Annotated in this window: 55 protein-coding genes (1 of these 55 running past the window's edge); 28 read left to right on the top strand and 27 right to left on the bottom strand. The window is 43.0% G+C overall.

All coding sequences use genetic code 11. The features are described from left to right. The first annotated feature begins 126 nt into the window (after positions 1–126). Positions 127–540: a nucleoside diphosphate kinase regulator gene (gene rnk / locus VCA1004_RS15080; protein WP_086981245.1), complete on the top strand. Its 414-nt coding sequence runs from the start codon at positions 127–129 to the stop codon at positions 538–540. Positions 541–621: 81 nt separating this feature from the next. Here the strand turns inward: rnk and VCA1004_RS15075 are convergent, their stop codons facing one another. The 4 genes from VCA1004_RS15075 to VCA1004_RS15060 form a co-directional block, all read right to left on the bottom strand. Then, positions 622–1,464: an ABC transporter permease subunit gene (locus tag VCA1004_RS15075; protein ID WP_086981244.1), complete on the bottom strand. Its 843-nt coding sequence runs from the start codon at positions 1,462–1,464 to the stop codon at positions 622–624. 9 nt (positions 1,465–1,473) lie between these two features. Continuing rightward, complete coding sequence (locus tag VCA1004_RS15070; RefSeq protein ID WP_232012668.1) at positions 1,474–2,448, bottom strand: ABC transporter permease subunit; 975 nt, start codon at positions 2,446–2,448, stop codon at positions 1,474–1,476. Positions 2,449–2,492: 44 nt separating this feature from the next. Continuing rightward, positions 2,493–3,644, bottom strand: a complete 1,152-nt coding sequence (potA, locus tag VCA1004_RS15065) for a polyamine ABC transporter ATP-binding protein (RefSeq protein WP_086981243.1) — start codon at positions 3,642–3,644, stop codon at positions 2,493–2,495. A 79-nt stretch (positions 3,645–3,723) separates the two neighbouring features. Then, positions 3,724–4,869 carry a polyamine ABC transporter substrate-binding protein gene (locus VCA1004_RS15060; RefSeq protein ID WP_232012667.1) on the bottom strand — a complete coding sequence of 382 codons (1,146 nt, stop codon included), beginning with the start codon at positions 4,867–4,869 and terminating at the stop codon, positions 3,724–3,726. A gap of 789 nt (positions 4,870–5,658) precedes the next feature. Here VCA1004_RS15060 and VCA1004_RS15055 point away from each other — a divergent pair. The 4 genes from VCA1004_RS15055 (at position 5,659) to VCA1004_RS15040 (ending at position 9,567) form a co-directional block, all read left to right on the top strand. Further along, a complete protein-coding gene (locus VCA1004_RS15055; protein ID WP_086981242.1) occupies positions 5,659–7,290 on the top strand; it encodes a diacylglycerol kinase family protein in 1,632 nt (543 codons plus the stop codon). A 193-nt stretch (positions 7,291–7,483) separates the two neighbouring features. Next, positions 7,484–8,362 carry a DMT family transporter gene (locus VCA1004_RS15050; RefSeq protein ID WP_086981241.1) on the top strand — a complete coding sequence of 293 codons (879 nt, stop codon included), beginning with the start codon at positions 7,484–7,486 and terminating at the stop codon, positions 8,360–8,362. Positions 8,363–8,595: 233 nt separating this feature from the next. Then, positions 8,596–9,075, top strand: a complete 480-nt coding sequence (locus tag VCA1004_RS15045) for a DUF1097 domain-containing protein (protein ID WP_086981240.1) — start codon at positions 8,596–8,598, stop codon at positions 9,073–9,075. Positions 9,076–9,210: 135 nt separating this feature from the next. Next, on the top strand, positions 9,211–9,567 hold the full coding sequence (locus VCA1004_RS15040; RefSeq protein WP_086981239.1) for a helix-turn-helix domain-containing protein: 357 nt from the start codon (positions 9,211–9,213) through the stop codon (positions 9,565–9,567). 317 nt (positions 9,568–9,884) lie between these two features. Here VCA1004_RS15040 and VCA1004_RS15035 read toward each other — a convergent pair whose 3' ends face one another. From VCA1004_RS15035 to VCA1004_RS15015, 5 genes are all read right to left on the bottom strand, one after another. Beyond that, positions 9,885–10,649, bottom strand: coding sequence for an ATP-binding protein (locus tag VCA1004_RS15035; protein ID WP_086981238.1), 765 nt, complete (start codon positions 10,647–10,649; stop codon positions 9,885–9,887). A gap of 165 nt (positions 10,650–10,814) precedes the next feature. After that, on the bottom strand, positions 10,815–11,351 hold the full coding sequence (locus VCA1004_RS15030; protein ID WP_086981237.1) for a hypothetical protein: 537 nt from the start codon (positions 11,349–11,351) through the stop codon (positions 10,815–10,817). A gap of 489 nt (positions 11,352–11,840) precedes the next feature. Further along, entirely contained in the window at positions 11,841–12,695 is an 855-nt protein-coding gene (gene yghU, locus VCA1004_RS15025) for a glutathione-dependent disulfide-bond oxidoreductase (protein ID WP_086981236.1), read from the bottom strand. Positions 12,696–12,838: 143 nt separating this feature from the next. Next, positions 12,839–13,531 (bottom strand): peptidoglycan DD-metalloendopeptidase family protein, encoded by a 693-nt coding sequence (locus tag VCA1004_RS15020; protein ID WP_232012666.1) that lies wholly within the window; start codon positions 13,529–13,531, stop codon positions 12,839–12,841. Then, a complete protein-coding gene (locus tag VCA1004_RS15015; protein ID WP_086981235.1) occupies positions 13,528–14,781 on the bottom strand; it encodes an MFS transporter in 1,254 nt (417 codons plus the stop codon). The genes VCA1004_RS15020 and VCA1004_RS15015 overlap by 4 nt, the downstream gene beginning before the upstream one ends. A 296-nt stretch (positions 14,782–15,077) precedes the next feature. Between VCA1004_RS15015 and VCA1004_RS15010 the strand changes: the two genes are divergently transcribed. Further along, positions 15,078–15,542, top strand: a complete 465-nt coding sequence (locus VCA1004_RS15010; protein WP_086981234.1) for a DUF2846 domain-containing protein — start codon at positions 15,078–15,080, stop codon at positions 15,540–15,542. Positions 15,543–15,724: 182 nt separating this feature from the next. Here the strand turns inward: VCA1004_RS15010 and sstT are convergent, their stop codons facing one another. Together sstT and VCA1004_RS15000 are read right to left on the bottom strand one after the other, a co-directional pair. Continuing rightward, the gene (gene sstT, locus VCA1004_RS15005; protein WP_086981233.1) at positions 15,725–16,963 is read right to left on the bottom strand and encodes a serine/threonine transporter SstT; all 1,239 of its coding nucleotides are present in this window, start codon (positions 16,961–16,963) and stop codon (positions 15,725–15,727) included. Positions 16,964–17,429: 466 nt separating this feature from the next. Beyond that, entirely contained in the window at positions 17,430–17,714 is a 285-nt protein-coding gene (locus VCA1004_RS15000; RefSeq protein WP_086981232.1) for a DUF4282 domain-containing protein, read from the bottom strand. Between the two features lie 608 nt (positions 17,715–18,322). Here VCA1004_RS15000 and coxB point away from each other — a divergent pair. The 4 genes from coxB to VCA1004_RS14980 all read left to right on the top strand — a co-directional run bounded on the left by coxB (position 18,323) and on the right by VCA1004_RS14980 (position 22,826). Next, entirely contained in the window at positions 18,323–19,471 is a 1,149-nt protein-coding gene (coxB, locus tag VCA1004_RS14995; RefSeq protein ID WP_086981412.1) for a cytochrome c oxidase subunit II, read from the top strand. A 62-nt stretch (positions 19,472–19,533) separates the two neighbouring features. Further along, positions 19,534–21,105 (top strand): cytochrome c oxidase subunit I, encoded by a 1,572-nt coding sequence (ctaD, locus tag VCA1004_RS14990; protein ID WP_086981411.1) that lies wholly within the window; start codon positions 19,534–19,536, stop codon positions 21,103–21,105. A 25-nt stretch (positions 21,106–21,130) separates the two neighbouring features. Beyond that, positions 21,131–21,703, top strand: a complete 573-nt coding sequence (locus VCA1004_RS14985) for a cytochrome c oxidase assembly protein (protein ID WP_086981231.1) — start codon at positions 21,131–21,133, stop codon at positions 21,701–21,703. Between the two features lie 205 nt (positions 21,704–21,908). Further along, positions 21,909–22,826 carry a cytochrome c oxidase subunit 3 gene (locus tag VCA1004_RS14980; RefSeq protein ID WP_086981230.1) on the top strand — a complete coding sequence of 306 codons (918 nt, stop codon included), beginning with the start codon at positions 21,909–21,911 and terminating at the stop codon, positions 22,824–22,826. A gap of 66 nt (positions 22,827–22,892) precedes the next feature. On the opposite strand, the gene VCA1004_RS14975 is transcribed toward VCA1004_RS14980, so the two are convergent. Continuing rightward, positions 22,893–23,123 (bottom strand): DUF2909 domain-containing protein, encoded by a 231-nt coding sequence (locus tag VCA1004_RS14975; protein WP_086981229.1) that lies wholly within the window; start codon positions 23,121–23,123, stop codon positions 22,893–22,895. A gap of 22 nt (positions 23,124–23,145) precedes the next feature. On the opposite strand from VCA1004_RS14975, the gene VCA1004_RS14970 reads away from it, so the two are divergent. From VCA1004_RS14970 to VCA1004_RS14945, 6 genes are all read left to right on the top strand, one after another. Continuing rightward, a complete protein-coding gene (locus VCA1004_RS14970) occupies positions 23,146–23,946 on the top strand; it encodes an SURF1 family protein (protein ID WP_164520890.1) in 801 nt (266 codons plus the stop codon). 106 nt (positions 23,947–24,052) lie between these two features. Then, positions 24,053–24,661, top strand: coding sequence for a hypothetical protein (locus VCA1004_RS14965; protein WP_232012665.1), 609 nt, complete (start codon positions 24,053–24,055; stop codon positions 24,659–24,661). Positions 24,662–24,692: 31 nt separating this feature from the next. Then, entirely contained in the window at positions 24,693–25,838 is a 1,146-nt protein-coding gene (locus tag VCA1004_RS14960; RefSeq protein WP_086981227.1) for a COX15/CtaA family protein, read from the top strand. A gap of 190 nt (positions 25,839–26,028) precedes the next feature. Further along, positions 26,029–27,048, top strand: a complete 1,020-nt coding sequence (gene cyoE / locus VCA1004_RS14955) for a heme o synthase (RefSeq protein WP_086981226.1) — start codon at positions 26,029–26,031, stop codon at positions 27,046–27,048. 109 nt (positions 27,049–27,157) lie between these two features. Then, entirely contained in the window at positions 27,158–27,694 is a 537-nt protein-coding gene (locus VCA1004_RS14950) for a hypothetical protein (protein WP_086981225.1), read from the top strand. Positions 27,695–27,919: 225 nt separating this feature from the next. Then, entirely contained in the window at positions 27,920–29,458 is a 1,539-nt protein-coding gene (locus VCA1004_RS14945) for a long-chain-fatty-acid--CoA ligase (protein WP_086981224.1), read from the top strand. A gap of 147 nt (positions 29,459–29,605) precedes the next feature. Here the strand turns inward: VCA1004_RS14945 and fruA are convergent, their stop codons facing one another. Genes fruA through fruB form a run of 3 tightly spaced genes read right to left on the bottom strand, consistent with a single transcriptional unit; the run spans position 29,606 to position 33,434 of the window. After that, positions 29,606–31,336: a PTS fructose transporter subunit IIBC gene (gene fruA / locus VCA1004_RS14940; RefSeq protein WP_086981223.1), complete on the bottom strand. Its 1,731-nt coding sequence runs from the start codon at positions 31,334–31,336 to the stop codon at positions 29,606–29,608. 10 nt (positions 31,337–31,346) lie between these two features. Continuing rightward, a complete protein-coding gene (gene pfkB, locus VCA1004_RS14935) occupies positions 31,347–32,291 on the bottom strand; it encodes a 1-phosphofructokinase (protein WP_086981222.1) in 945 nt (314 codons plus the stop codon). Between the two features lie 9 nt (positions 32,292–32,300). Further along, positions 32,301–33,434, bottom strand: a complete 1,134-nt coding sequence (gene fruB, locus VCA1004_RS14930) for a fused PTS fructose transporter subunit IIA/HPr protein (protein WP_086981221.1) — start codon at positions 33,432–33,434, stop codon at positions 32,301–32,303. 345 nt (positions 33,435–33,779) lie between these two features. Here fruB and cra point away from each other — a divergent pair, with 345 nt between their 5' ends. Together cra and VCA1004_RS14920 are read left to right on the top strand one after the other, a co-directional pair. Continuing rightward, complete coding sequence (cra, locus tag VCA1004_RS14925; protein ID WP_086981220.1) at positions 33,780–34,799, top strand: catabolite repressor/activator; 1,020 nt, start codon at positions 33,780–33,782, stop codon at positions 34,797–34,799. A 118-nt stretch (positions 34,800–34,917) separates the two neighbouring features. After that, positions 34,918–36,252 (top strand): DEAD/DEAH box helicase, encoded by a 1,335-nt coding sequence (locus tag VCA1004_RS14920; RefSeq protein WP_086981409.1) that lies wholly within the window; start codon positions 34,918–34,920, stop codon positions 36,250–36,252. 90 nt (positions 36,253–36,342) lie between these two features. On the opposite strand, the gene VCA1004_RS14915 is transcribed toward VCA1004_RS14920, so the two are convergent. Beyond that, positions 36,343–37,005: a DUF2057 family protein gene (locus VCA1004_RS14915; RefSeq protein ID WP_086981219.1), complete on the bottom strand. Its 663-nt coding sequence runs from the start codon at positions 37,003–37,005 to the stop codon at positions 36,343–36,345. A 219-nt stretch (positions 37,006–37,224) separates the two neighbouring features. Next, positions 37,225–37,542: a DUF496 family protein gene (locus VCA1004_RS14910; RefSeq protein ID WP_086981218.1), complete on the bottom strand. Its 318-nt coding sequence runs from the start codon at positions 37,540–37,542 to the stop codon at positions 37,225–37,227. Between the two features lie 279 nt (positions 37,543–37,821). Between VCA1004_RS14910 and VCA1004_RS15225 the strand changes: the two genes are divergently transcribed. From VCA1004_RS15225 to VCA1004_RS14895, 4 genes are all read left to right on the top strand, one after another. Beyond that, positions 37,822–37,998 (top strand): hypothetical protein, encoded by a 177-nt coding sequence (locus VCA1004_RS15225; RefSeq protein ID WP_164520889.1) that lies wholly within the window; start codon positions 37,822–37,824, stop codon positions 37,996–37,998. Between the two features lie 42 nt (positions 37,999–38,040). Further along, complete coding sequence (locus VCA1004_RS14905) at positions 38,041–38,691, top strand: YceH family protein (RefSeq protein WP_086981217.1); 651 nt, start codon at positions 38,041–38,043, stop codon at positions 38,689–38,691. Positions 38,692–38,782: 91 nt separating this feature from the next. Beyond that, positions 38,783–39,055 (top strand): GIY-YIG nuclease family protein, encoded by a 273-nt coding sequence (locus VCA1004_RS14900; protein WP_086981216.1) that lies wholly within the window; start codon positions 38,783–38,785, stop codon positions 39,053–39,055. Between the two features lie 343 nt (positions 39,056–39,398). Continuing rightward, on the top strand, positions 39,399–40,007 hold the full coding sequence (locus VCA1004_RS14895) for a hypothetical protein (protein WP_086981215.1): 609 nt from the start codon (positions 39,399–39,401) through the stop codon (positions 40,005–40,007). 29 nt (positions 40,008–40,036) lie between these two features. Here VCA1004_RS14895 and cobA read toward each other — a convergent pair whose 3' ends face one another. The 4 genes from cobA to nirB all read right to left on the bottom strand — a co-directional run bounded on the left by cobA (position 40,037) and on the right by nirB (position 45,019). Next, positions 40,037–40,792 (bottom strand): uroporphyrinogen-III C-methyltransferase, encoded by a 756-nt coding sequence (gene cobA / locus VCA1004_RS14890; RefSeq protein ID WP_086981214.1) that lies wholly within the window; start codon positions 40,790–40,792, stop codon positions 40,037–40,039. 133 nt (positions 40,793–40,925) lie between these two features. Continuing rightward, positions 40,926–41,738 carry a nitrite transporter NirC gene (gene nirC, locus VCA1004_RS14885; RefSeq protein WP_086981213.1) on the bottom strand — a complete coding sequence of 271 codons (813 nt, stop codon included), beginning with the start codon at positions 41,736–41,738 and terminating at the stop codon, positions 40,926–40,928. Positions 41,739–42,074: 336 nt separating this feature from the next. Continuing rightward, entirely contained in the window at positions 42,075–42,437 is a 363-nt protein-coding gene (gene nirD / locus VCA1004_RS14875) for a nitrite reductase small subunit NirD (RefSeq protein WP_086981212.1), read from the bottom strand. Next, entirely contained in the window at positions 42,437–45,019 is a 2,583-nt protein-coding gene (nirB, locus tag VCA1004_RS14870) for a nitrite reductase large subunit NirB (protein ID WP_086981211.1), read from the bottom strand. The genes nirD and nirB overlap by 1 nt, the downstream gene beginning before the upstream one ends. A 151-nt stretch (positions 45,020–45,170) precedes the next feature. Here nirB and VCA1004_RS14865 point away from each other — a divergent pair, with 151 nt between their 5' ends. Further along, a complete protein-coding gene (locus tag VCA1004_RS14865) occupies positions 45,171–45,716 on the top strand; it encodes a glutathione peroxidase (protein ID WP_086981210.1) in 546 nt (181 codons plus the stop codon). Between the two features lie 82 nt (positions 45,717–45,798). Here the strand turns inward: VCA1004_RS14865 and VCA1004_RS14860 are convergent, their stop codons facing one another. Both VCA1004_RS14860 and gntU read right to left on the bottom strand, forming a co-directional pair. After that, positions 45,799–46,554 carry an SDR family NAD(P)-dependent oxidoreductase gene (locus VCA1004_RS14860; protein ID WP_086981209.1) on the bottom strand — a complete coding sequence of 252 codons (756 nt, stop codon included), beginning with the start codon at positions 46,552–46,554 and terminating at the stop codon, positions 45,799–45,801. A 471-nt stretch (positions 46,555–47,025) separates the two neighbouring features. Continuing rightward, positions 47,026–48,369, bottom strand: a complete 1,344-nt coding sequence (gene gntU, locus VCA1004_RS14855; protein ID WP_086981208.1) for a gluconate transporter — start codon at positions 48,367–48,369, stop codon at positions 47,026–47,028. Between the two features lie 135 nt (positions 48,370–48,504). Here gntU and VCA1004_RS14850 point away from each other — a divergent pair, with 135 nt between their 5' ends. The 5 genes from VCA1004_RS14850 (at position 48,505) to rarD (ending at position 53,755) form a co-directional block, all read left to right on the top strand. Beyond that, positions 48,505–49,053, top strand: a complete 549-nt coding sequence (locus VCA1004_RS14850) for a gluconokinase (protein ID WP_086981207.1) — start codon at positions 48,505–48,507, stop codon at positions 49,051–49,053. A gap of 17 nt (positions 49,054–49,070) precedes the next feature. Next, on the top strand, positions 49,071–50,864 hold the full coding sequence (edd, locus tag VCA1004_RS14845) for a phosphogluconate dehydratase (protein WP_086981206.1): 1,794 nt from the start codon (positions 49,071–49,073) through the stop codon (positions 50,862–50,864). 45 nt (positions 50,865–50,909) lie between these two features. Further along, positions 50,910–51,539, top strand: coding sequence for a bifunctional 4-hydroxy-2-oxoglutarate aldolase/2-dehydro-3-deoxy-phosphogluconate aldolase (locus tag VCA1004_RS14840; protein WP_086981205.1), 630 nt, complete (start codon positions 50,910–50,912; stop codon positions 51,537–51,539). Between the two features lie 146 nt (positions 51,540–51,685). Continuing rightward, on the top strand, positions 51,686–52,681 hold the full coding sequence (gntR, locus tag VCA1004_RS14835; protein ID WP_086981204.1) for a gluconate operon transcriptional repressor GntR: 996 nt from the start codon (positions 51,686–51,688) through the stop codon (positions 52,679–52,681). 171 nt (positions 52,682–52,852) lie between these two features. Next, positions 52,853–53,755: an EamA family transporter RarD gene (rarD, locus tag VCA1004_RS14830; protein WP_086981203.1), complete on the top strand. Its 903-nt coding sequence runs from the start codon at positions 52,853–52,855 to the stop codon at positions 53,753–53,755. A 143-nt stretch (positions 53,756–53,898) separates the two neighbouring features. Here the strand turns inward: rarD and VCA1004_RS14825 are convergent, their stop codons facing one another. The 4 genes from VCA1004_RS14825 to napA form a co-directional block, all read right to left on the bottom strand. Next, a complete protein-coding gene (locus tag VCA1004_RS14825) occupies positions 53,899–54,036 on the bottom strand; it encodes a TIGR02808 family protein (protein WP_086981202.1) in 138 nt (45 codons plus the stop codon). Between the two features lie 15 nt (positions 54,037–54,051). Beyond that, entirely contained in the window at positions 54,052–54,627 is a 576-nt protein-coding gene (locus VCA1004_RS14820; protein WP_086981201.1) for a NapC/NirT family cytochrome c, read from the bottom strand. Between the two features lie 68 nt (positions 54,628–54,695). Next, a complete protein-coding gene (locus VCA1004_RS14815) occupies positions 54,696–55,178 on the bottom strand; it encodes a nitrate reductase cytochrome c-type subunit (RefSeq protein ID WP_086981200.1) in 483 nt (160 codons plus the stop codon). Positions 55,179–55,265: 87 nt separating this feature from the next. Further along, positions 55,266–57,671 carry the 3' portion of a periplasmic nitrate reductase subunit alpha gene (gene napA, locus VCA1004_RS14810; protein WP_086981199.1) on the bottom strand. 87 nt of this gene lie beyond the right edge of the window, so 2,406 of the gene's 2,493 nt are visible here — the last part of the coding sequence; its start codon lies beyond the right edge, outside the window — the gene reads right to left on this strand; the stop codon is at positions 55,266–55,268.

Raw genomic sequence — 57,671 nt, 5'->3', positions numbered from 1 at the left:
GAGAATGAGATATCTATTGAATCCATGCTGGAGGAATTGGATTAAGATGGAGGGATTGTATTTGGTTATTCATTGTGAATTACCAATTTGGGATGTATTTAAAAACAAGAAGTCAGTGAGAAAAATATGAAACTTAGACCTGAGATAATGATTTCTTCATTAGATTTAGATCGGTTATATGATTTGCTTGAATCAATACCGAGAAGTAGTGTTCCAGGCGTTGCTGAGTTAGAAAAAGAGCTTAGCCGTGCGGTTGTGGTTGCGCCCAATGAGATTCCAGCAACGATTGTTACGATGAACTCAACCGTTCAGTTTCGTGTCGAGTCGACGAATAAAGATTTTGAACTCACTTTAGTGTATCCAAAAGACGTAGATGGCGATGGTAAAACGATTTCAGTGCTTGCGCCTGTTGGCAGCGCGTTGCTCGGTCTTTCGGTTGGAGAGGAAATTGAATGGCCAAAGCCAGGCGGTGGTAGCTTGATCGTCAAAATTATGAAAATCACTTATCAACCTGAGCGTATGGGTGAATTTCAACTTTAATCTACAGGTGTGAGTGATCTTACTTGTTGTAAAAAAGAAGCTGTATTGATGAGATGAGTCAATACAGCTTTTTTGTGGTCGCTATGCTACAGAAAGGGTCTTTTTACTTTGATAGATTTCTTTCTTACGGCGTTTTTCTGCTCTGGCCATGATAAACCACATGGTGAAGGTAAACAGAGAGACGCACAATAAAATCAGGCTGGCGATGGCGTTAATTTCAGGTTTTACGCCTAAGCGTACCGATGAGAAAATTTCCATTGGCAGAGTGGTAGAACCTGGGCCAGATACAAAACTGGCAAGCACTAAATCATCCAGTGATAGTGCAAAAGCCATCATTCCACCAGCAACCAGTGATGGTGTGATCATCGGAATGGTGATTTGCATAAATACTTTCCAAGGCTTAGCTCCTAAATCCATGGCCGCTTCTTCCATTGAAATGTCTAATTCACGTAACCGAGACGAGACCAAAATAGCCACATAGGAGCTGGTAAAGGTAGTATGTGCAATCCAAATAGTCATCATACCTCGTTCAACTGGCCAACCAATGACGTTATTCATCGCGACAAATAAGAGCAGTAATGACAGGCCAGTAATCACCTCTGGCATCACCAAAGGTGCCGTGACCATACCGCCTAGCAAGCCTTTCCCATGAAAGCGTGGAATACGGGTTAATACAAAGGCGGCCATCGTCCCAATCGCAACCGCAGAAATAGCGGTACAGAACGCAATTTGTAGCGAGCGAAATACCGAACCCATTAATTGGGTATTATCCCATAAGCTGCTATACCATTGGGTCGACCAACCGCCCCAGACCGTTACCAGCTTTGAGGCATTAAAAGAGTAAATCACCATGATAATCAGCGGTAGATAGATAAAAACCAACCCAATAATCAACATGATATTTGCGAAACCAAAACGTTTCATTGTCATTCCTTACTTGCCTTGCAATTCTTTTGCGTGAGTACGGTTAAAGAAAATAATTGGGATCATTAAGACCACCAACATCACGACTGCCAATGCCGCCGCAACAGGCCAATCACGGTTATTGAAAAACTCTTGCCATAACACTCGGCCAATCATTAAAGTATCAGGACCACCTAATAATTCGGGGATCACAAACTCACCCACTACCGGAATAAACACCAACATGCAGCCTGCAATAATGCCACCTTTTGAAAGTGGCACGGTGATTTGCCAAAAGCTTGAGACATTACGGCAACCTAAATCAGAGGCGGCTTCTAATAAGCTTTGATCGTGTTTTGACAAATTGGCGTACAGTGGCAGCACCATAAATGGTAAGTAGGAATAGACAATACCTATATAGACCGCCAAATCGGTGTTCAAAATATGCAAAGGAGTGTCAATGAATCCTACTTGCATTAAAAAGCCATTTAATAAACCGTTATTACTTAAAATCCCCATCCAAGCGTACACGCGGATTAAAATGGCCGTCCAAGTCGGCATCATGATCAGCAACAGCAACAGCGTTTGCGTTTCCTTTTTTGCACGAGCGATGGCATAGGCCATTGGGTAGCCCACCAGCAAGCAGGCAAAGGTGCTGATGAACGCCATTTTGAGCGAACTTAAATAAGCTGCAAGATAGAGTTCATCTTCTCCAAGCAACAAGTAGTTGGCCATATTCAGTAAGATGGTGACTTGATCGTCAGCCCAACTAACTAGCTCGGTATAAGGTGGGATCGCCACATCGGCCATTGAAAAGCTGATCTTAAGTACGATCACAAATGGCAATAAGAAAAAGATCAGCAACCAGAAAAACGGCAGTCCAATCACCAATTTACGGCCAATTTTTTTATCCAACTGCCAGCTTTTACACCTGTTGGCACGAGTTGGCTTGAGCGTTTGAACCTTAGCTTGCGCTTGGTGTGTATTCACGCTGTTTTGCATCATGTTGTTACCACTCATATTCACAGAGTCATTCAATATAACGTTGGTTATTGCAGCACAACGCCACTATCGTCTTCCCAATATAAGAACACTTCATCTTCCCAAGTCGGGCGTTTGACGTGTCTTACCGCATTCGCGATAAAGGCTTGGACAATTTTTCCTGATGGCAATTGAATGTGATATACCGATGAACCGCCTAAATAAGCGATGTCGTACACTTTGCCCGTGGTCCAGTTAAATTCTGGGTGATCTAAGTCATCAGGCAATGTGGTGCTGATCAGCATCTTTTCAGGACGCAATGCATAGGTCACTCGTTTGTTTTCGGCTTGAGTGCTGATGCCGTGCCCCACATAAATCGGTTGGGGTAAGTCCACACACGCAATGGTGGCGTGGTCGAGGTCATCTTCCACCAACATGCCATCAAACAAGTTCACGTTACCGATAAACTCACACACTAAACGGTTGACGGGCGTTTCATAAATGTCCATTGGGCTACCAATTTGCTCAATGCAACCTAAGTGCATGATCGCCACACGTTGTGACATGGTCATGGCTTCTTCTTGATCGTGGGTAACCATGACACAGGTCACGCCGACACGTTCGATGATTTCCACCAATTCCAACTGCATTTGTGAGCGTAATTTTTTATCCAGCGCTCCCATAGGTTCATCCAACAATAATAATTTTGGACGTTTAGCGAGTGAACGTGCCAAAGCCACACGTTGACGTTGGCCGCCTGACAATTGATGCGGCTTACGCTTGGCGTATTGGGTCATGTGCACCAGTCTTAGCATTTCATCAACACGCGCTTTGATTTCCTCTTTTGGTAAGGCATCTTGCTTTAAACCAAAGGCAATGTTTTGTTCTACGCTCATGTGCGGAAACAAAGCATAAGATTGGAACATCATATTAATAGGGCGGTCGTAGGGTGCCATGTCGGTAATGTCGACACCGTCTAAAATAATTCGCCCTTCGGTTGGCTTTTCAAACCCTGCCAACATACGCAATAAGGTTGATTTACCAGAGCCTGAGCCACCTAACAGAGAAAAGATTTCTCCTTTATTGATGGTAAGGGATACGTTGTCTACCGCCAGCGTGTCATCGAATTGCTTACTCACGCGATCAATTTTGACCAAGATTTCTTTTGGTTTAGATTGGCGTTCTAAAGCTTTTTTGTAGGCACTAGAAGTGATGACCATGTGAAACTCTCTTCTTAAAATAAAAAGGCGTCTGGGCTTACGCTCCTAGACGCCAAATAAAACAATCCACTTTAAGGCGTTATCGACCAGTTTTAATCTTGGTCCAAGTACGAGTCATCACTCGTTGTACTTTGGTTGGCAGATCAGTAATGGTGTAAATATTTTTTAATGTTGCTTCGTCAGGGTAAATCCCTGCGTTATTACGAATTTCATCTTTAACCAATGGTGTCGCAGCTTGGTTACCATTGGCGGCATGGATGTCATTGGTAATGTTGGCAATCACTTCAGGCTTCATTAAATAGTTCAAGAATTGATGTGCCGCTTTTACATTTTGTGCATCCGCTGGAATCGCCATCATGTCAAAATAACTGCCAGCGCCTTCTTTTGGGATCACATATTCAATGCGATTGCCGTTGTTGGCTTCTTCTGCACGATCTTTAGCAATGAACAAATCATTGGAATAACCGACAGCAACACAAGTATCTCCGTTGGCTAAATCCGAAATATATTTAGATGAATGGAAGTAGCTCACATCATCACGAATCGACATAAATAAGGCTTCCGCTTGTTTAATGTCTTCGGATTTTTGCGACCCCGTTGCCAAGCCTAAATAATTTAAAGCGGCAGGTAGCATTTCGGTTGGAGAATCTAAGAAAGACACGCCACAGCTTTTTAATTTTTCCATGTATTGTGGATTAAACACCAAATCCCAAGAATCGACAGGCATATCATCCGCGCCTAACGCTGCTTTGACTTTATCGACGTTATAAGCAAAGCCAATCGTGCCCCATAAATAAGGGATCGCGTATTGGTTGTTAGGGTCACTAGGTGATAATGCATTGAGTAAATCTGGGTTTAGGTTTTTCCAGTTAGGCAGTTGTGAACGGTCTAACTTTTGGAAGACTCCCGCACGAATTTGTTTGGCTAAAAAGTTATTAGAAGGTACGACAACATCGTAACCAGAGCGGCCAGCTAAAAGTTTTGCTTCTAATACTTCGTTACTATCAAACACGTCGTAAACCACTTTAATACCGGTTTCTTTTTCAAAGTCAGAAATGGTATTAGGTGCGATGTAACTGCTCCAGTTATAGACATGAAGTTGTTGGCCATCTTGAGCGTAAGCGTTGTTTGCAGTGAATAATGCCGCAGACGACAACAAAGTCGTTACTGTCATTGATGCAGCGAACACAGTATTTTTCAAAGACCCTGAGTTTTTGATAAACATAGGAAAATCCCAAATAATGGATCTGAATGATCCTTGTGTATTGCCCATCAACCTAGCTTATAGCCAGTTATTCCTTCTGATTGGAGCCTTCGGGTTTGAACTGATTTGAGTCAGGTTGAACATAAATTAAAAGGAAGTTCTGTTGGTATTTGGTGATGACATTGAGTTGGAGCTTAAAGCGCTGTTAGCCAAATCCTTGGGGCGAAATTTATTAAGTATTTTTGTTGCGTTACTGGCTTGTTGCTTCGGCTAGCGACAGCACAAAGCTTCTGCTTGGCATTAATACCCAATAAATTACAGCAATCATTATCACAAAATATCAACAGAACCTCACAATTGAAGTTTCAATATGACGTTTTCTGAGTTGGACGTATGAAAGGAAAAAGTATCCAAACTCGTAGATTTGCAACCTGCGCCCATTAACCTTGCGTTAACGAATAGCGACACTAAATTAGGCTGTTTACACTGTAAATGTTAACAGTTGAGTGTGGCGGTTGGTACTTTCTTGCGAAGAACAGGCGCGATAATAAAACGAATTTTCAAATAGTAAATCAGAATAATTTTATGGTTTCGATAAGTTTTTTTGTTCATCATTTTGCGATAAACCTGTGATTTTTCACTTCGAGATAAACTCGGTTGCGCTGGGCCAATCCGTAATACAAAAGCAACCTTAGAATGACAAATAGGGCAGGAAAAGATAAAGGCTTAGCAAATAAAAAGCTGAAATGTGTAATAGATTTGTTTCATGGTGGTAACTCGGATAAGGTGAGGTAAAACAAGGAGGAATGGATGCTAGTGACCAAATACTATATTGCAGGCAGTCTGGTGTTTTATGTGCTGGCCTTGTTATGCCCTAATTTTTGGCTCTCATTGCCTTTAGCTTGGATTGCCTTGTCTTTATCGATTGTCAGTATCGCCTATTTGTGCAACTTCCCACATTTATTCCGTAAAAAGCCTAATGGTGTCATTCCCAATGCGATGCAATGGCTTCTTGCGCCATTTCTTATCGGGGCGCATTACTATAATTATTGGGCTAGAACGCATGATTCTGTCGCCCCCATCCAACGAATTGATCCGCAGTTATATTTAGCGCGTCGCTTATTTTCAAAAGATTTAAAAGAGCTGAAAGCGCAAGGGATCACCAGTATTTTAGATATCACCGCCGAGTTTCATGGCTTACAAAGTGGTCAAGAAGATCGTGATTTTGATTATTTCAACCTACCAGTACTTGATCATAAAGTCCCTTCCAAAAGAAAGTTAATCAAAGCCTTAGATTGGATGGATGTGCAATTAGCTGATTCAAAAAAAGTAGTGGTACATTGCGCATTAGGCAGAGGGCGCTCAGTATTTGTGTTGGCGGCTTATTTATTACGTCGTTACCCCAGAATGAGTATTGAAGAGGTGATGCAAAAAATTCAAACCATACGCACGACTGCCCGTTTGAATAAGGAGCAAATGGCAATGCTGCAGCAATTGCATCGACAACAGGCATTTCAAACCGAGCCAACATTATGGTTGATCGTCAACCCTGTTTCAGGCGGAGGAAAGTGGGGGACTTATCAAGAAGCGATCCTCGATAAGCTCACCGCTCAATATCACGTTGAGATCAGAGAAACCACCCGAGATCTTTCGGCGGCAGAATTAACCAAACAAGCGTTAAATTCAGGCGCTACCTTTATTGTTGCTGGGGGCGGTGATGGAACCGTAACAGAAGTGGCTAATCAGATTGTGCATACGGACATTGTGTTGGGCATCTTACCTTTAGGCACCGCGAATGCACTTTGTCATGTGTTATATGGTATTGAAAATAAAATCATTCCCGTTGAAACCGCATGTAATGCCATTTTACAAGGTGAAGTCACACAAATTGATACCGCGCGTTGTAATCAAAATTTGATCTTGCTGGTGGCTGGCATTGGTTTTGAACAGAAAATGATTGAATACGCCGAACGAGAACAGAAAAATAATGATGGGCAATTCGCGTATTTAAAAGGGCTCTGGGGGGCAGTAACACATAATGATACCTTATCATTGCAAGTGAGTTTAGATAAGCAACCGGCTCAAGCGTTGGAAGTCAGTAGCTTAGTGATCGCCAATGCGGCTCCATTTACCACGTTATTGGCGCAAGGTGGGGGAGAGCCTGATTTGCAAGATGGTATTTTAGATATCACCTATCTACCAAGTCATGAATCAATCGCCGGGCGTTTTTTATCCTTATCAGAATTGGCTTTGTCTAATGTTTTGCCGACTGCGGAGCCGATTGGATTTGTCCATCAACAAGCGAAAGAGGTCCTAGTGACCAGTGAACGACCATTTAAATATGTGATTGATGGTGAGTTATATGAAACCGAACAACTCTCTATTTATGTGCAACCAAGATCGCTCAATGTAATGGTGCCTAGCTGGTTTACGGAGCAATAATGTACGGAGCAATGATGTATGGAGCAATGATGTACGCTTTCACTATCTCCTTTATTTCAAACTTGGCAGTCAGGTGCTTTATCTGTAAACAATAAACGAAACACAAAGGGATCAAAACTTACCCTAGTAATTTCTATAACCTCTCTTTATTATTTGATTCCTTTTATTTTTATTACTTATCGAGAACGCTTACATGCCCAACCATTCACCGGTACTCGGCGCAACATGGATGCTGGTCGCTGGACTGTCTTTTGCTTTAGTGAATAGCATTGCTCAGTACATCAGCATTACTTTTTCTTTGCCATCAACGACGGTGGCATTATTGCAATATGCCATTGCGCTCGTGGCAATTTTACCGTATCTCAAAACCTTGGGGATTCGCCGTTCCTTGTATACCAAACACTTTGGTTGGCATGCTTTTCGGGTATTTTTGTCGGTCATTGGTATCCAACTTTGGTTTTGGGCCTTGGCATATCCAGTGCCGATTTGGCAAGGCATTGCACTGTTAATGACATCGCCATTATTTGCCACTGTAGGGTCAGGGATTTTATTAAAAGAAAATGTCGGTTGGGCTCGTTGGGCGGCGACATGGGCTGGGTTTGCTGGGGCGATGATCATTTTAGAACCGTGGTCTGATGAATTCAGTTGGGCGACGTTATTGCCTGTTGGCGCAGCTTTTTTCTGGGCTTGCTACTCCTTGATGGTGAAAAAAATGTCTGTGAATGATTCACCGTCGACCATGGTGGTGTATCTGTTATTGTTACTGACCCCGTTTAACCTCTTCTTAGCATTGCCAGAATGGTCAACTCCAATGGGCTGGAATGTGTGGGGGTTATTAATTGGCGCTGGTATCTTAACGGCGCTTGCGCAATGGGCGATAGTGAAAGCTTATGCGGTTGCGGATGCGTCTTTTGTTCAGCCTTTTGATCTAGCTAAACTGCCATTTAATGTCTTTCTCGGTTGGTTAGTTTTTGGTTGGATACCTACCGGTAATTTATGGCTTGGCGCTGCGATCATGATGGCATCGATTGTCTTTATCACGCAATTTGAACGTCTCAAAAATAAAGTCTAATTCCGCAAAAGTCTAATTTCACACTAGACAAGACACAAAACGCAAGTGAGATTCATCATGAGATGTATTGCCGTAGTTTGACGGCCACCCTGATGAGTTAATCGCTTGCGTTATCATTTCTAAATGTAAGAGATCATAATTTCACTGTATGTGTGAGATGTGTATCTTGATTTTTCATGGTTCTCCCTTAGTCTTCTCGCAGTCATTTTTCTGAATCATTTAAAGAGGCGAGCATGTCTACCTTATTTGCAATATCACTTACTACTGGCTTGTTGTCGGGTGTTTGGGGCTGGATCGCCGTGTCATTAGGTTTGCTTTCTTGGGTGGGCTTTCTCGGATGTACCAGTTATTTTGCATCACCGACTCAAGGCGTGAAAGGCTTAGCGGTGAGTTTAGCCACCAACCTTGCTGGCGTAGTATGGGCGTTAGTGATGATTTATGGCGCTCAATGGCTAGGCAGTGAGATTGGCAGTTATATGTTGACGGCATTTGTCTCTTTTTTGATGTGCATTCAAGCGAAAAAATCGTGGTTGAGTTTTATCCCTGGTACTTTTATTGGTGCGTGTGCGACCTTTGCTGCGGATGGGGCATGGCAATTAGTGGTGCCGTCTTTGTTGATTGGTGGTGTGTTTGGTTACTTAATGAAAGCCAGTGGGTTGTGGCTGCAAGCACGCAGTGAGCTCAAGGTAAAGTTAGTAAAAGAGTCGCTTTAGCGGGATTTTAAAATAGCTTAAACAAACTCTGACCTCTTGATGACATGGTATTGACCTGTTTTTGTCACCGTATACGCAGCCAATAACAATCAATAAGCCTTGTATGGTAAGGCTTACAACAAAGGTAAGCGTATTATGGAATACACCGAACAAGACAGAGAAGCCTTGTATCACTTATGGATGTCGCAAAAGGCAAAACGCCACTTAACGCAGATGGACATGGCGAAGCGTTTGGGGATGAGTATCGGTGAGTTTTCAGAGATCATTCGTGGCCAAGGTGAGTTAACAAAAAGTTTCATTAGCCGTTTTTTTCAACAGTTAGACATTGAGCCACATAGCATTTTACCGTCTTTGAAGAATCAAATTACCCCTGAAAATGCCGTGGTATATTTACAAAATCGCTTGACCATTGATGGCGATATTCAAAATGTACAAATTGATGGTAACCAAGTGATCATTGATTATTGTTGTAAAGTGGCTAAGCAGAAGTAAACACTTACTTTAAGTTAACATCAGGCTCTTTACCTATCTTGTCTCCTCACAAACTCAAATCCCTCACTTTGATGATTAAAGTGGGGGATTTTTGTATTTACCGTTTGGCTATTTTTTATTGGTTTGATTAGTTAGGGTTGGTGTAGGGAAAGAATAAAGCTCCATACTAATTGCTACTACCAAGTCCGAATTAAGCTACAACTGAGTATTAAAGTATTATCAATGTTGTAGCTTATTTTTGGATAAAAACGATTTAGGGTTATTGAGTTAAAGCATTTATTAGATTAGGTGAAGTATCTTGACACCTTAAACGTTTGTTAGTTGTTTTTTTGTATACGTTCTAAAATGTAATCTTGAAGTGCTAGACCTTTTAGTTTTTGTTTACACCCATTTACTCGAACCCAAGTGTCACCCGATGAGTTGAAGAAAAGACCGACGGTATTTGATTTAGGGACATTTACCTCTAAAACATACCCATTACTAGCATTAATTACTGAATGAAATGTAACTTTGATTCTTGTTGGATCTATTGCTGGTTGAATTGTATTAATTTTAGCATTTATAACTTTATTAATTTCATCCTTTTGCATCGTAGATAACTTCAAGCTCTTTACTTTGCTGTCGTCACAAATGCCCCAGAAAATACTACCACCTGAACCGTTTAGAAACGCAACCACATATTCATCAACTAAATTTTGTATGGACTTTGCAGGGTTATTCCCTTTAACTTCCTTAAATTCATTAGTGAGATCTTCTTCCAATGAGCAAGTTTCACCCTCAGTAAACCTATGTTGGAAACTTTCACCAACTATTTCTAATTCATCAGGAAGAGACTCAAAAAAATTCCTCAGTTTTTTTATGCTTCCAGAACTCATACGGACATATTGAGACATTTTATTAATGGAACCACAACGCTTAATTAATGAATCTAATTGTTCAAGTGCTTTAGTTTTACCAACTAATTGCCCCCAAGTTCCGATTTGTCGATTTCGTTGAGGCCCAGTTATTAAACCGCCAGGAGAATATTTATCGTTGATTTCTTCAAATGCATCATCTAAATCCCAATTTTTATTAATTATCAATATTACTTCCTATCATCCCAAAATCTGCCGAAACAACTAACGCCCGCTTAAGTGGTGAGCAATATTACCATTATACTCAATAACTACACCGTAAACACAAAAGCGAAGTCAAACCAAAACCGCCGAGCGTTGCGAATCCGTCTTGAAGCGTTTGTTAGCTTTGTACTAACCCAGTTCGAAAGACTTTCTATTAAACTTAAAGTTGTTCAAATTAATTGTATCTGTACCATCATTAAAAGCATAAGCCATTGCATAGGCGTCTAAAATGCCTTTAAGTTCATCAATTTCCTCTGGAACTTGAGGTTCAACCACCCACATTCCATTTGCAAAAGAGCTATCGTCTGATTCTGTCATAACAAATTTGAAATTTGATTCGATCAACGCGTTTAGAAGTTTAGCTTTAGTTCCAATGATTCTTTTACTTCGAGCTAGTTGAGCCTCTAAGGTCATAACCATGACCATTTTACTGTAATCTATTGAAGTGTCTTCTAAATCACTAACTGGTTCATATGAGACCAGATATTGCCCCTTCGGCAACTGGAAACCTTTGGCAGAAACCATACTGTAGAGTGATTTTGAGTCCGAACTTTCAATCCTCGCCTTTTCGTAATCACCGTACAGTACAGATATGGAGATCGCTAGTGCTGAGGCACTTCTAAGCCAGCGTTTAAATTGAACTCTACTAAGAAATCGCTTGTTCATCTTAACTTGATCTCCGAAAAAGCTAACAATTTAATAGACGGAAAAAATCCGTATAGTCTTTCCGTCTATCATTCCATTCGTTTTTTCATTCAACAAGCTAAATAACTAAATTTATTCATAAAGTATGAACTTATCTCATATTAACTCAGCATAAAGTGCGGAAAAAATCCGTATAGTTCACCAAAGCCAACTCATGATGAAGATCTGTAGATTTACTCAGTATCCAAAAAAAACAATTATTCTAATTTCAAGCTATGCAAGATTCGCAACATGTAGCATGAGGAAATATATGGAAAAAGAAAATCATTGTAGCCGTTGCAAGGCTACTGGCTAACGCATTTTGGGGCATTTTCGATTTAGAAATGGCAGCGTATCAACGGCGATAACTGCCATTTTAGGATGAACCTTTATTACTTAGTATGCCTCTCACCGTTGGCTTGAGCAAAATCCCCAACAGCAACGCCGTAGGGGATTTATCTGATTATACGATTAAGGCTTCAAGCTGAGAGCGTTATCGATATCCGCAGCGCAGTGGCGTTCTTCAATCGCTTCCCAAGGTTCGCCCATCGGTTTGTTGACGATACGACCACGTTGCACCGCTGGACGTGCTAGAACTGCTTTGGCCCAACGTTGTAGGTGTTGGTAATCTTGCACTTGCAAAAACTCGGCGGCTTGATAGGAATTGTGCAGCACTAAGTTGCCATACCAAGGCCAAATGGCGATGTCGGCGATACTGTATTCTTCGCCAGCAATATAGGTGTTATTTGCTAATTGTTTATCGAGTACATCTAACTGGCGTTTCGCTTCCATCGTAAAGCGGTTGATTGGGTATTCGTATTTTTCTGGTGCGTAATGGTAAAAGTGACCAAAACCACCACCAAGATAGGGGGCAGACCCTTGTAGCCAGAATAACCAGTTTAAAACTTTGGTGCGTTGGGTAATTTCTTGCGGGATGAAATGGCCAAATTTTTCTGCCAAATACAGCAAGATAGAACCGGACTCAAACACATTGATTGGTGTGTCACCACTGCGATCGACCATGGCTGGTATTTTTGAGTTAGGGTTAACCTCGACAAAGCCGGATGAGAATTGGTCACTGTCGCCAATTTTGATGAGAAAGGCATCATATTCTGCTTCGCTGACTCCTTTGGCAAGCAGCTCTTCAAGTAGAATTGTGATTTTTTGTCCGTTGGGAGTGCCCATTGAGTACAACTGAATCGGGTGTTGACCAATAGGAAGTTCGCGTTCATAGCGTGCGCCCGCTTCTGGTCGGTTAATGCTACCCCAGGTGCCGCCTTGTTGTTCATTCGTCCAGACTTTTGGTGGAATATATTCGTTCGTCATCATCTTCCCTTTTGTTGTCTTATGCTTTTGTAGTTACTGACTAGATTACTTGGGTCTAGAGAAATAAGACAGAGGCTTGCCGGGGTTTTGTTCAGATCAGTGAGTTATAAGACAATACGATTTGGCTATATTAATTATCTTCTCTAATCTAAATCGCTGCGGCCCAATATCCAATTAGGGTTTGGGCAGTTGCGTAGATAGTGCTTAGCTTGATGGAGGGCAACTACACCTGGGTAGTCATCACGATAATCCCCTAAATCGCGAATGATTTGAAAATGCAGATGAGTCGCCCAGCCGCCGTTTTCAGTAAAAGTGCCAATTTGGGCGAAGGACTCGCCTGTCTTAATGATTTTCCCTATGTGTAAACCTTGCAGCGATTGAGTGGCTAAGTGCCCATAAAGAGTATGAAAGACATAACCGTCAAGCTGGTGGCGTAAAATGATGACAGGACCGTAATCTCCCTGAGTTTGACGATTAGCAAAAGCGACCACTTCACCTTGTAGTGGTGCAAAAATAGGGTTTCCTGCCGCAATGCCTAAATCAATGCCAATATGTAACGTGCGGGCTTCTTCTCCAGAAAAATGGTCAGTTTCTTGATAAATCATACGTTGCTCAGCGTAGCGGCCAATTTCTACGACTGCGCCAGTTTCCGCCACTTGGCGTTTTATTTCTGCTGAAAAATCATGTTGTTCATTCACTCTTTGCCAAATGTCACTGTTTGGTGATAGGTCAACAATTAAAGCTTTGCCAAATTGCCATTCAGGTAAAATGACGGGGTGAAATTGATGGTGTTTGAGTGCTTGTTCGAAGCTTTCTGATTGAGATGAGATTCTCATGCGCTTGCCTCATTCGCTGTGTTTTTTGCTGGTAAGGATTTCTGATTATGAGGCACAAATAACATGGCAATCACATAACCTATTGCGGCGACAACAGTCGGTAAAATCAGGTTTACATTGACCATCACGGCAGTCAAGTAGCCGGTCAAAGTCCAAGCTAACCCTACCATCGCACTTGATAACGCCATCGCCCACCCTTGATCTTGAGCTGAAGCGCGATCAGACAGCGCCGTAATGTACAGTGGAAAAGCGGTAGCCACCAAAATAGAGGTAACGATCATCGCCATTACATGAGTGGTGGGCGTCGGGGTAAAGGCAAGCAGAAGCATACCGATGGCAGCGCCCAATAAGACGATTCTTAGCGCTCGAGTGACATTAAATTTAGCCAAAATTAAGCGTGGAACAAACAGCAGTGACGCCATCATCACCATACCAATGGTTAACATGAAATATTGGTAAAACTCGCCTTCCACAGACAGTTGCCATTTTTGCGGCAAGATGAAGGAGATATTTTGAAAATATAGGCTCCAACTGACTTGGCATAAAAAGACAATGGCTAAGCAAGGCAATAACCCTTTCTGGCTGCGAGCTAAGGGAGCGGTCAACGAAAAGGCACTTTCTTGTTGTTGAATTGGTTGTTGTGGTAAACGCACGAGATGCAAGAGGATAAAGCACACTACGGCAATCAGTAGACACGCATAAAATGGCGCTTGAGGGCCATATAACGCGGATAATTTACTTCCTAGCGCTGGGCCAAATGACATCGCCGCTGTCATGACTACAGCTACCAAACTCATTAATGTCGTTTTGGTTTTACCGTGGCTGTTATCGGCCAAAATCGCTTGAGCAATCGGCTGGCTAGCTGAGCCTAAACTGTTAATCATATTACCGGCAAATAGTAGCGCAATCGAGCCGACGATAATGGCATAAATCGGCAGGGCAAACCCAATTGCGGCCACCACCAGACATAAGGCTGCAACGGTTTTACGGCTGTAACGATCGGCAAAGCGTGCAATAAAAGGGGTGAAGAACATTGAAATAAACGGAGCGGCTGACATCACAGTGCCAAATAAGGTTCGGCGATCTTCCAGTGGCATCGCTTGTGCTATGGCTAACGAGTGATCGGTTAAGAACAAGCTGACATATGCCGGAATCGTAATGAAAAACCCTGCCGAGCCAAGAAAGATGATGAAATACAAAACCAATAATGTCGATTTAGGTAAGTGTGTGAGTGATGCTGAGGTGGTCATTGAATTCTCCCTGAATAATGACAGCATTCTAATAGTCGTAACCCTGCAATGCTATGAAATATCACATGGAGTACAAGACGTCTGCTTACTTAACATAAACTATGGTGTGTTTTTTTGTGTTGATAATGGATTTTATTTATTACAAAACAATAACCTATAGTTATCTTTAGTGTTAAAAATGACCGTTATTAAGCATTATTGAACTCGTAGGGTCACAGTTTTCGAATTTAAGTCTAAAAGTACAAATTATATCTAGTATGTTTGATTGCGATTTTTATCGTATATAGGTTAATGATATGAAAAATAAAGTGATTTTATGTTCTGTTTTGCTTTTAGGGTTGTCAGGCTGTGCATCTGTTCCGACTGTTGACTCAACCGTTTCGGATGAAGTGAAATTATTTGAAGCTCCTAAAGAAGGACATTCTGCGATATATATTTATCGAGAAGATAGTTTTACCGGTAGGGCACTTAAAAAGAATGTTTACGTTGATGGTGAGTGTTTAGGTGAGACAGCCCCTGGTGTTTTCTTTTACCATGAGGTTCAGGGTAATAAAGAACACCAAGTGAGTACGGAGTCAGAGTTTTCTGAGAATCATTTAACTATTTTTACCGAAGAAGGCCGTAATTATTTTGTGAATCAATACATGAAGGTCGGGATGTTTGTTGGAGGAGCAAATATAGAGTTAGTTGATGAAAATGAAGGTAAAGCCGAAGTTTTAAAAGCGGACATGGCAGAAAACATTCAGTGTCCTTCTCTTTAACGATTCATGCAGTCAATCGTTTGAGCAAATCAATAATATAACATGCCTTTTTCAAGCCTTTTCTCTACGCAATTTCTGACCAGCTAATTAGTGTAGTTGGTATAATCAATGTTATTGATATCATAAAAAATGGCCAGTTGATCGCTCAACTGGCCATTGGTTTTTTATTGATCAGCAAACGCTTAAGCTTGGCTAGATTGCGCGGCGGCTTGCTCTTCGTCAGCGAGACAAACTGCCGCGGTAAAGACGACGTCTGTTGAGCTGTTTAGGCCAGTTTCTGCTGAGTCTTGGATGACGCCAATAATGAAACCAACCCCGACTACTTGCATCGCAATATCGTTTGAAATACCAAACAAGCTACACGCAAGTGGGATGAGTAATAAAGAACCACCAGCAACACCAGAAGCACCACAAGCTGACACAGCCGCAACTAGGCTAAGGAGTAATGCGGTAGGCATATCCACTTGAATCCCTAAGGTGTTTACAGCTGCAAGCGTTAAGACGGTAATCGTAATCGCCGCGCCGCCCATGTTGATCGTGGCACCTAGAGGGATAGAAACTGAGTAAGTATCTTCATTCAATTTTAGCTTTTCACATAACGCCATATTCACAGGAATATTCGCCGCACTTGAACGAGTGAAGAAAGCCGTTACGCCACTTTCACGTAAGCATTGGAATACTAATGGGTATGGGTTTTGTTTTGTTTTTAGGTATACCAATAATGGGTTAACCAGTAACGCCATGATTGCCATTGAACCTAATAAAACGGCTAATAATTGTAGGTAACCCGCAAGGGCTTCAAAGCCAGTCGTTGCAAAAGTGGTCGCGACAAGGCCAAAAATACCAATAGGTGCTAAACGGATGATAAAGCGAACTACACCAGAAACACCGTGGCTAAGATCGCTGAACATATCTTTTGTTGAAGTGTTGGCATGACGTAAAGCCAAACCTAAACCAACAGACCAAGCCAAAATACCAATATAGTTGGCATTGACTAACGCATTGACTGGGTTATCGACAATCTTAAATAGTAAGGTATTGATGACTTCACCGATGCCTTCTGGTGGTGTTGTTCCCGCTGCTGCATTCACTAATGTTAGTGTTGTTGGGAAGACAAAACTCATGATCACTGCCGTTAAGGCTGCTAAGAAGGTTCCGATAAGGTAAAGCGTGATGACTGGTCGCATGTTACTGCTTGAGTTTTTATTTTGACTGGCGATAGAGGCTGCAACCAAAATGAAAACTAAGATAGGTGCGATGGCTTTTAAGGCGCCGACAAAAAGGCTACCAAAAATAGACATACTGGTTGCCGCAGATGGAGAGAGGATCGCTAGTGCAACACCAGCAATAATACCCACCAATATTTGCAGCACTAAGTTGCCATTGGCCAATCGTGAAATAAGGGAATTGTTGTTTTGCATAATAAAGCCTGTTATATGATTTATTTTCAGTCAAAATCCTGTTTGACCGTCCCAGTAGTTTCTGGGCGTACCATCATAGCCTCTATAGTGAATCTGTCTACTATAAAGCGCATTGCCTAGCATAAGATTTAACAAATAATATTAGCACTATGTTTATATATTGTTAATCTTATGTTGCGCAGGGTTATAGCATAGATATTTGAGCAAATAAAAAGCATTTGTGTGTAAAGCGAAGACGAAATGCAGAATATGTGAGTTGAGTGAGGTGGCTTGTTCTAAGCTATTGTTTTTGTTTTTAGCGTTTGGAAGGTAAAAAGCAATACATGAAAAGCTGCGCATGAAACGATCTGAGACGTGCCATTGATGAGAAAAACGACCAATACGTATTGATTGGTCGTTGGTATAAATATCCCTTAATACACTGAATAATAATGAGTTATTTAAAATTGTTATCAGTGTAATGAGATTAAGCTTCAGTTTCTTCTTTATTAGATGCTTTTGAATCTTTTAGCGCTTGTAGGTTTTCGTTAATTTTGAAAACCACAATCATTAATTCACACCAAATTCTTGCCCCAATAGCCCCGCCTGCCATTGATAAAAGGCCAAGAATAAAGCTTTCAAAAGTGATGCCATGGTAACCACTGAACATGACAGAAAAACCAGAAAATACGGCGATCAATAACAATAACCAATATAAACCAGTCACTAACTTAGGCGTTAACATTGAATCAAAATAAAATGCAGACTTCATGATGTTCTCTCTGTGGCGCTAAGAATAATAGCGCTGTGAATAAAAAAAGAGTGTCGTTAGGACAGCTCTAGAAGAAATATTGAGGTGGTTCTAAACCCATAATGCAGATAAAGGAGGTTTGCAGGTTTGATAGAAAAATAACTCATACGCGGCTTCATAAGAAACTAAGCAAATTAATAAGTTATCCAAATCAATACAGAGATAATCATACGCTCTCTAAATATCTTTCCTCTTTGATGTAAATCATTATTTTATTTGAAATCAATAGGTTAAATTTTAATGATTGGTATGGGTTATTAGTGTCGACAATCTTTTGCTATTTCTCACCGTTCGTTTCTTGAACAAATCTCATTCCCTAACTAGCTTTAAGTAAAGCCGTACCCGCAATCAATGTATGTGATGCGGTGTTGTCATTAATCTCAATTTAGGTTGATGAGCACCGCAATCCTTGGAGCTTCCTGCTCACTCGATGTTTGGTGTGCTTCTCGCTCCTTATTATAAAAATGATATGGCTAGGACGAGGGGGCACTTTGAAATCATTACGCGACTGTGTCGGCATTTCTCATTCATTTTCAACCTTGAACCCAGTGACTTTGGCTGGGGGATGGATGACGCTTTTTTCTGCGCCTATTGCCGCTGAAACACCCCGCCTTAACCTTACCAAAGGTGTGACAGATATCAGCGGTAAAGTGTATGACTTGCATATGCTGATTTTCTATATTTGTTGCGCCATTGCCGTGGTGGTATTTGGTGTGATGTTCTATTCGATCATTCGCCATCGAAAATCGCGTGGTGCCAAAGCGGCTCATTTTCATGAAAGCACCAAAGTGGAGATTATCTGGACGGTGATCCCCATCATTATTTTGGTATTAATGGCGATCCCTGCCACTAAAACCTTGATCGCCATGGAAGACACCACTAACGATGATCTCACAGTAACGGTCACTGGCTCGCAATGGAAATGGCATTACCAATACTTTAATCATGATGTGGGATTTTATAGCTTTTTAACAACTTCACAGCAGCAAATTGAAGGCAGCGAAGAAAAAGGTGAGCACTATTTATTAGAAGTAGATAACCCGTTGGTGTTGCCGATTAATCGTAAAATTCGTTTTTTAATGACCTCGGATGATGTGATTCATTCATGGTGGGTGCCCGATTTTGCGGTTAAAAAAGATGCGGTGCCGGGGTTTATTAATGAAGCGTGGACCAAGATTGATCAACCGGGTGTGTATCGTGGCCAATGCGCGGAGCTGTGTGGTCGTAATCATGGCTTTATGCCAATTGTGGTAAAAGCGGTGACTGAAGAAGAGTTTGATGTTTGGTTAGCAGAACAAACAGCATTTGCCGCAGCGAAACGTGCCGAGCAACAGCAAGCTCTAGAAAAAACCTTGTCGCTGGATGAATTAATGGCGAAAGGTCAAACCATCTATGTTGAGCGCTGTAGCGTGTGCCATCAAGTGAATGGTGAAGGTATGGCGAACGTTTTCCCTGCGATTAAAAACAGCCCGATTGTGAAAGGCGATTTGGTGAAACATATTGATATCGTTTTACATGGTAAAGCCGGGACGGCGATGCAAGCCTTTGCGAATCAACTCAATGAAGAAGAGATTGCGGCCGTGGTGACTTATGAGCGTAATGCTTGGGGCAATGATTCTGGCGAGAGCGTGCAAGCGGCGCAGGTTAAGCAAGTGCTTACCACGGGTACGTTACAACAAGCTGATTCGGCCAAGCCTAGCCAAACGGAGGTCCAATGAATCCTTCATCTTCATCCAAAAAAGCGCGTCATCAACAGCATCATGATTATGTCTCCGATGGAGTGACATTGGCACACGATCCTGCTCATCACCTGCCTACAAGTGGCCTGAAACGTTGGCTGTATTCCACCAATCATAAAGACATTGGCACGTTATATTTGTTGTTTAGTTTGTTGATGTTTTTTACTGGCGGTGCCATGGCAATGGTGATTCGAGCAGAGCTTTTTCAACCCGGTTTGCAGTTGGTGGACCCGCATTTTTTTAATCAAATGACGACGGTTCATGGTTTGATCATGGTATTTGGCGCGGTTATGCCAGCGTTTACGGGGTTAGCAAACTGGATGATCCCGATGATGATTGGCGCGCCGGATATGGCCTTGCCACGCATGAATAACCTCAGTTTTTGGATTCTACCTTTTGCGTTTTTGATTTTGTTGGGGTCGTTATTTATGCCCGGTGGTGGGCCTGATTTCGGTTGGACCTTTTACGCACCACTTTCCACCACTTTTAGCTCAAATAGCACTGCTTTGTTTGTATTTTCGATTCATATCATGGGGATTAGCTCCATTATGGGCGCAATTAACGTTATTGTGACGATAGTCAATATGCGAGCCCCAGGGATGGATTGGATGAAGCTGCCAATGTTTGTGTGGACTTGGCTGATCACGGCTTTCTTGTTGATCGCTGTGATGCCGGTATTAGCAGGCGCAGTGACTATGGTATTGACCGATAAATATTTTGGCACTAGCTTTTTTGATGCCGCGGGCGGGGGCGATCCGGTGATGTTCCAACATATCTTCTGGTTCTTTGGTCACCCGGAAGTGTACATCATGATTTTACCTTCTTTTGGCATTATATCGGCGATCATTCCTGCATTTAGTGGCAAAAAGCTCTTTGGATATCACTCGATGGTGTACGCAACTTGTTCGATTGCTGTGTTGTCATTTTTAGTATGGGCGCACCACATGTTCACCACGGGGATGCCGGTCTTTGCGGAAATCTTCTTTATGTATTGCACCATGCTCATTGCGGTGCCGACGGGAGTGAAAGTGTTCAATTGGGTAGCAACCATGTGGCGTGGTGCACTCACTTTTGAAACCCCGATGCTGTTTGCCATTGCCTTTATTGTGTTATTTACCATCGGCGGGTTTTCCGGCTTGATGCTTGCGATTGTGCCGGCGGATTTTCAATATCACGATACCTACTTTGTGGTGGCGCATTTCCATTATGTGCTAGTGACTGGTGCGGTGTTCTCGATTATGGCGGCTGCCTATTATTGGTTACCGAAATGGACTGGGCACATGTATCACCAAACGCTCAGTGTGTGGCATTTTTGGCTCTCGGTGATTTCGGTCAATATTTTGTTTTTTCCAATGCACTTTTTAGGCTTGGCGGGGATGCCGCGGCGTATTCCTGATTATGCGATTCAATTTGCGGATGTGAATCAGATCGTGTCCATTGGTGGGTTTGCCTTTGGGCTATCACAAGTGCTGTTTTTAGTGATTGTGGTGAAATGCATTCGTGGTGGCGAAGCCGCGCCAGCAAAACCTTGGGAGCGCGCCGAAGGTTTAGAATGGACAGTGCCTAGTCCTGCGCCTCATCATACTTTTTCCACTCCCCCAAAACTGGATTAATGCCTGTTGAGATAAGAGGTGCGTTATGCAAAATCGGACGAGCAATAACAAGCTGATTGGTTATTTATTGTTGGGGGTGGTGGGAATGTTTGCCTTTGGATTTGCGCTGGTGCCTTTATACGACATTATGTGTGAAAAACTGGGAATTAACGGTAAAACCAATGATGTGGCGGCGAGCTCACAAGGCATTGTGGTGGATGAGTCGCGGTTAGTTCGAGTACAGTTTATGGCGCAAGTGAGCCCGAATATGCCGTGGCAGTTTGAGCCCATTCAAGCGCAAATGGATGTCCACCCCGGACAAGTCATAACAACCCGTTATCGAGCGGTAAATAATGCAAATGTGGCGATGATAGGGCAAGCGGTCCCTTCCGTGGCTCCGGGGTTAGCGGCGACGCATTTTAATAAAATTGAATGTTTTTGTTTCAATCATCAGCCGCTAGAAGCGAACGGTGAAGCGGAACTGCCAGTGATTTTTTATGTTGATGCGGCCTTACCTAAATCCATCAATCGGCTCACTTTGTCTTATACCTTATATGATATTTCGCCACAACAAGCGCAGCCGGAGGTAATGTTAACGACCAAGATACACTCTGAATGACGCTGATATTGCGCAAGTAGCAAACGGACTGTAAACAGCAAATATACCGTAAACAATAGATATACGATAAACAGCGAATGTACTGTAAACAACAGATATACGATAAACAGCAAATGTACGATAAGCCGCTAATGGTCGACAAGTAACCAATAACCCGTACGCAGCCGATAAGCCGATAAATAGTGGCTGCGAAAGGAGAGTCAACATGGATAAAGTTACTCATTCAGCCGAGCCTCATCATGAGCATGATAAACGGCAAACTGAAATCTATTACGTGCCTGCACAAAGTAATTGGCCGATTGTGGGGGCGTTAGGATTATTTTTGATTGCCGTGGGAGCTGGGCTCTTGTTGCAACCTAAAGGCATGCTTAGTCATTTTGGTGGTTTTGTGCTACTCGGCGGCATTGTGACGGTTGTGGTGATGATGATTGGCTGGTTTCATAATGTTATTCAGGAGTCGTTAGCAGGTCTGTATTCTCACCAAATGGCGCGCTCTTTCCGCCAAGGCATGAGCTGGTTTATTTTTTCTGAAGTGATGTTCTTTGGCGCTTTCTTTGGCGCGCTTTTCTACGCACGAATGATTGCTGTACCTTGGCTGAGTGGTGCGTCGAATAACGCCATGACTCACGAGGTGTTGTGGCCAACCTTTGAAGCGATTTGGCCGTTAATTAAAACCCCATCAGGCACCGAAACCCAAGCGATGCCGTGGCAAGGTTTACCGCTCATGAACACTCTTATTCTGCTGACATCCTCGATTACTTTGCACCTTTCTCAATTGAGTTTGGAGAAAAACCAACGTACCGCTTTGATTGTGTGGCTTGAAATCACCATAGTGCTGGCGATCGCCTTTTTGTTCTATCAAGGCCAAGAATATCTGCACGCATACCAAGAGATGAATTTGACGTTGCAATCAGGCGTGTATGGTAACACGTTCTTTTTATTGACTGGCTTTCATGGGCTGCATGTCACCTTAGGGACGATTTTTCTCATCGTGTTGCTGGCTCGTATTGCTTTCGATCACTTTACTCCGCGCGATCATTTTGCTTTTCAAGCCGGCAGTTGGTATTGGCACTTTGTTGATGTGGTGTGGCTATGTCTGTTTGTCTTTGTTTATGTGCTGTAAGGGAGAAGCTGAGTTTCTAGTTTCTAGTTTCTAGTTTCTGGGGCCTAAGTACATCTGGTTACCTAGTTAATAAGGTCGAGGGTGCGGGTCGATTAAACCAGAGCTGAGGCCTATTAATAACAGCATGATGATGATAATTGAGATCAATAATCGGCGGCCTAAATAACGACTCATTGGCACTGTCTGTTGATCGTTGGGCTCGCGCTTCACCAGAATAAAAAGCGCACGACCGAGGTTCACTATGACAAATAAGAGCAAGAGCACTAATAGGAATTTAAATAATAAAACCAATGTCATGGTGCCTCCTACATTGGGAAAATTGGGCGCAAAAAAAATCGTGCTGTTGTTATTAACTGTGGTGGTATTTGGCGCGATGGTCAAACTGGGTTTTTGGCAATTAGACCGAGGGCAACAAAAACAGCAAATCGAGCAGCAATTGCAACAATGGCAACAGGCTCAGCCAGTGGATATCGCCACCGCGTTATCTCAGTCTCAAGATATTACCGGGAAAAAAATTGCAGTTACCGTGTCGCCAATCATGAATGGCTCAATCTCCGTTAGCACCGTTTATTGGGATAACCAAACTTGGCAAGGCAAGGTGGGGTATTTGGTGTTTCAACCAGTCCAAATGCTGGACTCTAGATTAGAGACAGCTTCTACCATTGCGTTATTAGAATTGGGTTTTGTCGCGGTAGGCGCTGAGCGAGAGCAATTGCCACAAGTCGCGAGCGTGGTTCAAGAACAGCGTATTGAAGGGCGCTTATATCGTCGCCAAGACAATCCGATGAGTGAAGGGTTAATGCTGGAGGAAATGCCATCATCATCGGCGATTCGTATCCAAAATTTGGCGTTGGAATCCTTAGCGCAGCATTGGCAACGAGCGATGTTGCCTTACGTTATTCAGCCACTTTCGGATTTAAAACTCAATGATAATAAAGGGGGGCAAGTGAGTGAGCAATTACCTCATCCTTGGACTCCGGTTCCGCTTAGTGCGCAACGACATTATGGTTATGCGGTGCAATGGTTTTCGATGGCTTTGGTGTTGTTGATGCTAGTGGTGCGGTTTGTGTTTCGTTCTTATCGAGCGCGTAACCATGATGCTTTAAAACCGATGCCTTAAAGAGGTACATTAAACCCGAGGTGTTAAAACCGATATATAAAAATAATATATTAAAAACAATGAATTATGAAGGTTTGTAAAAAACAATAATGAGTAGGGGGAGAGGATGACAAAAGCGCATGCGATAAAAGAAGGTGGCCATTATCATCAACGGAATCGTCACGTTTTGTGGTGGATGCTGCTCATTTTTGCTTTACCTGTGATAGCGGCAAAACTCATCCTTTCTCAACATTGGTATCAACCGGCGGTGACCAATCATGGTCTTTTTATTGATAACAGATTGTATTATCAGAGTTTAAATATAAATAACCCCGCCCCTCAACGTTGGCAAATTGCTTATCTGTTACCTCATTCTTGTTTAGCTTTGTGTCAGCAACAACTTCATTTATTAAAGCAAACCCATATTGCGCTCGGTAAAGATCAGCCCCGCGTCATGCCAGTTGTATTGATGTCTTCTGAGCTAAATCCAAGTTCACAACAAATGAAAGCTGACATTGAGCAAATGGGGTTTGTGGTGCAGGTTGCCGCCAATATGGATGCGGATTTAACTCAAACAAGCGCTGGGGTTAGCTTGCAAGATTATGTGTTGATTGACCCTCGTGGGCAGTGGGTGATGCGCTATCCCAGCGTATCAACAGCAGAGCAATTACCTAAAGAGTTGAAAGGGTTACTTGCAGATTTACGTAAGTTGTTGACGTTATCACGAGTAGGCTAAAGGGGTATCACTTGAGTGAATAGGGGGCGATATGGACTATGAAAAATGGTTGTTATGGCTAATAAAAATAAGCCTTGCGCTCACTTTGGTGGTGATCATTTTGGGGGCATACACGCGTATTTCAGATGCGGGATTAGGCTGCCCAGATTGGCCCGGCTGTTATGGACAAATGGTTGTTCCTAGTCATAGCGAGGATATTATTCGTGCGACCCAACATTTTCCTGAGCATACGATTGAGCCGAATAAAGCTTGGTTAGAGATGATTCATCGTTATGTGGCGGGCACCTTAGGTCTATTCATTGTCGCGCTAGCGTTCGTCAGTATGAAAGTCTCCCATGTTAGTAAACGCTTACCGTTAGCTTTAGTTTTAGTGGTATTTTTTCAAGCGGCATTGGGAATGTGGACCGTGACGCTTAAGTTGATGCCGATTATTGTGGTCTTGCATTTATTCGGTGGTTTTTTTCTGCTGAGTTTATTGTTTATTTTTTATTTATCATTACGTTGCCCTTTTACCCCCTCTCACAATTACTTCCACTCTGTTGAGCTTCCTACTCATTGTGTTAACTCCAAGTTGTCCTTGGCCAAGGGGGCTAACTTGTATAAAGAAACTAACTTGTATACAGGGCCTAAGTTGTATAAAGGGACTAACTTATATAAAGGACCTAACTTGTATACCGGTTGTTGGCTCGTCTTAATGATCTTGAGTGCGCAAATTTTTCTTGGCGGTTGGACTTCTTCCAATTATGCCGCGTTGGTATGTACTCGCTTACCTTTATGTGACGGTAATTGGTGGCAAGCATGGAATTTGCCTGGTGCATTCACGATCTTCCAACACTCATTATTGATGGAAAATGGCAGTTTTGAATATGGGGTATTGGATTACGGATCTCGCATGACCATTCATATATTGCACCGGATGGGCGCAGTGTGTACGGCGCTAGCGATAGTGATTTTTGCTTGGCGCTTATGGCGGAGCCATGTTCATCCAAGGTTAAATTATGCAGCAGGTACGCTGGTGGGGTTACTGGCAATACAAATCGGCTTAGGAGTGAGCAATATTGTGCTGCATCTGCCGGTTATTTTAGCGGTATTGCACAATTTTGTCGCAGCGCTGCTATTGTTAAATACAGTATTGATATTGGTGGGGTTAAAACAATGTTTTGCTGCTGATAATTAGCCGACCAGCTTGCATACTAAGTTTACGAGACTAAACCCAAAATGAAGCGGAGTGCTTAAATTAAAACAGGGTACTTGAATTAAAACAGAGTGCTTAAAGTAAAATAGAACTCTTAAAGCAAAGCAGATAGGCCAATATCAAATAGATAGACCGGTGAAGTTAGCTGATTATTAACGTTAGGAAGGTGCGTATGCCTAAATCAAACGTGATCCCTTTTCCGCCTCAAGACAGTAAGGTTGAACAATCCCTTACGCCAAATCCACCGACCTTTGTGGCGCATTCTTCTCAATTACCACAAGCGGTTAGCCCAGCAGTGAGCGCTTGGTCAAAAGGTTATTGGCTCAAACAAATGAAACTGTATTACTCATTGACCAAGCCTAAAGTTGTAATGCTAATGCTGCTTACTGCGTTAGTCGGAATGTGCTTGTCGACAGAAGGAAAGTTATTACTCCAGCCGTTAGTGTTGGGATTAACAGGTATTGGTTTGATGGCAGGGGCAGCAGCGGCATTGAATCATTTAATTGATCGTAATATCGATGGTGTGATGAAGCGTACTCAGCATCGACCATTACCTTCTGGGCAACTTGGTTATTGGAAGGTGATCGTGTTTGCTACGGCGCTGGGAGTGGCCGGTTTTACGCTGCTGTATTTTGGCGTCAATGGGCTTACCGCTTGGCTGACGTTTGCCAGCTTGTTAGGTTATGCGGTTATTTATACGTTATATCTAAAACGTGCTACGCCACAAAATATTGTGATTGCCGGAATCGCAGGGGCAATGCCGCCATTGCTGGGTTGGACTGCAATGACAGGGGCGCTTCATCCTCATGCTTGGTTGTTGGTGATGATCATTTTTATTTGGACACCACCGCACTTTTGGGCATTGGCCATACATCGTTGTGATGAGTATGCCAAAGCGGATATTCCTATGTTGCCAGTGACACATGGTATTGAATTTACGAAAACCAGCGTCTTGCTGTATACCATTTTATTAATGTTGGTGTGCGCATTACCGGTTTTGTTTGGTATGAGTGGGGCGATCTACGCTGTTGTGGCGATGGCGCTATCTCTAGGGTTTATTTATAAAGCGTGTCAGTTGAAATATTTTGCTAAACCAAATAGTGCGATCGACACCTTTAAATTTTCTATTTACCATTTAATGGGGTTATTTATTGCTTTATTAATAGATCATTACGTAGTGATAAGCCTTTGAATTTAAGATTGTTATGAACGCAGTTGTTACCGTTATGTTGATGGGCTTTTTATTGGGTTTGAGGTAGAATGCCCAGCTCCAATATTGTCTCTCTTAAAAAGGATGCGTTATGAAAGGCTTTGGCTCGGGTTTTAATAATTTTTTTGTGGGTTTATTCAGTGGGTTACTATTACCTTTAGTGATCATTATGGTGCTGATTTTCTTAACCGTGGATAAAGTCACCAGTTTTGCCGAAAATGAAGCCATTACCCCAATTTATGCACGGGGTGCGGAAACTTTAGATAAACTAGATACATTAATTGAAACTATCGATACCAAAGTAGATGACGCGAGCCTAAAAGATCTGCAATTGCTCGCACCATTAAAAGAGGCTAATTTGTTTCCAGAGCTACAACAAATGTCAGCCACGATAGTGAAAGTGCGTCAAGTCTCCGATGAGCAAAAACAAGAGATGCTCGGTCAGCTGAAAGAGCAATTGAATCAGTCGTTATTACAAAAATTTCCGCCGGAAAAAGCGCAGCAATTGACAGATAACTTACTGGGTATTGCCGACGTTCTTGCCAGTAAAAAAGAAGTATTGGCAGATAAAAAACAAGAATTAGTTGATAAAGTGCAACAAGCAAAAACCAATGCACAACAAGATTAATAGCGTTATGATCTTATAAAGATGATGACCAATAGGTAAGTGAATCGCTAACCTATAAAATTAAAATAAACAATTTAACCCGTGGTGCTCCCCGCGGGTTTTTTCTTTATACCGGTGCCTTATACCAATCGTATTTATTATCTGATCATTTAGTTTTCCGCAGCTGAGGTTAACTAGTGTGATTGGTATTATTTAATCGGTAACCAGCAATAGGATATTCCTTTTATGATGAGTTTAGCTGCCGGGCTGAGACGAAATGCGTTATATAAATCTAATAAGCCTGCTCTGATTTGTGGAGAGATGGTGATTACTTACCGTCAGTTTGATGATATTGCGGGCAAAATTGCCGCTGCATTAATCGATAACGGCTTACAACCTGGTGATCGGGTTGCGTTAAGTTGCCCTAATTTACCGTTTTTCCCATTAGTGTATTACGGGGTGCAAAAAGCGGGGGGCGTTGTCGTGCCTTTAAATGTGCTGTTAAAACGCCGCGAAATTCAATATCACTTAGAAGATAGTGAGGCCAAATTCTTTTTCTGCTTTGAAGGTTCAGAGCAGTTGCCCATGGCGCAAGAAGGCTTGCACGCTTTTCAGCAAGTGGACACATGCGAACAAATGATTGTGATGTGTGCTGACCAAAAGCAAAGACATTATAATGAGATGCCGACGTTGAGCCGCTGGAGCGACCGCTATGCTCCAATCAAAGATGATGTGGCGCGCGATGCTAATGATACTGCGGTGATCCTGTATACCTCAGGCACTACAGGGCAATCAAAAGGCGCAGAATTAACGCAAAGCAATATGATCATGAATGCATTGGTCACGCAAGGCATAGCCGAATTAACCAGCCGTGATGTGCATATTGCAACTTTACCGCTGTTTCATTCTTTTGGACAAACCGTCAGTTTAAATGCGGCGATCTTATGTGGCTCGACCATCGTTTTAGTGCCACGTTTTGAGCCTGCGGCTGTGGTCAAAATGATAGAGCAACATAACGTGACCATTTTTGCAGGCGTGCCGACCATGTACATTGGGTTAAATCATTTGGATATTGATGCAGATTTGTCGTCCTTAAAGCTGGGGATCAGCGGTGGCTCTTCTATGCCTGCTGAAGTGATTCGTCGCTTTGAAGATAAATTTAAGGTGCCTGTGATTGAGGGATATGGTTTATCGGAAACCAGTCCGATTGTGTGTTTCAATCATTTGGATACCGAGCGTCGAGTTGGCTCTATTGGTCAGCCGATCCAAGGTGTAGAAGTCCGTTTGGTGGATGAGCAAGGTCAAGAAGTTGCACCAGGGCAAGAAGGTGAGCTGACCGTACGTGGTCATAATGTCATGAAAGGATATTTAAACCGCCCAGAAGAAACCGCTGCAGCGATGCGTGAAGGCTGGTTCCACACGGGAGATATTGCACGTCAAGATGAGCTTGGTAATGTTTATATTGTGGATCGGGTGAAGGATTTGATTATCCGAAATGGCTTTAATGTGTATCCACGTGAAGTCGAAGAAGTGTTTATGACACACCCAGCGGTCGCGATGGTGGCGGTGATCGGTATCCCGCATGAAGAATATGGTGAAGAGATCAAAGCCATCGTCACTTTAAAACCGGGCGCTAACATTGAAGCGGCGGAGCTAAAAGCGTGGGGTAAAGAACAATGTGCTGCCTATAAATATCCTCGCTCGGTCGACATCCGTGATGCGCTACCTTTAGGAGCGACGGGTAAGATTTTGAAGAAAGATTTACGCGCGGAGTATTCTCAGTAGCGCGTTTAGCCACGTTGGATGGTAATGCCAATTGTACTAATTCACCTCAGCTGCGGATAACTATCTAATCTGTGTGATTGATATAAAAAAGAGGCCTTGCCGCTATGCGATAAGACCTCTTCGAAAAATATCTAACTGATAAGTAAATTAAGCGGTGACGGCTTGTGCTGGCTCTTTATTTTTTAAGAAAGCATAAGTGACACCAGTAACAATTGTCCCTGCCACAATCGCCACTAGGTACAGGAATACCGGGGTAATGGCGTTTGGAATCAGTAAGACAAATAAGCCGCCGTGTGGTGCCATCAGTTTGGCACCAAACAGCATAGAAAGTGCGCCAGTTAATGCCCCGCCCACCATGCAGCTTGGGATCACGCGCATTGGATCTTTCGCGGCAAATGGAATCGCCCCTTCAGAAATAAAACATAAACCGAGTACAAAAGATGCTTTACCTGCTTCGCGTTCAGTTTGTGCGAATTTATCTTTAGCTAGGAAGGTTGCTAACCCCATCCCTAATGCGGGAACCATACCAGCAGCCATAACTGCCGCCATCGGTGCATAGGTTTGTGAAGCAAGTAGACCAACGCCAAAGGTGTAGGCGGCTTTGTTGATTGGACCACCTAAATCAAAGCACATCATACAACCTAAGATAATGCCTAGTAATACCGCATTTGCCGAGCCCATATTATTAAGGAAATCGGTCATCGCAGTCATAATGCCGGAGACAGGCCCGCCCACAACGTAAATCATCACTAGACCAGTAAATAAACTCGCCAATAGTGGAATGACTAAAATCGGTTTTAGCGCTTCCATTGATTGTGGCAAGCTTAGTTTGTCGGCAATGAATTTAGCGGCGTAACCTGCAAGGAAACCAGCAATAATACCGCCGATAAAGCCCGCTCCCGTTGAGCTTGCCAACATACCACCAATCAAACCGGGTGCTAAACCTGGGCGATCAGCTATAGAAAAGGCAATAAAACCGGCCAAAACAGGAATCATTAAGGCAAACGCCGAACCGCCACCAATGGTCATTAAGGCGGCCGCTAAAGTTCCTTCTTCTTTAAATGCTTCGATACCAAAGACAAACGATAAGGCAATCGCCAAACCACCGGCAACCACAAGCGGTAGCATGTGCGAAACACCGGTCATTAAGTGTTTATAAATGCCGGCTTTTTCTTCTGAGCTAGTCGCAGAAGATGAGGTCGCTTGACCCGCTTGATAAGGGGTCGCCTGTTCAAAAGCTTTGGCAAATTCTTGCTCGGTTTTTTTCAGTGCTAAGCCTGTGCTGGTTTTGTAGAGTGGCTTACCGGCAAAGCGCTCTAGTGGCACTTCAATATCGGCAGCGATGATGACTAAATCCGCATCGGCAATATCTTGTTCGGTGAGTTGATTTTTCGCACCTACTGAGCCGCGAGTTTCCACTTTGATTTGATGACCAAGTTTTGCCCCGGTTTCTTCTAAGGCTTCTGCAGCCATGAAGGTATGAGCAACCCCGGTTGGGCAGGCGGTAATCGCAACAATTTTCTTCGCTGTCGCGGTATTAGATTGGCTCACGGGTGCAGCAGCTTGGGTTAATTCGCTCGCTTGTTGGACCGCATTTTGTAGCCAAACTTGGGGCGCGGTGAAACAGTCTGTGATATCACCTTGGTAGACTTTTTTACCCACAAAACGTTGGGTATCGACCGGAGTGTTGGCAGCGATCACAATAACTTCAGCCGCATCAATTTGCTGTTGCGTTAATGGGCTAGGTGGAATAACCGTAGACTGACATTCCACATGAGCTGTCCAGTTTAAATCTTTGGCGGCTTGTTCTAATAAACCCGCGCTAATCATGCTGTTAGCAACGCCACTTGGGCATGCGGTAATGATGGCAATATTCATAGGATGTCCTTTATATCGCTTGAATGCGAATTTGTTGTTGTAATTCGATGACCGATTGTGGGTCGGGCACGCCGACACCAATTTGTGTAACCGCAAGAGCGGACAGCGCGGTGGCGTAGCTTAGGATATCTTGGTGTAACCATTGGTTTAGGTGGCCCCAAGTTAATCCAGCGACCAAAGTATCTCCCGCGCCGACAGTACTGACCACTTGCATACGTGGTGGTTGTGATTGCAACCATTGACCTTGATTTAGCCACATCACGCCTTTTGAACCCATTGAAATAACAATGTTTTCAATGCCTTTTGATTCCAGCGTTTGTGCGGCTTGTTGGCAGGCTTCCGTAGTGGTGAGCGTTGTACCAACTAACTCAGACAGTTCTTCATCATTGGGTTTGATTAACCAAGGCTGCGCATTCAAACCGGCCTTTAAGGCTTCACGGCTGCTATCAAAAATGACTTTCTTGCCTTTTTGATGTAATAGTTCAATCCAGTTAGCGCATTGTTGTGGTGTGACGCCACGAGGCAGGCTGCCCGCCATCACAAAGTAATCGTGATCTAAAGCCAACTGCTCTAAGGTGGCTTCGAAAGCATCGATAGCGGTTTGGTCCACGATTACGCCAGGGAAGTTAATGTCAGTGACTTGGCTCTGATTATCCACCAGTTTGACATTAATGCGTGTCGCCCCTGCTACTCGAACAAAGCGATCTTGCGCGTTCATTTGCGTAAATAGCTGACAGAAAGGTTCTTGATTATCTTGACCTAAAAAACCAGTCACGGTGACTTGAGCCCCGAGATCCGACAAGACTTTTGCGACATTCACGCCTTTTCCTGCGGGATGGAGATCACTTTTCGACACTAAGCTGACGGAACCGACATTGAGTGTATCCGTGAGATGACCCGTTAGATCTAACGCTGGATTTAGCGTGATCGTGACGACTTTTTTATTGTTCGACATCTTCACTCCTTAACCTTCACCAAGACCAGATTCAATGGCTTTACCAAGGGCTGCTAAAGCTAACTCGGCATCATTACCGTCTGCGGTAAATTGCAAGCGATGACCATGTTTTACGCCTAATGCAATGACCTTCATTAAGCTTTTCGCATTGACAGCGCCGCCTTCTCCGTCCAAGTTTTCTACGCGAATTGTCGACTCAAATTTCTTCGCTTCTGCTACCAACATAGCGCCAGGGCGAGCATGTAAACCATGGGTGTTTTTAATGGTAAAGACCGCACTATTGGCATCGTCGTGGGAAATTTCAGGAGCCTTTTCAGACAAATCAAAGAGATCTAATAATTGGTTTACGTCAGCATTTAAGATGTCATCTTGACGTTTGGATAATAACAATTGAGTCAGTTTGTAAAGCAATGGTTTATGGCTGGCATTACAAGCGGCAAAAGCAATTAAAGCTTTCACTTGTTTGCCTTGATATTCACAATCATTCGCGGTTGATACAAAAGACATCGCCGAGCGGTGTACTTCTTTTCCGCCGCTTACGAGCCACAACCCTTGGCCTAAATCGGTTGGGGTTTTGGTGATGATTTCTGAAATATAAGCATCTCCAGTACAGCCGGAGTTACGTAATAATCCACCTGCAACAGCCGTCATTTGCAGCATGTCACTGGCTGGGAATTTTTGTTGGATTAAAGTGGCATCAAAGTCGGCCAATAACTGGGTTTGACCATTCAACACATTGATAATGTCTTGCTCGTTTTTTGCTTCTTTGAGCGCCGCTTCCACGCCATCGGCTGAAAGCACTTTGGTTAATTGTTTTAAAATGCCTAAGTGTTCGTCAGACTTAGCTGCAATACCGATCGCAACATAAACCGTCCCATTACCCCAATCTACTCCTTGTGGGAAATGATGCACACTAACGCCGGTTTTTTTGACCAGATCACGAGTGTCAGTGGTGCCATGAGGGATCGCAATGCCATTGCCTAAAAAGGTCGACGATTGTCCTTCACGAGCAAGCATGCCTTCTACATAGCCACTTTCGACATAACCTTGGTCGGTTAAGCTCTGAGCAATGTTTTTAATGGCAACAGTTTTGTCATTGGCCGATTGAGCAAGCGTGACTTCATTCGGAGTTAAAATAAGCATGGTTGAGCCTCGTCTTTAATTAAGAAGCCTTATCAATATGCAGGCTCTTTTATTATGGTGTTTAAATGTCGCTTTTATTTGTTGTATCTTGCGTTTTATAACTAGCTGAATCGGTTCAGCAAATTAACAAAAAAATTCAGCAAATTCGTTGAGTTGACTGTATGTTCTATCTTTTGCCTTGTAATTAAGGGCTTCTATATAGATTCTGTGAGCTAACTTCAATTTTGCTGAATCCTTTCAGCTTCTATACTGAATCGATTCAGCTTATAATTCAACCAACACAGTATTTGGATCGATAGATTTTTGATCCAGTGCACAGAACGATAATCAAAAGGTAAATAGACGATGACTCTAGATGAAATAGCTAAACTGGCGGGGGTGTCCAAAACGACGGCCAGTTACGTCATCAATGGTAAAGCGACTAAATATCGTATTAGCCAAAAAACACAGCAAAAAGTGATGGCAGTGGTTGAAGAACATCAATATCAACCCGACCATGCTGCGGCCGCTTTACGTGCCGGTTTGAGTCGTTCATTTGGTTTAGTGATCCCAGATTTAGAGAACACCAGTTACGCGCGATTAGCCAAATTATTAGAAGCCAACTCTCGTCAAGCTGGGTATCAAATTTTGATTGGTTGCTCTGATGACATGCCTGACACGGAAAAGGCGGTGGTGAATGCTTTGGTCAGTCGTCGTATTGATGCGCTGTTTGTGGCCAGCTCGATGGCGGATGCCAATGAATTTTATGCCAGTATTCAAGCTCGTGGGGTGCCGGTTATTGCACTCGACAGACCGCTTGATGATGAGATTTTTAGCTGTGTGATCAGTGAGGACTTTGAAGGTGCATTACGATTAACCTCATCGGTCTTAACTGAGGATGTGCAATCGATGGGATTAATTGGCGCGCTACCAGAGCTTAATATTTCCAAAGAAAGACAGCTAGGGGTTGAGGCCGCCATTCGTCAATATCGAATGATGCAGACTCAAGGGGCGCAAATGATCAGCTTGCAAGTGGAATATGGTCAGCAATTTAATCCGGAATCTGGGCGGGCAGCGGTTGAAAAATGGTTACAACAAGGCCGCGTACCAGATGCGATTATTACCACTTCTTATACCTTACTCGAAGGAGTGTTGGATGTGTTGTTTGAGCATCCGGAGTTAATGAATCGCATCCGGATCGCCACCTATGGTGATAATCGGTTATTGGATTTTCTGCCCATTAAGATCAACTCCTTATCACAACGATTTGAAATTATAGCAGATAGTGCTTTGGAATTAGCGTTGAATGCCTCAGCGAAGCGTTATCAACCAGGGGTTGAGTTAGTGGCTCGACAATTAAAAGTGCGTAATAAAATCATCGAATAGCTTTCCCTTAAGAGAAGCAGACTGGCATTGGGATTTTTCACGAAAAGTATGGGTAAGTCAGTCTTCGCTTATGGTATTATGCGCGGGAGTTTATTTTATTTCTTTTGGAGCACACCCTTTGCAATTTAAAGATCTTGGTTTAGATAATCGTCTTCTTAAAAACCTACAACATTATAATTTTGCGCAAGCAACGGATATTCAGCGTCAAGCGATCCCGGTTGCCATTGCAGGTAAAGACTTATTGGCATCATCCAAGACAGGGTCAGGTAAAACATTAGCGTTTGTATTACCTATGCTACATAAAGCATTAAAAACCAAAGCACTTTCAGCGAAAGATCCACGCGGTGTGATTCTGGCACCGACTCGTGAGTTAGCAAAACAAGTGTTTGGTGAACTAAAAGCCATGCTTGGTGGTTTGTCTTACACTGGTACATTGATTGTCGGTGGTGAGAACTTTAACGATCAAGTGAAAGCACTGCGTAAATACCCTAAGTTTATTGTGGCCACACCGGGCCGTTTAGCCGATCACCTTGAGCACCGTTCTTTGTATTTAGAAGGCGTTGAAACGCTGATCTTAGATGAAGCGGATCGCATGCTAGATTTAGGTTTTGCACCGGAATTGCGTCGCATCAATAATGCTGCGAAGCACCGTCGTCGTCAAACTTTGATGTTTTCGGCGACGTTAGATCATGCCGAAGTGAATGGCTTATCTAATGAAATGCTAACCGATCCTAAACGTATTTCAATCGGAGCGTCGGCGGAAGAACATAAAGACATCGACCAATCTTTCTATCTTTGTGATCACCTTGACCACAAAGAAGCGATATTAGAGCGTTTGTTGGAAGAGGCTGATTACAAACAAGTGATCATCTTTACGGCGACCCGTAATGATACCGAGCGTTTAACCGAAAAATTGAATCAACAGCAGCTTAAAGCTGTAGCATTAAGTGGTGGGTTAAACCAAACCCAGCGTAATAGCATTATGAGTCAATTTGAGCGTGCGGTGCATAAAATCTTGGTGACCACAGATATTGCTTCACGTGGCCTTGATATTGCGAATGTGACACACGTGATTAACTTTGATATGCCAAAGCATACTGAAGAATACGTACACCGAGTTGGGCGTACGGGTCGTGCCGGTAATAAAGGGACGGCGATGTCTTTAGTGGGGCCAAAAGATTGGCAGAGCTTTAAAAACGTAGAGACTTACCTACAACAAGATTTAACTTTCTCTGAACTGGAAGGCTTAAAAGGTAAGTTTACAGGCATCAAACCGCGTAAACCATTTGTGAAAAAAGGTGGAGCCAACGCGAAGAAGAAAGTTACGAAGAAAAATACGACAGCGAAAAAGCCCGTCAAACGTGATAAGAGTTTTTATCAAAATGTTGATGTGGGTGATCAAGTCTTTATGATGAAGAAGAAAAAGAAACCCGTTGTGAACGATGATGAATAATCGCTCTATTAAATAATTCGGTAGAATAAATCAAAAAGGCTTACTTCTTAGTAAGCCTTTTTGTTATTGGTCACTCGGTGATAACAGCGATTATTTTGCTTGAATAATCGCTTGCAAGAAGCGCTGTTTCGTTTCTTGATCCGCTTTGTCATACCAGTAATGCAGCATTTGTTCTTCAGTGGTTTTATATTGGCTGTTGACTGGAACTTGTGTGGTTGGTACGGCTGCAACGGTTGTGGCTGTACCGGCTAGCGTGATTGCCGCAATGCCGCCTTTTTTATTGTAGGCTTCTGATTCACGGTCATACTTACGGCCAAGTTGCATGCCTGGTTTTAATAGTTTGTCTTGTTTAACGTCAACGGCGTTACCTTGTTTATCCACGAGCGACCAATTAGGGTTTTTATCAAAATCACGAGCTAAGGTCGCGGTGCGGTATTCAGGCACTTTCAGTGTCAGTTCTTTATCAGACGCGGTGAATTTAGCGATGATGGCATCGGTTGAAACAGTTTCAAGGTCGCCACCATTTTTAAAGCTTGGTGTGTAGCGAAATACGATTTGGTTTTCACCATCAGGTAAGGTTAAGGTTTTTTCTTTAGAGAAAAGTCCACCGTCTAACTCTGGGTCTTGGCTATTTGCTGCCAGCAAGTCAACATTGGAAGGGACGGTAATGGTCACTTCTGCCAATGCCGAAGTGCTGAGTCCAAGTAACGTGCATAGAGCAAGAGGTTTTAAAATTGCGTATTTCAATGACATGTTCTTTTCCTTGTAATCCATAATACTGATTATCTGAAACACCAAGCTATCTATGAGCCAAAAGTTAGCAACTATAATCAAAGCTTAACAACTATAATCAAAAGAAAAGGGCCTATGTGGCCCTCACATCGTATTGATCATTTAACCATCAATATTATTTAAAATCAGTCGCTAAAACGTCAGAGCATAACGACGGATAGTGAATACATCGAGTGATGATTATTTTTTAGTTGTGTGTTGTAACTTGTCGGCTTCAGTTAGCTCACGGATTCGACGGCTGATTTCACGGCGTTCTTTTGAGATTTCTGCACCTGTGATGATGTGGTCATCCACACGATCTTCATAATCGGCTTTCATGTTTTTCACGATAGCAATGATTTCTTCGTGGCTCATTTCTGGCTTGATGTAATCGAGCAAGTTCTCAAGTAGATCGACACGTTTACGGTTATCACGGATTTTCTTTTCATTATCCAGAATTTCGCGCTTTAGTTTATTTTTGCGACGAGCTTGGTTTACGATTTCAAATACGTTAGCCATAGTTTTTTCCTAATTAAAGTGGGTAATTAATCTTATCAAATTAAACCATATCCCATACAGACAGAACAGAGTTAAGATCAAATAAACCTAGATAAATATACGAGCTGAGTTTTACAAGCGGATGAATTGAGCAAATCGTCTACACAGTAGAAAACGCTACTAAGTTGAGTGAGGATGGTGTTTTTTATGTTTTGCTAAGACCCGCCCCTTGATTTATCGAGATCGGAACCAATATTTTATAAAGAAATGTTGATATAAATATAGATAATCTGGTTAAGAATGACAGAGAATAGTTCAACAAAGGCAAAATTGCCGGCTCAAGAGCGTTTTCAACGTGCCTACTTGGCATCACGTAAATTGATGCAACAGATTGATTTAGACTTAAATCGTAGCCAAATCATTGTGGTGGCGGATAATGGGCGCACCCTATATCGTCCTTTTCGCTGGGATCATTGATTCAACGATAACTTGATACAACGCCATAAGGAAAGATGAAGAATGAATATCGAATTAACGGCTATTGAAGCTCGTATTATTGGTTGTCTCATTGAAAAAGAAGTGACCACACCGGATTATTATCCGTTAACGCTCAATAGTCTCACTACCGCTTGTAATCAAAAAAGTAATCGTGAACCTGTGATGGCTCTTAGTGAAGCTGAGGTGATGGATGCCGCTCAAGCTTTGATTGATCGCCGTTTAATGACCGATGAAAGTGGCTTTAACAGCCGAGTGTCAAAGTTTCGTCATCGTTTTTGTAATACAGAATTTGGCTCGTTAAAATTTACCCCACAACAACGTGCGATTGTGTGCTGCTTGTTGTTACGCGGCGCTCAAACGCCAGGTGAAATTCGTACTCGGACTAACCGTTTATGTGAATTTACTGATGTGAAGCAAGTGGAAGCCTTATTAGAACAAATGGCAAATCGTGAAGAAGGGGCCTTGGTGGTGAAATTGCCACGTGAGCCGGGTAAACGTGAATCGCGTTATCAGCATTTATTTTGTGGTGAAGTAGATATTGAGGCGGTGGCGGCAACCGCTCAAACCTCTCCAGTGGCTAGTCAACAAGAACAAAGAATCAGCGCATTAGAAGCACAAGTAGCAGAATTAAAATTGCAAGTTGAAGAATTGAAAGCGCTGATTATTAATTAAAATAGACGATTAATGAAAAGAAATTGGTAAAGCAACATGTCGGGTGGAAGAGAGTGATGCAGCAACTTGATTGCCTTGGCGCGAGAGTTAAATGACTGAAAAGCCTTGGTTTGTTTATTTGGTGCGGACACGTTCGCAAGCCTTGTATTGTGGGATAACCAATGATGTCTCTCGTCGCTTTGCCCAACATCAAGCGGGCAAAGGGGCGAAATATTTACGTGGAAAAGGTCCTTTAGATTTAGTTTGGTCACAACAAGTTGCTGATAAAAGTGCGGCCTTAAAAGAAGAGATACGAATAAAGAAATTGCCTAAAAGAGAAAAAGAAAAATTAGTTTTAACGCAGGTCAATAAGTGCTGGATGTAAATAAGAGCTGTCGGTCAATAATATTTATTGGTCAATAGAAGATGTACGCCAATAATAGCAATACTGCCATAACCCGATGTCATACACTGAAGTTATTGAAATATAAACCCTATCATCGTACTTTTATTTTTTTATGGCTAAATGAGTCATGCTCAGGCAAGCGTTAGATTATTTATCACTGATGAAAATCAAATTCCCGATGATTAATTTCATATATAATTCACCCCTGCATGGCGTTAATTTATGATTTTTATACGCATCAGAAACGATGAGAGTTTAGCAATCTATGAGGAAGATTGGAGGTTTAATATAAGGAGGTAGTAGCATCTTTATTGAGTAAATCGTGTTCTTTTTAGAAAAATATCTTTGTAATATCAGCGCATTATTATTGTGCCTGGCTATATTGTATCTGGCTATCCCTTCTTCTTTTGCTGCGGAATATCGCGCCTTTACTACCTCGGGTTATCATATTGTCACCGTTAATGGCCAATTCACTCAAGGTGAAGCGTTACGCTTTGAACGTTTTCTTCGCCACAACCCTGAAACAGAGTATGTGTTATTGCAGTCTCATGGGGGATATGTGAATGAAGCAATCAAAGTCGGGCGTATTATTCAGAAGAAAAAATTAAGAACCGCAGTAGAGACGTATTGTAATTCATCGTGTTTTATTACTTTGATGGCCGGGGAATCACGTCATGTGTATCGAGAAGCGTATGTTGGTGTACATCGTCCGTTTTTAGAAACCAAAGCACAAACTATTCCTGATAAAAGAAACAGTAAAACTTATCGTAATTTAGCTACCTATCTTTCCGGCGTCGTCAAAAATAAATCCAACAGCCAAAAAATATTGGATTTAATGTATGATACGCCCACGAACAATATGCAGAAAGTCGATGAAAAATATGATTTTATCTCTGTAGAATATTATTCTTCACCGACAGTTATTAATTAGCTTCAAATATTAATTAACCCCAGATGAGGTTATTTATTAAACCAATTTAATTGTTGATGCAAGCGGGTGACAGTGCCGACAATAATAAGTGAAGGGCTAATCGCTTGGGCAGCTAACTGTTCTAATTCACTTAGTTTCCCTGTTAATACGCGTTGTTTTGCAGTTGTGCCGCGTTCGATGATGGCACAAGGCGTATCAATAGCTAAGCCATGACAGATTAAGTTTTGGCGGATAACAGGGGCTTGTTTTAACCCCATATAAAACACTAAGGTGTGATTGGTGTGTGCAAGGCTCGGCCAATCGATATCTTGTCCTTGTTGTTTTAAATGTCCGGTAATGAATTGCACACTTTGCGCGTGATCGCGGTGGGTTAACGGAATGCCCGCATAGGCACTGCAACCCGAGGCGGCGGTAATTCCCGGCACGACTTCAAAGGCAATGTGGTGATCTACCAAGGTGGCTAACTCTTCTCCTCCGCGACCAAAGATAAAAGGATCTCCACCTTTTAAACGCACCACATGTTTGTTTTGTAAGGCTTTATCAACCAATATTTTATTGATTTGCTCTTGTGGTACGCAGTGGTGATTGAGCTTTTTGCCCACAAACAATAACTCTGCTTGGGGGTTAACCAATGCCATGATTTCTTCTGACACCAAACGGTCATACACCACCACATCGGCAGATTGAATGAGGCGTAACGCTTTTACTGTCAGTAGATCTGGATCGCCAGGTCCTGCGCCAACAAGGGAAACGAAAGGACGAGCGTGAGAAGAGGTTGCTTGCATAGCGAACTCCGAAAGCTGGATAAAGTGGGAGATAGCGATTGAGTTTAGGGTGACGATTCTCGTGACTCGTTGCTCGAACAAGATTTTATCAAAACCAGTGCCGAGTAACGAGCCACGAGTAGCCGAGAAACGTTTACGCTTTCACCTCTTCCAGCGTTTCAGCTTCACCCTTATAGCTCGGACGTTCTGCTTTTGGGGTAGCAAACCAGTAACCAAAGCCCATAAATATCACCCCAGAAACGAGGTTACCAAGAGATACCCACAGTAGGTTATGCCCAATACCCGCCAACGTGAAGGCATCAGAGTGGTTGCCAAAGTAAGACAAAGCAAAAATGGTCATATTGGCAATTGAGTGTTCAAAACCAGCACCGATGAAGGCCAATAAACACCACCAAATTGCCAGGAATTTGCTTGTGCCTTCAACACGTTGACACATCCAAATTGCAAGACACACTAACCAGTTGCACAAAATACCTTTAAAGAATAAAACACTGGCAGGGGCGGTGGTTTTACCTAACGCTGCCGCGTGTAAGAAGCTTTTGGCTTCCGGCAGAATATTACCGCCGCCAGCGAGGAAAAATAAGTAAGCGACGAAGACAGAACCCACTAAGTTACCTAACCAAGTTTGTGGTAACACTTTGAGGTTATCTTTCCAACTAATCTGACCGGTAATTGCACCAAAGGCTAAAAACATGGTGTGGCCAGTAAATAATTCCGAGCCAGCAATGATCACCAGCGTTAAGGCAATACCGAACGTTGCTCCCATAACCAGCGGACGAATTGAAGGATCGACAAGATTGCCAAAAGTGAAGATCAAGATGATGCCAATACCGACATAAGCCCCGGCCATGGCGGAACTGATCCAAAACCCCAAAGGGTTGTTATCGGCTAATTTGACAATACGTGCGGCATTATTCGAGCACTTTTTAATGGTGTCTGTGTACATAAGGTTACCTACCAAGTTAAATTTAAAGTTTGAATAATGATAGCGACCGAAGCGATCGCTATGGGTATTGAAACTTGATTAAAGAGGTTTTTAGGCCCTGGTCCCTAGTTCCTAGTTCCTAGGCGATTGTCGCTAAATATTTTTCTTAATAAATAGATATTTGCGCTTGCTTTAATATGGTTGTCACGGAAAGCTGTCCTCCAGGAACCAGGAACCAGGAACCAGGAACCAGGAACCAGGAACCAGGAACCAGGAACCAGGAACCAGGAACCAGGAACCAGGAACCAGGAACCAGGAACCAGGAACCAGGAACCAGGAACCAGGAACCAGGAACTCTTACGCTTTCACCTCTATCTCTGTTCCTTTCACACGCACTTCATAGGCTTCAATCGACATGGCTTCATCTTCTAAACAACGACCTGTTTCAAGGTTAAAGCGTTGTTTTTTGAGTGGGCTTGCTACCCATAATTCACCGTCATGTTCACAAATCAGGCCACGAGAGAGGACGTTCGATTGCGCAAACGGGTCCATGTTGTTGATGGCAAATAACTGCTCATCAAAACGTGGGCGAAAGATCGCGACTTGTTTACCATTCACTAACGCGCAGACACCAGTTTTTGGGGTGATGTCATTTAATTGGCAAACTTTTACCCAGCTCGGTTTTTGAGTATTTGATTTTGGTGATGATTGCGCCGTCATTACGCTTCCTCCGCTGTGATTTTGTCGCTTAAATCGGTGTGTAGAATATCGCCACGTAAATGTGGGTGCTTTTCAATAAAGGTCGCAGGGCGGTGTTGCTCACGCTCTGGCACAAACACCACGTTTTCGTCACGCGCATCGCTGTTGATGAAGTGTGCAAAACGAGTTAATTGACTTTCATCATTGAGGGTGTCAGTCCATTCACAACTGTAGCTATCGACTAAGATTTGCACGTCTTTTTCAAGCTGCTCGTTAATGCCTAAGGTGTCATCCACCACCACTTTACGTAGATAATCGACGCCGCCTTCGAGGTTTTCTAACCATACGGAAGTGCGTTGCAATTTATCGGCAGTGCGGATATAGAACATCATGAAACGGTCGATGTATTTGATCAGGGTGTCTTTATTAAGATCCGAAGCCAGTAAATCACCATGACGAGGATTCATACCGCCATTACCACCTACGTACATGTTCCAACCTGCATCGGTGGCGATGATGCCTAAGTCTTTACCTTGCGCTTCAGCACATTCACGGGTACAGCCAGATACACCGAACTTCATTTTATGAGGGGTACGGATGCCTTTGTAGCGGTTTTCTAGGTAAGAGCCTAGTCCAACGCTGTCTTGTACGCCGAAACGGCACCAAGTGCTACCGACACAGGTTTTGGCCATACGTAAGGCTTTGGCGTAGGCTTGGCCGGTTTCATAACCTGCAGCGATGAGTTTTTTCCAGATTTCAGGTAAATCATCTTTTTGCGCGCCAAATAAACCGATACGTTGTGCGCCGGTAATTTTGGTGTAGAGGTTATATTCTGCCGCTACATTCGCAAGAGCGGCCAATGCTTGTGGTGTCACTTCACCACCGGCCATACGAGGGATCACCGAATAGGTGCCGTCTTTTTGCATGTTGCCAAGGAAGTTATCATTGGTATCTTGCAGGCCAACGTGCTGTGGTTTTAATACATGATCGCCCCAGCAAGAGGCTAAGATCGAGCCTACCGTTGGCTTACATACTTCACAGCCATAACCGTGACCATGTTTTTCCAAAAGTTGATCAAAAGAACGAATGCCTTCAATACGGCATAGGTGGAACAGCTCTTGGCGCGAATATTCAAAGTGTTCACAAATGTGGTTTTTCACTTCGATACCCGCTTTGGCAAGTTCAGCATTTAAGACTTGTGTGATCATAGGAACACAACCGCCACAGCCAGTACCCGCTTTAGTCACCATTTTGATGTCGCCCAGTGTGGTATGACCGTCGGCAACCGCTTGAGCAATTTTGCCTTTGGTGACATCAAAACAAGAACAAATTACCGCTGAATCTGGCAAGGCGTCCGCGCCCATCGACGGTTTTTCGGCGCCGGCGTGTGCGGGTAAAATTAAGGTATCGGGATGTTCGGGCAAATCCATCTCATTTAGATGCAATTGCAATAAGTTGCCGTAGTCAGAGGTATCGCCGACGAGTACCGCACCGAGTAATTTTTTGTTGTCTTCTGAAACGATCAAACGCTTATACACATCGTCTTCATCGTTTTGATAAACAAAGCTTTTACAGTTTGGCGTACGGCCATTAGCATCGCCAATACTGCCCACTTTTACGCCCAGTAATTTTAGCTTGGCACTCATGTCGGCGCCGGTAAATTGTGTATCAGTGTTGCCTAAAATGTGTGCTACTGCCACTTGCGCCATTTTGTAGCCAGGTGCAACTAAGCCAAAGAATACGCCATTCCAAGAAGCACACTCACCAATTGCGTAAATATCCGGATCGGAAGTTTGGCAATGATCGTTAATCGCAATCCCACCGCGTGGGCCGATTTCTAATTCAGATTGACGAGATAAACGGTCTTGCGGACGAATACCGGCTGAGAAGACGATGAAATCCACTTCCAGATCCGTGTCATCAGCAAACTTCATGGTGTTACGGGCATTGACGCCTGTTGGTAGGATTTCTAAGGTATTTTTGCTGGTATGGACTTGTACGCCCATGCGCTCAATTTTATTGCGCAGTTTGAGGCCACCTTGTAGATCCAATTGCTCAGCCATTAATACGGGAGCAAATTCAATCACGTGTGTTTCGACCCCGAGGGCTTTGAGTGCGCCTGCCGCTTCAAGGCCAAGTAGGCCACCACCGATCACAGCACCGCTTTTGCTTTTTTTGGCGGTGGCTTCTATCGCTTTCAGATCTTCAATGGTACGGTAGACAAAACAGTCTTTACTTTCGTTGCCTTTAATCGGCGGTACGAATGGGTAAGAACCGGTGGCCATGACCAATTTGTCGTATTTGACTTCACGACCTGAGCTGGAATAGACGGTTTTGTTTTCACGGCTAATATTAATGGCACGCTCGCCGACTAAGACATTGATGCCATGTTTTTGGTAAAAGCCTTCTTTAACGAGGGAGAGTTCATCGGCGGTGTGGTGAGAGAAATAAGAAGATAAGTGGACTCGGTCATAAGCGACACGGGGTTCTTCACAAAAAGCCGTAATGTCGTATTGGTTTAAATCGCCTTTTTCCACAATATCTTCGATAAAGCGATGACCGACCATGCCGTTACCGATAATGACGAGTTTCATCTTACTCATATTTATTTCGCCCATAAAATTAAATGAATTGGGCTTATCATGGCGAAATGGTGACCATAAATACTGATTCAAATCAATTTGGCCCCCAAACTACTCTAAAGGGGTAGTACCAAAGGGGTGGCTGCGATCTGTGTAAAAAAGGAGAGTTAGAATGAAAGTATATGATTTTAAAGTAAAATCAGTAGCGGGTGAACAGATAGACCTAGCTCAGTATCAAGGCAAAGTCTTATTGATTGTCAATATTGCAACCCAATGTGGCTTAACCCCCCAATTAGACGGACTCGAAAAGCTGTATCAAGCCTATAAAGACAAGGGGGTTGAAGTACTAGGGTTCCCATGTAATCAATTTTTAGGGCAATCGCCGGAAGACGATGAAGGGATTATGGATTTTTGCCAAGTCAATTATGGGGTAAGTTTTACTAACTTTGCCAAATTAGAGGTGAATGGCCCTGAGGCAGATCCCTTATTTAAATTCTTAAAATTGCAACGTCATGAAGATAAAAGTAATGAGGCCACACAAGGTTTGGTCGACAAGTTGACCTCGATGGGGCAAGTGTTCGACGATGGCGAGTTAAAGTGGAACTTCACTAAGTTTTTAGTTGATCAAGAAGGTCATGTTGTTGAACGTTATTCCCCTACTTATTCCCCTACTTATTCGGCAGATGAAATTGCTCAAGATATCGAAAAATTATTGTAAGGTAATTTAAGGGTAAATTTTTGATAATAAAAAGCTTCCAGATAGTGGAAGCTTTTTTGTATCTAGATGACGAACGATACAATCAATCGCGGTCGACCGCAAAAGCTGACCATGCTTGACGAGTGGGCATCACTTCTAAACGGTTAATATTGATGTGATCGGGAAGCGTGGCGACATAGAACATTTGCTCGGCAATGTCTTCCGCAGTTAGAGGGGTGGTTGAGTTGTAGAGTTTGTCTGACGCTTCTTGATCACCATTGGTTCTGACCAAAGTAAATTCAGTTTCAGCCAAGCCAGGGGCAATATCAGTGACGCGCACGCCGGTGCCAAGAAGGTCGCAACGGAGGTTATAGGTGAACTGTTGTACAAAGGCTTTACTTGCACCATACACGTGGCTGCCCGGATATGGCCATTGACCAGCAATAGAGCCAATATTAACAATGCTTGCGCCAGCGCCGGTTTCAATCAAGGTAGGCAGCAAAGCATGAGTGACATTCACAAGCCCGGTAATATTGGTATCGATCATGGTGTGCCAATCTTGCAAATCCACTTTATCGGCTTTTTGTGGAGCAAGGGCAAGCCCAGCATTATTCATCAAGGCTTTTACTTTAGAGAACTCAGCAGGTAATTCCGAGACGGCGGTTTTGACCGCTTGCGCGTCACGTACGTCTAATTGAATAATGTGAACAGGGACATGACTTAGCTCTGCTTTGAGTTCTTGCAAGCGTTCCATTCGACGTCCTGATAGCACTAATGACCAACCATCTTGTGCAAAACGGCGAGCCGCTGCCCGGCCAAACCCCGAGGTTGCTCCTGTGATAAAAGCGACATTTGTCATAAATCGTTCCTTCTTTGTCATTGCTGGAGATAAAGCGAGGCTTCATCCAATTAAAATACCCACCGTATTCATTTTCTGATCATCTTTGTTCTCAAGCCTTTTTCCTAGGCAATTTCTGACCATCTAATCAGTGTGACGGCTATAAAATGAGGTGAGATACCCATTACAGTTGTGCATTTGGGAATAACATGGGGGATATCATACTCAGATATCAGGCTGCCAACAAAAAAATCTCGATGCGTGAGATAAAAAAATACCCCTAACAGAAGAGGCTCTGCTAGGGGTAGATTCATCACGGTGTAATTCCAATCGTACTAATTATCTGATCATTCTTGCTTGTTAAAAGACTCGATAACTTCGCTAGACTTTTCGTTTATAAAAAAGTTGATTGTAGAATACTACTTATCAAAAATTTCTGTCTTGTTCTCAAGTCTTTTTCCGGCGCAATTTCTGACTACCTAAAATTGGAAATTATAGGAAGATAGAAATGATCATCGCAATGATGGCACCGGTTGTACCAATGATGGTTTCCATCACAGTCCACGTTTTTAACGTTTCTGCTTCAGTTAACCCTAAGAAACGGTTCGCTAACCAGAAGCCAGAATCGTTTACATGTGATAACACAATTGAACCACCACCAATGGCGATAGTGACGGCTGCCAGTTGTGCGCCTGATAGACCTAATGGCTCAAGCATTGGAATAATCAAACCACAAGCGGTCAACATCGCAACGGTTGCAGAACCTTGAATCACACGTACGGCGGCCGCTAAGATAAAGGCCAGTACCACAATGGGTAAACCTGAACCCGCTAAGTAGTTGCCTAAGGCTGCACCCACACCAGAGTCGATAAGTACTTGTTTAAAGACACCACCGGCACCAGTTACTAGAATGATGATCCCCGCAGGTTGTAGCGCACTGCTACAGATATCCATGATTTTTTCATTAGACACACCACGTTTAGCACCTAACACATAGAAGGCGGTTAAACAGGCCACAATAATGGCAGTGAAAGGATGGCCAATAAATTCTAACCAGTTGTAAATATCAGACTGTGGCTCAACGAAACGTGCTGCAATTGTTTTTAGACCAATCATTAAAAGAGGTAAGGCAATTAAAGAGATCGCGAGTTTAAAACTTGGGATACCATTACCTTCACGGGCTGAACCATCATCTTGCGCATGTTCCGGTAGTGGTACGTTCACATGTTTTGCAATGAAGCTACCCCACAGTGGACCACCTAAAATCATCGCAGGAATTGAGGCCATTAGACCGAATAAGATCATATAACCAAAATCAGCTTTTAATTGAGATGCGACTAAGATTGGGCCTGGTGCTGGGATCAGGAAAGCCTGACAAGTTGCGATACCTGCTAATAAAGCAATACCAATTTTTACCACGCTGCCACCGCCTTTTCTCACTACGGCAAAAGCAATACCGATCAATAAGACCACGGCGACATCAAAAAATAATGGCAACGCACAAATGAAGCCGGTAAAAGTTAATGCCCAGTTAGCATTCTTTTCACCGAAACGGTTAAGCAGTGTGTGTGCGATTTGATCCAGTGCGCCAGTTTCTTCCATCACACGACCAAACATAGCACCTAATGCTACGACCACGGCAACAAAACCAAGCGTACCGCCCATACCTTTTTGAATAGTACCGGCAATCTCTGCTGGGTTCATGCCTGAAAACAAGCCTGCAATCATCGAGACTAAAATTAAAGCAACGACGGCATGTAATCTCACCTTCATTACTAAGAAGAGCAAAAGGACAATGGATCCTAGTGCGGTAAGAATTAATGAAAGATCTGACATTCTATGAGCTCCTAATATTTTTATTTGCTGTGCTTCACATTATTTTAAGTTACGGGTAACATGTTACCCGTAACTTGATAAAGTAAACACCATAAAATTTATTAAATCTTCAAAAGTCTGATAGAGGTCAAAAAAATGGAAGGAAAGAAAGTCGGCAAGGTTTTCCTTGTAATGGGTGTATCAAGTACAGGTAAATCCAGTGTTGGCCAAGCTTTAGCATCCGCAATTAAAGCCAAATTTATTGATGGCGATGATCTTCATCCAAAAGCAAACATTTTGAAAATGTCTTCTGGTCATGCGCTGAATGATGATGATCGCGCACCGTGGTTAGAAAGAATCCGTGATGCAGCCTTTAGCGTAGAGCAAAAAGGTGAGACGGCAGTGATTGTTTGTTCTGCTTTGAAACGTCAATACCGAGATCAGATCCGCGAAGGAAATAGCAATGTAACTTTCCTACATTTGTATGGCGAGTTTGAATTAGTGAAATCTCGTATGCTGGATCGCCGTGGTCACTTTATGCCTGTGAGTTTATTGCAAAATCAGTTTGATACTTTAGAAATGCCAACGGCTGATGAACCTAATATGATAGAGATCAGCATTGATGGTGATTTTAAAACCGTTTTGAATCGTTGTATCGAAAGCGCATCGGTAGAGCAATTGGCCCCATCAGTCACTAGCGCCTAGCACAGAGGAATACCGTTATGAATAATACAGTTTTAGAAGTAACAAATCGTATTTTAAAGCGAAGTGAAAAGCTAAGAGAAACGTATTTGGCTCAAGTACAATCGTATATTGAGAAAGGCAAAGGCCGCTCTACGATGACGTGCGGCAACATGGCTCATACCGCAGCAGCATGCGGTGGTGCAAGCAGTCGTCTACTTGATTTCACGACTTTGAATGTTGGTATCGTAACGGCATATAACGATATGTTAAGTGCACACCAACCTTACCAACATTACCCAGATCAAATTAAATCGATCTTGTCTAATATTGGCCATACTGCACAAGTTGCTGGTGGTGTTCCAGCGATGTGTGATGGTGTGACACAAGGTCAAGATGGCATGGATTTGTCTTTGTTCTCTCGTGATCTGATTGCACAAGCAACAGCGATTGGTCTAAGCCATAATGCCTTTGATGCGACGTTATTGTTGGGTGTGTGTGACAAAATTGCCCCAGGACAAATCATTGGTGCTTTGTCTTTTGGTCACCTTCCAACGGCTTTTGTACCATCAGGCCCGATGCCAACTGGTATCTCCAATGATGAAAAAGTACAAGTAAGACAAAAATACGCAGCGGGTGAGCTAGGTAAAGATGCGCTACAAAACATGGAATGTAATGCTTACCACTCACCGGGTACGTGTACTTTCTATGGTACGGCGAATACAAACCAATTAGTTTTTGAAGCGATGGGCTTAATGCTTCCTGGTTCTGCGTTTGTTTCACCAACCAATCCATTACGCGATGCGTTGACTGAATTAACTGCAAAACACATTATTCGTGTATCGAATTCAGCCTCGAAAGATTTCAGACCTATCGCTAAAGTGATGGATGAAAAATCATTAGTGAACGGTCTGGTAGCGCTTTTAGCATCTGGTGGTAGTACTAACCATACTATTCATATGATTGCTATCGCACGTGCGGCTGGCTTGATTGTGACTTGGGATGATTTTGATGCCTTGTCTGATGTGGTTCCTCAATTAACCAAAATGTATCCAAATGGTCCGGCTGATATTAATGCCTTTGAAGCGGCAGGTGGTGTTCCTACCTTAATGCGTCGTTTACATCAGTTAGATTTACTGCACATGGATGCGACGCCAATTTATGGCACTATGGAAGATTACTTAACTCGTCCTTGTTTAGTGGATGGTCAAGTGCAATTCCAAGCAGCCACTGAAAGTACGGCACCTGATGTTGTTGCAATGGATGACGTTGTCTTCTCTGCACAAGGTGGTTTAAAAGTGCTGGATGGTAACATCGGTCGTGGCGTGATTAAGATCAGTGCAGTAGCACCAGAAAATCGTTTCATTCAAGCGCCAATTAAAGTTTTTTCATCTCAACACGATGTCGAAAAAGCCTATCAACAAGGTGAATTAAACCGTGATGTGATCATTGTGGTTCGTCACAATGGCCCAGGTGCCAACGGTATGCCTGAATTGCATAAATTAATGCCAATTTTAGGTAACTTGATGAAAGCTGGCTATAAAACAGCATTGGTGACCGACGGTCGTTTATCAGGTGCCTCTGGTAAAGTGCCTGCGGCGATTCATATCACACCAGAATCATCAAAAGGTGGCCCATTAGCCAGAGTTGTTGACGGTGATGTGATCACTCTTGATGCTGAAAATGGTTCATTGATGATTGATGCACAATTAGATGAGCGTGAGAATGACATTAACGGCAACACCCAAGAACAATTGGGTATGGGTCGTGAGCTATTCCGTATGTTTAGAGATAACGTTTCAAGCGCAGAAACCGGTGCCAGTATTTTATTATAATACTTAGGTTTAATGTCTTGGAATCAATAAATTAGAGAGGAAAATATGAGTTGGATTATTCAACCAGAAGCAGTATTTAAAAGCTCACCAGTAGTACCTGTTATGGTCATTAACGAGTTAGATGACGCTGTACCAATGGCGAAAGCATTAGCAAGTGGTGGCATTAATATTTTTGAAATCACGCTACGAACTCCTGCTGCTTTGGCTGCGATCACAGCGATTCGTGCTGCATTACCAGACGCATTAGTGGGTGCAGGTACGGTGATCAACACTCAACAATATGATGATGCTGTTGCGGCTGGCGCTCAGTTTATTATTTCTCCAGGATACAGCGAAGTATTGCTTAAGCACGCGAAAGAATCTAGCGTTGCTTTAATCCCTGGCGTAGCCACTCCAAGTGAAATCGTAACCGCGTTAGAGCACGGTTACGATCACTTGAAATTCTTCCCAGCGGAAGCCAATGGTGGTGCTCCAGCGCTGAAATCGATCAGTGGTCCATTACCTCAAGTAAAATTCTGCCCAACGGGTGGTATTAGTCCAAAAAATATCGCCGACTACCGTGCCATTAAAAGTGTGGCAACTGTGGGTGGCTCTTGGATGTTGCCAAATGATGTACTTGAGAGCAAAGATTGGGCGAAAGTTGAGCAACTAGCAAAAGAAGCCGTGAACCTTTAAGTTTCTCGCGAGTATTAAGCCAAGAGCAAATACGTTCTTGGCTTTTTTTTCAGAGGCTTAAGTGAGTTAAGTGTCATTAAATCAATAGCTCTCACTTTCATCTTCCCTTATGATGTTACAGTAACATGTCGATGGAATGAGTTTGTATGAAGAAGCGTCGCCCTAATTTACAAGATATTGCAGATGAAGTTGGTGTCACTAAAATGACCGTCAGCCGTTGTCTACGTGATTCCTCAAAAGTATCCCCTACCACCTATAAAAAAATCATGGCCGCGATTGATCGTCTTGGCTATATCCCCAATAAAGCGCCCGAATTATTGGCTAATGCGCTAAGTCATTCTATTGGGATTCTAGTGCCATCGTTAACCAACCATGTTTTTGCCGAAGTGATTCGAGGCATTGAAGAAGTCACTGAAGCTCATGGTTATCAAACCATGCTTGCTCACTATGGTTATAGCGAAGAGATCGAAGAAGAAAGGATCGCTAATTTGTTGGCTTACCATGTGGATGGTTTGATTTTATCAGAAAGCCATCACAGTGAGCGGACGTTAAAAATGCTCGAGACTTCGGATATTCCGGTCATTGAAATTATGGATGTACATCCAAACCCTATTTTAAAATCGGTCGGCTTTGATAATAAGCAAGCGGGCTATGAAATGACACAACTCATGTTGCAACGTGGCTGCCAACAAGTGGTTTATTTAGGGGCTCGATTGGATGAAAGGACCAAGTTACGCTTAGAGGGCTATACTTGCGCGATGACGGAAAGACAAAAGCAGCCGCTCAGTCTTCTGACCGATCAGTCTTCTTCGTTTAGTTTAGGGGCTCAGCTATTAAATAAAGCCATCACTATGTATCCTAATTTGGATGGGGTATTTTGTACCAACGATGACTTAGCGATTGGAGCATTATTTGAATGCCAACGTTTGGGCATTCCAGTTCCGAAAAAAATCTCGGTAGCCGGCTTTCATGGTCATGATGTTGGACAAGCGATGGAGCCTAAGTTGGCAAGTGTCTTAACACCTCGTTTTAAAATTGGTCAAGAAGCAGCGAAACAATTATTAGCCAGCATTGAGCAAGAGTCCCCCAAGAAATCGACCTTAGATCTTGGATTTGAAATTTTTCAAGGTGGCACCATTTAACGGCTCAAGCTTATTGTAATCGTTTAAAATTCACTGCTTTGTCTTGCATGAGTCTATTCTCTTTTTTATGAATTAACAGGTGTTTATCATCAGTAATAAACACCTGTTAGCCTATCTTTTATCCCTATAAAACAATAAAATAACCATTATTTTCTTATGGTTTATTCAATTATGCTGAATCAAACGAAAACGTCTTTTGGCGTGACCTTAAATGTGTTGGCTTCGGCGCTATTTGCACTCTTATTCGCTTACACCAGTTTATTAAGTTCTTTAAATGGCGAAGAAGTGTATGGTTGGCGTATCGCGTTAACCTTTCCATTATTGACGTTATTTATTGTTGCTAATGGTTATTGGTCACATGTAATGGCGATGTTTTCACGTTTGAAGGCAGAGCCTTATTTTTGGGCTACTCGGCTTATTTCGTCTGTGCTAGTTAATATTCAATTGTGGCTTTTTTTGTGGGCACCAAGTAATGGTTATGCGCTTGCGGTATCACTCGGTTATTTTATCGTACCGATTGTGATGGTGGTGGTAGGGCGCTTTGCTTTTCAAGATAACATGTCTCGTTTACAAAAATTGGCTTGTTTATTCGCAGCCATCGGGGTGACTAACCAATTATTAGCGTCACAATCTTTTGCTTGGCCAACTTTGGTGGTGTGTTTAGGTTATCCCATCTATTTTTGGCTAAGGTATAAAACCAATACCAATAACTTAGGTTGTGTATGGTTAGATATGTTGCTGAGCTTACCTTTTAGTGTGTATTTTATTGTCAGCGATGGTTATGTCTTACAATCGATTACCAGTAGTTTTTCATTACTTTGGCTGGTACTGGGGTTAGGGCTAATCAGTGCGCTGGCGTTGGCTTTTCAGTCTTTATCTGCACCGTTTTTAAATATCAGCTTATTTGGGCTGCTTTCCTATGTTGAGCCCGTTTTGTTGTTGGTTGTATCGGTTGTACTGGGCGAGGTGATTCATGCCGATGAGTGGCCCACCTATATTGCTATTTGGTTGGCGGTGATGGTGTTGGTTTTGGAAGGAGTGCTCAGTATCAGAAAGCGTCCTTATTTGACTTAAGGAGAGCTTAAACCCTTGTGAGCCTAACGTAAGGTCTGGTTATTCTAGCAAGGAAAATATAAAAAATGCCGGCGCTGGAGTGGAGAACCATTTCAGCGCCGGCGTTTTTAGTTTTGATTTAAGTGTAATGCTGCGTCGTTATATCAATCTATTTGTTTATCTTTTGTAAACGATAAAATAGCAATACATACGACCGCCACCGCCACAAACCCACCTAAAATAATCGTTGGCATAGCGGCATAACCTAAAACGTGCCAGATAATGTACTCTAACGTGCTCATAATTTATCCTTTCTGTTATTGCCAGCCTGCAACATCTCTCATATCCGGTAATTTGTGTGCAATACCTTTATGACAGTCAACACAGGTTTTATCACCATCTGCCAAAGCCGTAGAGTGTTGTTTCACGGCGCGAGGACCTTGTTCGGAGAAATCCATGTAGTTAAATTGATGACAGTTACGACATTCTTTGGAGTCATTTTCTTTCATCCGTTGCCATTCACGATGGGCTAAATGTCCACGACGTTCTTTGAATTTCTCTTCAGTATCAATGGTGCCGATAAAGTGGAACAGTAATTCTTTAGACGCTTGTACTTTACGAACGATTTTATCAGTCCATTGATGTGGTACGTGACAGTCTGAACAGATAGCACGAACCCCAGAACGGTTGGAATAGTGAATCGTTTCACGGATTTCTTTAACGATAGGTGCGTGGCAGCCCGAACAGAATTCCTCTGTATTGGTGGCTTCCATACCGGTGTTAAAGGCACCCCAGAACAGTAACCCACCCATAAAGCCCATAAACAGAACAATCCCTGCAGCGGCTTTACTTGGTGTGGATAAACGCTTCCAAAAGTTTTTTAGTAATTTCATATTTTATACTCTTAATTCACTTCTCGAATGGCTTAGAAACGTGAAGGTCAGTTTCTAAGCCGAGCGTCTTAGTTTTTCAGTGAGTCAACGCTTTGGAATTGGTTTTCAACCAAAGGTTTCGCGTCGGCTTGTGGTACGTGACATTGCAAACAGAAGTAACGACGTGGCGAGACATCCGACAATACCGCGTCTTGACGGTTGACATAGTGCGTTACACTGATTTTGGTTGCGCCCATTTCTTTGGCATTTTTCCAGCTGTGACACGCGAGACATTTATTCGCATTTAATGACACTTCATAATTACGAATGGTATGTGGGATCAAGGGTGGTTGGTACACATAACTGGTATCAACTTGATGATCTTTAGGAAAACGCTTAAAGCTATCTGCTGGGCGGGTTGCTTCCAACTCTGTTGCTCCACGTAGTGACTCTACGCCACCGATGCCACCTGGATTAGTGACTGCAGGCGTGGTCGTTTCTGCATCTTCCGCTTGTACTGCGCCTATAATCAATGCGCTGGCGGCAAGCAATGCCATGATGATTTTTTTCATAATCTTCTCCGATTCTTTGTGGTCACTTAGCGGTTACTTTAGCTAAGTGACCTGAGAGTTATTGCTCAAGCATTTGATTCAATAGAATTAAACACTAGCGATTTTCGTTATCTTGACGGGACATTTTTTATAGTCTGTCTGTTTCGATAGCGGATCGGTGGCATCTAAAATCAATTTGTTGACTAGGATGCGAGCATCAAAGAATGGAACGAAAACCAAGCCTTTCGGCGGACGGTTACGACCACGAGTTTCAACGCGAGCACGAACTTCACCACGCGGAGAGGCAATCAATACTTCATCACCTCGGCGTAAGTTGCGCGCTTCAGCATCGTCTGGGTGAATGTAACAATGCGCATCAGGCACGGCTTTATAAAGCTCAGGTACACGGCGAGTCATGGTGCCGGTATGCCAGTGCTCCAACACGCGGCCTGTACATAACCATAAGTCATATTCTTCATTTGGTACTTCAGGTGGCGCTTCATACGGCGCTGAAATGATAAATGCTTTACCATCAGGTTTACCGTAGAAATCACGACCAGCGCGTTTTGCATAAGGGTCATATTCTGGATTAAAGCGCCATTGTGTTTCTTTACCATCCACGACCGGCCAACGCAGGCCTCGAACAGTGTGATAAACATCGTAAGGTGCTAAATCATGACCATGACCACGACCAAAGGCCGCATATTCTTCAAATAAGCCTTTTTGAACATAGAAACCCACATCTTTGGCATCATCGTTAAGCTCTTGGGCTTCTTCGAGTGGGAATTTATCTACATTACCGTTGCGGAATAAAATGTCATACATGGTTTTGCCACGTAGCTCAGGTGCTTTAGCCATTAACTCTTGTGGCCAAACTTCTTCAATCTTGAAGCGTTTTGAAAACTCCATGATCTGCCATAGGTCAGAACGAGCACCTTGTACTGGTGACACTTGTTGATACCAAGCTTGGGTACGACGCTCAGCGTTACCGTAAGCCCCTTCTTTTTCTACCCACATTGCGGTTGGTAAAATCAGATCGGCCGCTTGCGCAGTAACGGTTGGGTAAGGGTCAGAACACACAATAAAGTTTTCAGGATTACGATAGCCTGGTAAACGTTCAGTATTAATATTTGGACCAGCTTGCATGTTGTTATTACACATCACCCAATAAGCGTTTAATACGCCATCATTGAGCATGCGATCTTGTTGTACCGCGTGGAAGCCGGGTTTTGCAGGAATGGTGCCTTCGGGTAATTTCCAGATTTTTTCTGCAGTTTTACGGTGTTCAGGGTTGGTTACGACCATGTCTGCTGGTAAGCGATGTGAGAAGGTACCCACTTCACGAGCTGTACCACAAGCAGAAGGTTGACCAGTTAATGAGAATGGGCTGTTGCCTGGTTCTGAGATTTTACCGGTTAATAAGTGTAGGTTGTACACTAAGCTTTGCATCCAAACGCCACGAGTATGTTGGTTCATACCCATGGTCCAAAGTGACATCACTTTTGTTTTTGGATCCGCGTATTGTTTGGCTAAAGCAATCAAATCTTCAGGTAAAACGCCTGACATTTCAGCCGCTTTTTCTACTGTATAAGGGGCGACAGATTGTTTGTATTGCTCAAAGTTGATATTAGATAAATCGCCTGAGTTAGGGTTTTTCGCTTTGAGTTGCAAAGGGTTGTCATCACGCAAGCCATAACCAATATCGGTCGTAGCTTGTTTAAAATGGGTGTGCTTATTGACGAAATCCCAGTTAACGGCATCGTTTTGAATGATGTAGTTTGCAATGAAGTTAGCAATCGCAAGGTCAGATTGAGGGTGGAAAACCATGCCGCGATCAGCCAGTTCAAAAGAACGGTGATAGTAAGTAGAGAGCACGTTAACGCGAACATGTTCATGGCTTAAACGGCGGTCTGTAATGCGAGTCCATAGTACAGGGTGCATTTCGGCCATGTTAGAGCCCCAAAGCACAAACGCATCCGCATGTTCGAAGTCGTCGTAACATCCCATTGGTTCATCGATACCAAAAGTACGCATGAAACCTACTACCGCAGAAGCCATACAGTGACGTGCGTTGGGATCGATGTTGTTAGAGCGGAAACCGGCTTTCATTAATTTAGATGCGGCATACCCTTCCATAACTGTCCATTGACCTGAGCCAAACATACCGACACTGGTTGGGCCTTTTTCTTTTATGGCTTTTTTGAATTTTTCTGCCATGACATCAAATGCTTGATCCCAAGACACGGGAGCAAAGTCACCATCTTTATCAAATTGACCATTTTTCATGCGTAGTAATGGCGTATTTAAACGATCTTTACCATACATGATTTTAGATAGGAAATAGCCCTTGATACAGTTTAAGCCTTTGTTAACCGGCGCTTCAGGGTCACCTTGTGTCGCAACTACTCGTCCATTTTGTGTTCCCACTAAAACGGAGCAGCCGGTACCACAAAAGCGGCAAGGAGCTTTGTCCCATTTGATTGCCGTTTCATTGGAGCTGACAATGAGATTGGT

It is taken from the genome of Vibrio aphrogenes (genome assembly GCF_002157735.2).
In the GTDB taxonomy this organism is placed as follows: domain Bacteria; phylum Pseudomonadota; class Gammaproteobacteria; order Enterobacterales; family Vibrionaceae; genus Vibrio; species Vibrio aphrogenes.
The sequence above is the reverse complement of the archived record's forward strand: the minus strand, read 5'-3'. Positions and strand labels throughout refer to the sequence as shown.

Coding starts and splice junctions, on each gene's coding strand:
- nirC (WP_086981213.1), bottom strand. CDS start 41,738: ATGTACACAGACACCATTAAAAAGTGCTCGAATAATGCCGCACGTATT.
- VCA1004_RS14965 (WP_232012665.1), top strand. CDS start 24,053: ATGACAAAAGCGCATGCGATAAAAGAAGGTGGCCATTATCATCAACGG.
- VCA1004_RS15020 (WP_232012666.1), bottom strand. CDS start 13,531: ATGAGAATCTCATCTCAATCAGAAAGCTTCGAACAAGCACTCAAACAC.
- VCA1004_RS14945 (WP_086981224.1), top strand. CDS start 27,920: ATGATGAGTTTAGCTGCCGGGCTGAGACGAAATGCGTTATATAAATCT.
- VCA1004_RS15055 (WP_086981242.1), top strand. CDS start 5,659: ATGCTAGTGACCAAATACTATATTGCAGGCAGTCTGGTGTTTTATGTG.
- edd (WP_086981206.1), top strand. CDS start 49,071: ATGAATAATACAGTTTTAGAAGTAACAAATCGTATTTTAAAGCGAAGT.
- VCA1004_RS14910 (WP_086981218.1), bottom strand. CDS start 37,542: ATGGCTAACGTATTTGAAATCGTAAACCAAGCTCGTCGCAAAAATAAA.
- VCA1004_RS14985 (WP_086981231.1), top strand. CDS start 21,131: ATGCAAAATCGGACGAGCAATAACAAGCTGATTGGTTATTTATTGTTG.
- VCA1004_RS15225 (WP_164520889.1), top strand. CDS start 37,822: ATGACAGAGAATAGTTCAACAAAGGCAAAATTGCCGGCTCAAGAGCGT.
- VCA1004_RS14915 (WP_086981219.1), bottom strand. CDS start 37,005: ATGTCATTGAAATACGCAATTTTAAAACCTCTTGCTCTATGCACGTTA.
- VCA1004_RS15075 (WP_086981244.1), bottom strand. CDS start 1,464: ATGAAACGTTTTGGTTTCGCAAATATCATGTTGATTATTGGGTTGGTT.
- VCA1004_RS15045 (WP_086981240.1), top strand. CDS start 8,596: ATGTCTACCTTATTTGCAATATCACTTACTACTGGCTTGTTGTCGGGT.
- VCA1004_RS15015 (WP_086981235.1), bottom strand. CDS start 14,781: ATGACCACCTCAGCATCACTCACACACTTACCTAAATCGACATTATTG.
- cyoE (WP_086981226.1), top strand. CDS start 26,029: ATGCCTAAATCAAACGTGATCCCTTTTCCGCCTCAAGACAGTAAGGTT.
- VCA1004_RS14860 (WP_086981209.1), bottom strand. CDS start 46,554: ATGACAAATGTCGCTTTTATCACAGGAGCAACCTCGGGGTTTGGCCGG.
- VCA1004_RS14850 (WP_086981207.1), top strand. CDS start 48,505: ATGGAAGGAAAGAAAGTCGGCAAGGTTTTCCTTGTAATGGGTGTATCA.
- cra (WP_086981220.1), top strand. CDS start 33,780: ATGACTCTAGATGAAATAGCTAAACTGGCGGGGGTGTCCAAAACGACG.
- VCA1004_RS14950 (WP_086981225.1), top strand. CDS start 27,158: ATGAAAGGCTTTGGCTCGGGTTTTAATAATTTTTTTGTGGGTTTATTC.
- potA (WP_086981243.1), bottom strand. CDS start 3,644: ATGGTCATCACTTCTAGTGCCTACAAAAAAGCTTTAGAACGCCAATCT.
- coxB (WP_086981412.1), top strand. CDS start 18,323: ATGACGCTTTTTTCTGCGCCTATTGCCGCTGAAACACCCCGCCTTAAC.
- nirD (WP_086981212.1), bottom strand. CDS start 42,437: ATGACGGCGCAATCATCACCAAAATCAAATACTCAAAAACCGAGCTGG.
- VCA1004_RS15050 (WP_086981241.1), top strand. CDS start 7,484: ATGCCCAACCATTCACCGGTACTCGGCGCAACATGGATGCTGGTCGCT.
- VCA1004_RS14825 (WP_086981202.1), bottom strand. CDS start 54,036: ATGAGCACGTTAGAGTACATTATCTGGCACGTTTTAGGTTATGCCGCT.
- VCA1004_RS15070 (WP_232012668.1), bottom strand. CDS start 2,448: ATGATGCAAAACAGCGTGAATACACACCAAGCGCAAGCTAAGGTTCAA.
- VCA1004_RS14900 (WP_086981216.1), top strand. CDS start 38,783: ATGACTGAAAAGCCTTGGTTTGTTTATTTGGTGCGGACACGTTCGCAA.
- rarD (WP_086981203.1), top strand. CDS start 52,853: ATGCTGAATCAAACGAAAACGTCTTTTGGCGTGACCTTAAATGTGTTG.
- VCA1004_RS14960 (WP_086981227.1), top strand. CDS start 24,693: ATGGACTATGAAAAATGGTTGTTATGGCTAATAAAAATAAGCCTTGCG.
- VCA1004_RS15060 (WP_232012667.1), bottom strand. CDS start 4,869: ATGTTTATCAAAAACTCAGGGTCTTTGAAAAATACTGTGTTCGCTGCA.
- VCA1004_RS15010 (WP_086981234.1), top strand. CDS start 15,078: ATGAAAAATAAAGTGATTTTATGTTCTGTTTTGCTTTTAGGGTTGTCA.
- nirB (WP_086981211.1), bottom strand. CDS start 45,019: ATGAGTAAGATGAAACTCGTCATTATCGGTAACGGCATGGTCGGTCAT.
- VCA1004_RS14815 (WP_086981200.1), bottom strand. CDS start 55,178: ATGAAAAAAATCATCATGGCATTGCTTGCCGCCAGCGCATTGATTATA.
- VCA1004_RS14820 (WP_086981201.1), bottom strand. CDS start 54,627: ATGAAATTACTAAAAAACTTTTGGAAGCGTTTATCCACACCAAGTAAA.
- rnk (WP_086981245.1), top strand. CDS start 127: ATGAAACTTAGACCTGAGATAATGATTTCTTCATTAGATTTAGATCGG.
- gntR (WP_086981204.1), top strand. CDS start 51,686: ATGAAGAAGCGTCGCCCTAATTTACAAGATATTGCAGATGAAGTTGGT.
- pfkB (WP_086981222.1), bottom strand. CDS start 32,291: ATGTCGAACAATAAAAAAGTCGTCACGATCACGCTAAATCCAGCGTTA.
- cobA (WP_086981214.1), bottom strand. CDS start 40,792: ATGCAAGCAACCTCTTCTCACGCTCGTCCTTTCGTTTCCCTTGTTGGC.
- VCA1004_RS15030 (WP_086981237.1), bottom strand. CDS start 11,351: ATGAACAAGCGATTTCTTAGTAGAGTTCAATTTAAACGCTGGCTTAGA.
- VCA1004_RS14840 (WP_086981205.1), top strand. CDS start 50,910: ATGAGTTGGATTATTCAACCAGAAGCAGTATTTAAAAGCTCACCAGTA.
- fruB (WP_086981221.1), bottom strand. CDS start 33,434: ATGCTTATTTTAACTCCGAATGAAGTCACGCTTGCTCAATCGGCCAAT.
- VCA1004_RS15000 (WP_086981232.1), bottom strand. CDS start 17,714: ATGAAGTCTGCATTTTATTTTGATTCAATGTTAACGCCTAAGTTAGTG.
- VCA1004_RS14975 (WP_086981229.1), bottom strand. CDS start 23,123: ATGACATTGGTTTTATTATTTAAATTCCTATTAGTGCTCTTGCTCTTA.
- sstT (WP_086981233.1), bottom strand. CDS start 16,963: ATGCAAAACAACAATTCCCTTATTTCACGATTGGCCAATGGCAACTTA.
- gntU (WP_086981208.1), bottom strand. CDS start 48,369: ATGTCAGATCTTTCATTAATTCTTACCGCACTAGGATCCATTGTCCTT.
- fruA (WP_086981223.1), bottom strand. CDS start 31,336: ATGAATATTGCCATCATTACCGCATGCCCAAGTGGCGTTGCTAACAGC.
- VCA1004_RS14865 (WP_086981210.1), top strand. CDS start 45,171: ATGAAAGTATATGATTTTAAAGTAAAATCAGTAGCGGGTGAACAGATA.
- yghU (WP_086981236.1), bottom strand. CDS start 12,695: ATGACGAACGAATATATTCCACCAAAAGTCTGGACGAATGAACAACAA.
- VCA1004_RS14905 (WP_086981217.1), top strand. CDS start 38,041: ATGAATATCGAATTAACGGCTATTGAAGCTCGTATTATTGGTTGTCTC.
- VCA1004_RS14980 (WP_086981230.1), top strand. CDS start 21,909: ATGGATAAAGTTACTCATTCAGCCGAGCCTCATCATGAGCATGATAAA.
- VCA1004_RS15040 (WP_086981239.1), top strand. CDS start 9,211: ATGGAATACACCGAACAAGACAGAGAAGCCTTGTATCACTTATGGATG.